Genomic DNA, 56,224 nt, shown 5'->3' with positions numbered 1-56,224 from the left:
GCGGCGATCTCGCCGATACCCGGCAAACCGTTGGCGGCAAAGATCGCTGGCGCGTCGGCCCCCAACAGCAACATGCCCAGCGCACCGGTGCCAATCGGCCCAAGGGCCAGCCAGCTTGAGGCGGCCATGTTTTCGTGGGGCAATTTATGCAACGCCATGCGCAGCAACAGGATAGTCAGAATGCTGAACGCCACCGGCAGGGAAAAGGCCCACAGCACGTAGCTGGTCACCAGCACCACCAGTTGTGAATGAGCATCGGCCAGATGCGGCGCCAGCAAGCCGCCGCTGGCAGCCGCCACTTCCGCCGCCACCACCGGTAACAGCCAGACTGCGGTCATCTGGTCGATGCTGTGCTCCTGACGGGTGAACATCATGTAGGGAATCAATACGCCGCAAGCCAGCGACATCGCCACGTCCAGCCACCAGAGCACTTCGGCGAGATGAATCACACCGTCACCCCAGCGCGGCAAACCGAACAGCAGAAAGCCATTGATGAGGGTCGCAAGGCCCATGGGAATGGTGCCGAAAAACATCGAAACCGTGGAGTGCCCGAAAATCCGCCGCGCCTCGTCGAAGAACATGACCCAACGCGCGGCATACATGGCCGTGAACATAACAAACAGGACAATGTTGAACAGCCACAGGCCTTCGGCAAACGCATGCAGACCGGGATTCGCCACCGGCAATTGCGCAAGCGCGAGCGCCAATACACCCGTGCCCATGGTCGCTGCGAACCAGTTGGGGGTGAATTGGCGGATGGCTTCTCGAGGGTGCTGCAAATGACTGAACGGTTTGATACCGGGTTTAACGCTATGGGTGCAGGTCATGGTGAACTCCTGTCCTCTCGTGAGGTGGAGCTCATGGTAGATCCGAATCGAATATCGATATAACGGGTAATATCTCTAACTGTTATCTGTTTTACAGATATAGCGTTAGACGCTGTCTTCGGTCTCGATCACCAAAATCCGCGCCACGCCCAGCGGATGAGCCACATGCTCGGTGCCCACCGACGCATAAAAAATATCGCCGACTTCGAGTAGCGCTTCCTTCTCCTGGCCTTCTTCGCGATAACGCATCTGCACCTGCCCATCGAGCACCACGAACACTTCCTGACCGTCGTTGATATGCCATTTATAAGCCTGATCGGTCCAGTGCAAACGTGTGGTGATGCCGTTCATGTTGGCGATGTCCAGCGCCGCCCAGGCGCGGTCAGCGGTGAAGGATTTGCTGCGGATGATCTTCATGGGTCGGTCCGTCGAAATGAATGGCGGTGCCAAGGCTAACGGTCATCGAACATCGACGCCACAGACTTTGACGGACTGCTCACGCATCAACCCGACCAGCGCACCGAGCGACAGTATGATCAGCACCGCACCATAACCATCGGTGGTTGCCACGAGCCCAAAGGTCCGCGTCAGACTGCCAGCCAGTAATGAAGGCAAGCAGAACGCCAGATAACTAAGCACATAAAACGCCGACATCAGCCCCGCCCGTTCATGAGGCAAGGCCAACGGCACGATGCTTCGCAGGGCACCCAGGAAACCCGCGCCAAAACCGCCGCCCGCCACCAGAGTGCCAAAGAAAAACAACGGCAGGCTGGCGCTGTGCACTGCCAGCAGAATCAACGCAACGCCTGCAGGCAGCAGGCTCGCGCCCAACAGCAAGACTTTGTCGGCCGGCCGATTGCGCAAGGTGTAGATCATCAAGGCGCCAGTCACCGTCAAAACGGCCACCGTCGCCCCGCCAATCAGATTCGAGGTGGACCCGGTGGCAGTCCGCACCAGGGACGGCGCCAAAGAAGCGAAAAAACCACCGAGCGCCCACACCGCTAGATCTATCGGCAGCACCCGCCACAGCATCCGCCGCGCCTGAATCGGCACATGCAGGGTCGGGCGTAGCGAGGCCCAGGCACCCGGTTGTCGAGTGACGCTTTCCGGCAGGCGCCAGACATACAACGCTTGCATCACAAACAGCGCGAACAGCACCCAATAGGTCAATTGCAGCGGCAGCGGCGCAAACTCGGCCAACACACCGCAGCCCATGGCACCCAGCGCCATGCCCAGCAACGGCGCGACGCTGTTGACCATCGGCCCCTGCTGACGGTCAGTATCCAGCAGCGCCGCACTCAAAACGGCGGTGGCCATGCCCGTGGCAAAACCCTGCAGGACCCGCGCACCGATCAGCCAAGCAACGCTGTCGGCGTTGATGAACAGCAACATCGCCAGCATGTTCAGCAACACGGCGGTGAAAATCACCGGTTTGCGCCCCAGATAATCCGAGAGCGAACCAACCGTGAGCAGCGCCGCCAGCAAGCTGAGGGCGTAGACGCCGAAAATCAGGGTCAGAGTCGCTGCCGAGAACCGCAGGTGTTCTTGATACAAGTGATACAACGGTGTCGGCGCGGTGGAAGCGGCGAGAAAACTGAGTAAGGTGATCGCCAGAAACCACAGGCTGGAACGGTTTGACGTTAGACGGGACATGGGCACACTCCGCAAAAGCTAACTTTTTGCTTTTGTGGAGTGTGCTACCGGCTAACGCTTAAAGCAAATTCTTTGTGTTAAGGTCCGCCGTATGGCTATTAAAGAAGGTTTACGCCCAGGTGGCCGTAGCGCCAGGGTCCAAGAGTCGATTCACTCGGCAGTCCGCGCACTCCTCGAAGAACAGGATCGCGCCAGCGTGACGGTGCCGCAAATCGCTGCCCGGGCCGGGGTGACGCCGTCGACTATTTACCGGCGCTGGGGTGATCTGTCGGCGCTATTGGCCGACGTCGCCCTCGCCCGCATGCGCCCCGACAGCGAACCGGCCAATACCGGCAGCCTGCGCGGTGACGTGCTGGCCTGGGCGGAGCAGTATCTGGACGAGATGAGTTCCGAACCCGGGCGCAACATGATGCGCGACGTACAATCCAGCGCCACACCGGGCTATTGCGTGACGATCATTGGCGGGCAGTTGCAGACGATTCTGGATCGCTATCCCGATCAGCCGAAGCCGAGTGTCGATCGGCTGATCAATATGGTGGTGGCGCCGACGGTGTTTCGCATCTTGTTTTCAGCGCAGGCGCTGGAGGTTGAAGAGTTGCATCGGTTGATTGATATTGCGCTGAATCAGTAACCGCCATCGCGAGCAGGCTCGCTCCCACAGTTGATCTTCAGTGGACACATAAATTGTGACCGGCATAGATCCAATGTGGGAGCGAGCCTGCTCGCGATGAAGCCTGCACAGGCATCAAAGATCTGACGGCTCCCAACCTGCGACACCCCACCACGCCACGACCTTGGTCGACACTGACTAACTCAAGCGGTCATGCGAGACTGTCCTGACCGGGCGCAGTCCCGGAGGTCTTTTGTCTGGAGTTCCCATGTCGCTGTCCATCGGGCTGATCGCCACCGTCGCCCTGGCCTATATGGCCATCCTGTTCGCTATCGCCTTTTACGGTGACCGGCGCAGCACACCGTTGCCGCCACGGATGCGTGCCTGGGTGTACAGCCTGTCGCTGGCCGTTTATTGCACCAGTTGGACATTCTTTGGTGCCGTGGGCCAGGCGGCCGAGCAACTCTGGTCATTCCTGCCGATCTACCTCGGGCCGATCCTGCTGCTGGTGTGCGCGCCGTGGGTCCTGCAAAAAATGGTGATGATCAGCAAACAGGAGAACATCACCTCCATCGCCGACTTCATCGCCGCCCGCTACGGCAAATCCCAGTCGCTGGCGGTGGTGGTGGCGCTGATCTGTCTGGTCGGCGTGCTGCCGTACATCGCCTTGCAGCTCAAGGGCATCGTGCTGGGCGTGAACCTGCTGATCGGCGCCGGTGCTGACGCCATGGGCACGCGCGCGCAAGACACGGCGCTGATCGTCTCCTTGGTGCTTGCACTGTTCACCATCGTTTTTGGTACCCGCAACCTCGACGCCACAGAACACCACCGCGGCATGGTGCTGGCGATTGCTTTTGAGTCGCTGGTCAAGCTGTTCGCTTTTCTCGCGGTCGGCGCGTTCGTGACCTACGGCCTGTACGACGGTTTCGACGACCTGTTCGACCAGGCCATGCTCGCCCCGCGCCTCGAGGCGTACTGGAAAGAAACCATCAACTGGCCGTCCATGGTGGTGCAAACCGGCGTGGCGATGATGGCGATCATCTGCCTGCCCCGGCAGTTCCATGTAACCGTGGTGGAAAACATCGACCCCCAGGATCTGCGCTTGGCCAAGTGGGTGTTCCCGGCCTATCTGGCGCTGGCGGCGCTGTTTGTCGTGCCGATCGCACTGGCCGGTCAGATGATGCTGCCCAGTTCGGTACTGCCGGACTCATTCGTCATCAGCCTGCCTCTGGCCGAATCTCACCCTGCCTTGGCGATGCTGGCGTTTATCGGCGGTGCTTCGGCGGCGACCGGTATGGTGATCGTGGCCAGCGTGGCGCTGTCGACCATGCTCTCCAACGACATGCTGCTGCCGTGGTTGCTGCGGCGTAACAACGCGGAGCGGCCGTTCGAAGTGTTCCGCCAGTGGATGCTTTCGGTGCGCCGGGTGAGCATCGTGGTCATTCTGCTGTTGGCCTACGTCAGTTATCGACTGCTGGGCTCCACCGCGAGCCTGGCGACCATCGGCCAGATCGCCTTCGCCGCCGTGACCCAACTGGCCCCGGCCATGCTCGGCGCGCTGTACTGGAAACAGGCTAACCGTCGTGGAGTGTTTGCCGGGCTGGCCGCCGGCACGTTCCTCTGGTTCTACACGTTGGTGTTGCCGATCGCCGCCAACAGTCTTGGCTTGCCCTTGAGCAGTTTTCCAGGCCTGGCCTGGCTGCAAGGCAACCCGTTGAACTTGCCGATCACACCGCTGACTCAAGGCGTGGTGCTGTCCCTGGCGGGCAACTTCACCTTGTTCACCTGGGTCTCGCTACTATCACGCACGCGGGTTTCGGAGCACTGGCAGGCCGGCCGCTTCATCGGCCAGGAAATCAGCGCGCGACCCAATGCCCGCTCAATGCTGGCAGTACAGATCAACGACTTACTGCAACTGGCCGCCCGTTTTGTCGGCGAAGAACGCGCTCGTCAGAGTTTCATCCGTTTCGCCTACCGTCAGGGCAAAGGCTTCAGCCCGACCCAAAACGCGGACGGTGAATGGATCGCCCATACCGAACGCTTGCTGGCCGGTGTACTCGGCGCATCTTCGACCCGGGCAGTGGTAAAAGCCGCCATCGAAGGTCGGGAAATGCAACTCGAGGATGTCGTGCGGATCGCCGACGAAACTTCGGAGGTGCTGCAGTTCAACCGCGCCTTGCTGCAAGGCGCCATCGAGAACATCACCCAGGGCATCAGCGTGGTCGACCAGTCGTTGAAACTGGTGGCCTGGAACCGGCGCTACCTTGAGCTATTCAACTACCCCGACGGTTTGATCAGCGTGGGCCGGCCGATTGCCGACATCATTCGCTACAACGCCGAACGCGGCCTGTGCGGCCCCGGCGAAGCGCAAGTGCATGTCGCCCGCCGCTTGCACTGGATGCGTCAGGGCCGGGCCCATACCTCCGAACGGTTGTTCCCCAATGGTCGAGTGATCGAGCTGATCGGTAACCCGATGCCCGGCGGCGGTTTCGTCATGAGTTTCACCGACATCACCGCGTTCCGCGAGGCCGAACAAGCGCTGACCGAAGCGAACGAAGGCCTCGAGCAACGGGTCATCGAACGGACCCACGAACTGTCGCAACTCAACGTTGCCCTGACTGAAGCCAAGGGCACCGCCGAATCGGCGAACCAGTCGAAAACCCGTTTCCTGGCTGCCGTCAGCCATGACTTGATGCAACCGCTGAATGCTGCACGGCTGTTCTCTGCCGCCCTCTCCCACCAGGAAGAAAATTTATCCAGCGAAGCCCGCAAGCTGGTTCATCATCTGGACAGTTCGCTACGCTCGGCCGAGGACCTGATCAGCGACCTGCTGGACATTTCCCGCCTGGAAAACGGCAAGATCAACCCTGATCGCAAGCCCTTCGAGCTCAATGATTTATTCCATACGCTAGGCGCCGAGTTCAAGGCTCTGGCGCAGGAACAGGGGCTGAAATTTCGCGTCAGGGGCAGCGCGCTGCGGGTCGATAGCGACATCAAACTGCTGCGACGGATTTTGCAGAACTTCCTGACCAACGCCTTCCGCTACGCCAAAGGGCCGGTGCTGCTCGGCGTTCGGCGGCGCAACGGCGAGCTATGCCTTGAGGTCTGGGACCGTGGACCGGGTATTCCAGAAGACAAACTGCAGGTGATTTTCGAAGAATTCAAACGCCTCGACAGCCACCAGACCCGGGCCGAGAAAGGTCTGGGCCTGGGCCTGGCGATTGCCGATGGGCTGTGTCGCGTGCTGGGTCACACCTTGCGCGTGCGTTCCTGGCCGGGTCGCGGCAGTGTGTTCAGTGTCAGCGTACCGCTGGCTCGGGTACAAGCCGCGACGCCGGCCAAAGTGGCCGAACTCAATGGCCATTTGCTCAGCGGCGCGCAGGTGCTGTGTATCGATAACGAAGACAGCATCCTGATCGGCATGAACAGTTTGCTGACGCGCTGGGGTTGCCAGGTCTGGACCGCGCGCAACCGTGAGGAATGCGCGACGCTGCTCGGCGATGGGATGCGCCCGCAACTGGCGCTGGTGGATTACCACCTGGACGATGGCGAAACCGGGACCGAGTTGATGGCCTGGTTGCGCACGCAACTGGGCGAGCCGGTGCCAGGGGTGGTGATCAGTGCCGATGGACGGCCGGAGACGGTGGCCCAGGTGCATGCAGCTGGCCTGGATTACCTGGCCAAACCGGTGAAACCGGCGGCGTTGCGGGCGTTGTTGAGTCGGCATTTGCCGTTGTAGTGCGGCCCTCCAGACCACCCAAAACCTGTGGTGAGGGAGCTTGCTCCCGCTGGGCTGCGAAGCAGCCCCAAGTGCTGCCACGATGACTGTCAGGTATACCGCGCTGTCTGCTTGACGACTGCTGCGCAGCCGAACGGGAGCAAGCTCCCTCGCCACGAAGACTAGGTGGTGCCTTGCTTATTCCGGCAATTCGGCCAAGCCATCGACATCGGTCATTGCCCGCTCCAGCAGGTCCGCCGGCAAGCTCTTGCTGGCCCGCGCTCCGAGCAACTTGAGCTGTTCGCTGCGACTGACCAGGTTGCCACGGCCTTCTGTCAGCTTGTTGCGTGCGTTGCTGTAAGCCTTGTCCAGTTGCTGCAAGCGATTGCCGACTTCATCCAGATCCTGAATGAACAACACGAACTTGTCGTACAGCCAACCGGCGCGCTCGGCGATTTCCCGAGCGTTCTGGCTCTGACGCTCCTGCTTCCACAAGCTATCGATGACCCGCAAAGTGGCCAGCAACGTGGTCGGGCTGACGATCACGATATTGCGGTCGAATGCCTCCTGAAACAGCGTCGGCTCAGCCTGCAACGCCGCAGAAAACGCCGCTTCGATCGGGACGAAAAGCAGAACGAAATCCAGGCTGTGCAAGCCGTCGAGCCGCTTGTAGTCCTTGCCGGCCAAGCCTTTGACGTGAGTGCGCAGGGACAGCACATGCTGCTTGATGGCGATCTGGCCGATGGCATCATCCTCGGCCGCCACGTATTGCTGATAGGCCGTGAGGCTGACTTTGGAATCGACCACGACCTGCTTGTCGCCGGGCAGGTAAATAATCACATCCGGCTGGAAACGCTCACCGTCCGGCCCCTTGAGATTGACCTGGGTCTGATACTCACGCCCCTTCTCCAGACCCGCGTGCTCAAGCACCCGCTCGAGAATCAGTTCGCCCCAGTTGCCTTGTGTTTTCTGTCCCTTCAAGGCGCGCGTCAGGTTAGTGGCTTCATCGCTCAGGCGCAGGTTCAGCTGTTGCAGCCGCTCCAGTTCCTTGGCCAGGGAAAAACGCTCGCGGGCTTCGGCTTGATAGCTTTCCTCAACGCGCTTTTCGAACGACTGAATGCGCTCCTTCAACGGATCGAGCAACTGCCCCAAACGCTGCTGACTGGTTTCGGCAAAACGCTGCTCACGCTCGTCGAAGATCTTGCCCGCCAGCTCGGCGAATTGCGCGCGCAGCTCGTCTCGCGAGCCTTGAAGGTCGTTGAGACGCTGCTGATGGCTTTCCTGCTGCTCACGCAGCTCGGCATTGAGAGAGGCGGCCTGCGCGTCGAGACGACGCAACTCAGCCTCTTTGCCGGCGCGTTCGATGTTCCAGGCGTGAGATGCGTCGCGGGCGTCGTCGCGTTCGATCTGCAGCAGTTCTACTTCACGGCGCACGGCGGCCAGATCCGCTTGTTTGGCGGCATTGGCCTGGCTCAGGTCAGCGATTTCATCACGGCAAGTATCAAGCTGAGCATTCAAGCCATCCTGCGTCTGTTGGGCGATGGCAAGGCGCTCTTCCAGCAGCGCCAGCTCGGCCTGCCCCGTACTCGCCCGACGCTGAAGTTGCCAGGCCAGTACCAGTAACGGCAACCCAGCACCAGCCAGCCCCAGCAATGCGCTGGTCAAGTCCATCGCCATAGCCACTCCTGCCGATTCGATAAAGCGTGAAGGTTAACCAAGGCGTCAGGTCTTGGACAGCTCAGTCTTCGCTCAGGCCCAGTTCCTGTTGCGCACGTCGGTCGCCCGCACGCGCGGCCTGACGCAGGAGCTCCTGGCCAATGCGGCGATCCCGAGCGTTACCGCATTCGCGGCACATTAGCTGGCCGAGACGGCTTTGCGCGGCCACGACGCCTTCACGGGCAGGCTGCTTAAGCAAGCGTCCGGCGAAGTGTTTGATGTTGGAGTTTTCGCCCAGGCGCGGGCTGTCGAGTAGCCACTCGGCCACACGCATCGAAAAGCGCTTGGGTGGGGTAACACTGGAGGGGGTGGAAGCAGCAGAGATTGATACTGAGCGAAACTTCATAAAGCACTGTAGGGCAGATCGGAAGGCGCGCCACTCTACTCTTTTTTTCATACAGGTAAAGTCGAAAAAAGCCTGCACGCCCGTCCTAGAGCAAGCGCTTGGGACAATCCACAGAAGCTGTGGATAACTCAGTGGACAACCGCCTTTGAACTCGCGCAAAGCCGTGTGGCGTGGGGCTCGCAGTCAAACTGACGATTTTTTCACCAGTAAAAAAAAGCGATGTTTTTCATTGACTTAAATTTTCATTACAGGCACCCACTCCCGTTGAGGCGAGGATGACAGTGGGATGACAGTTCGCGCAATTTATGTGCACAAGTACCTGTGAGGCGGTTATATCGATGCGCTTTTTCGGCGCGTTTTTCGGCAGCGTCTGGGGATAAACCCGAGCAACCCGTGCCGCCGGTCGATCCTGACTCGTTCGTTCTCTCGGATCAACGGTCGGGTTCTGGGCTATTGCGGGGCACTGGCCTGCTCTTTGACCGCTCAATCGAGACTTGCCGACAGGCACTTCAGCGCTTTTTTTCAAACAGGCTTCCCTTCCACAGTTCAATCCGTTAGTATCCGCGGCGTTAGTACCAAGCTGAAAGTCAATTCTGGTCGAACAAATCCCCCGGTCAGCCTTCCCTAAGAGAAGCCTCCACCGACAAAACGGGATCGACCACCTCGATGGTTTCCAGGTAAATCTTGCGCCAACACAGCCTTTGAATCGAAAGCAAAGGGTGTTGCCAAGCTCACTTACTCTGACCGAACCAGCCTGCAAATTGATCAGGATCTTCACCCCGGGCCCAGAACCTTTGCCCTTGATGTGTTGCCTGCCCTCCTAAGTACCTACCTGCCAGCCCAAGCGCGCCAATTTATCAGCGCTTCAAACTGGCTGCTTTGTTCCAGTCGGGTTCTTCGTTCGACCAATGGTGGTCGTCGTCACTGGAACGTTTTAACTTTGCACGGTTCTTATCCGTGTCGCTTGTAGGAACACCAATTATGTCCACTCAAATCCACACTCAGGATGCCATTCGCACCCTAACCAACGCTTTTGCTCCAATGAACTGCCTGATCATGGCCGCTCGCAAAGGCTGCTTCAGCTTCACTCTGGTCAACGAACACGGCATCGCTCGTCATAGCGAACGCCTGTACCCTGATCAATACTCCAGCGCAGAACCGCTGCAGGCTGTGATCGAGCGTACTCGCCAGGCACTGGTTGCCTGAGACGCCAGAAAAGCTGAAAACCTAAAAAGCCCTGCTGAAAAGCGGGGCTTTTTATTGCCCGATATTTCTCATTTCGCAACCTGCGGCTAAGCACCAACCGATATAACGGTTATAACTCGAAGCCGGAAATATTTTAAAAACAGTCCTTTACAGCGAAATAATGACACTACACTTCAACTCAAGCGGCTTGATCCGCTTGCGGCGAGCCTGAATCGATCCACTGCTGCCAAGGCCCTTCAGGTATCGCCGACCACTTCCTGTTTCGAGGGCTTTATGGGAATCGCTGCCAGCGAACTGTGTCGTTATGTGATCCGTCCGACGTTGATCTACCTCGGACGCCATAGCGCAACTGCCGAATCCCTGCTGCTGGGCATCGCCGCCAGTCAGTCAGCCCTTGGTTCAGCCCTGCATGACCGCCGTGGACACGGCCTGTACCGAATCACCGAACCCCGCCACCAGGCCCTTTGGGATCACTATCTGGCCCTGGACCCGGATCGGGCAAGCCTGGTCCGCGGCCTTGCCAGCCAGCATGCTTTTCTCAGCGGGCCGCATCTGGAATTGACCGTCAACCTGCGTTACGCCACCGCCATTGCCTGGCTGCTGGTAGAAGAACAGAACACTCCCCTCCCCGCCTCCGATGACTTGTTGGGAATGGCCCGAATCTGGCGCCAGACTTTCCAGCCCCAAGGTCGTCTGCGAGATTTCACCTACGCGTGGCAAACCTGTGTTTCATCGTTGAATCAGGTCGCCTGCTAAGCCACCCATTTCCGAAAATCGCACAACAGGTAGCGATTTTGGTCGGATTGTCCTACAAAACCGCTCTAACTCAAGCGTTACAGGCTATAGCGCCCAGACGAAAATCTTGGTAATTTCCGCCCCGGTGATCACCAGGAATTCTAATAATGAAAAAAGTAATGCTCAAAACCACCATTAGCCTCGCCGTTGCCATGGCATCCACCCAACTCTTCGCAAGTGGCTTCGCACTCAACGAACAAAGCATCAGCGGGATGGGGACAGGTTTTGCCGGGCGATCTTCATCTGCCGACGACGCATCTACGGTTTTTGGTAACCCTGCCGGCATGTCTCGCCTCAAGCGCGAACAAGTGACCGGTGGTGTTGCATTTATCGACGCACACGCTGATATCAGTGATGCGAGCTCCAGTCCGAACAGTGGCACCAACAAAGGTGACATGGTCCCTTTCATGGGCGTGCCCATGGGCTACTACGTAAAGCCAATCGATGACCAGTGGGCATTCGGTTTCGGCGTCTACGCTCCATTCGGCCTGGTGACCGACTACGAGAACGGCTTCGCCGGCAAATACTTCGGCAGCAAGAGCGAAGTCAAAATCGTGACTCTCCAGCCAACCGTCAGCTACGCCTTCAACGACAAGGTGTCGATCGGTTTTGGCCCGACCATCAACCACATTGCCGGCACCCTGGAATCGAACCTGTCGATCACTCAGACCGCGCCGGACGGCAAGGTCAAGATCAAGGGTGACGACATCGCGCTGGGCTACAACATCGGCGTGCTGGTTCAAGCCACCGACAGCACGCGCGTCGGCCTGACCTACCACTCGAAAGTGAAGTACAAGCTCGAAGGCGACACCAAGGTCAATTACAACCTCCTCGGTGCCGTTGGTCAGAACCCGAACCAGAAGTACGATGCGTCTCTGGATATCACCACGCCTGAGTCGGTCGACTTCTCGGTCACTCATCAACTGGATGACCAGTGGACGCTCTACGCAGGTAGCACCTGGACTCGCTGGAGCCGCCTGAAAGAAATCACCGTCGAAAACAAAGGCGTTCCGGCCCTCCTCAATGGCCAGTTCGGTACCATCACCGAAGAACAGAACTGGCACGACACCTGGGCGCACGCCATCGGCGCTTCGTACCAGCTGAACAAACAATGGGTCCTGCGTACTGGCCTGTCCGTTGACCAGGCACCGACCAATAACGAAAACCGCTCCCCACGCATTCCCACAGGCGATCGCAAGATTTTCAGCCTGGGCGCCGGCTGGAGCCCGACCGACGACCTGACCATCGACGTGGCGTACTCGTACCTGCGCGAAGAGTCGGTCAAGGTCAACAACAGCAACGGCCGTCAGAACTACAGCGCAGAGTATGAAAACTATGCGAACGGTTTCGGTGTTGGCGCAACATACCGTTTCTGATGATTCACGGCGACTCCCTCGCCGCCTGAATTGAAAAAGCCCCGCGCTCTTGTACAGAGGCGGGGCTTTTTAGTGCGCGTCGATCAGGGTTTCGATGCGAGGGCTTTCTCCACCGCCTCGATGAACTCGGGATTATCCGGCTTGGTCAGGCTGGAGAAATTGGCGATCACCTTGCCCTGGCGATCGACCACGTACTTGTAGAAATTCCACTTCGGCGAACTGCTTTGTTCAGCGAGAACCTTGAACAAATGCGTTGCGTCATCGCCGCGGACTTTCTGCGGCTCGGTCATGGTGAAAGTCACGCCGTAGTTCACGTAACAAACCTTGGCAGTCTCTGCGCCATCCTTGGACTCCTGCTTGAAGTCATTGGACGGCACACCAACCACTTCAAGCCCTTGATCCTTGTAACGCTGATACAGCGCCTCAAGGCCTTTGAATTGCGGGGCGAAGCCACAGAAGCTCGCGGTATTGACCACCACCAGCGGCTTACCGGCGAAGCGCTGGCACAGATCGATGGATTCCTTGGCGCGCAGCTTGGGCAAAGAGCCTTGTAGCAACTCCGGGCATTCTGCCGCCTGGGCCAGCCCGGTAAAAGCCATCAACAATGCGGGAACTGCAAGCCAACGCATCAGCATGTCGGTGCATCCTTGAACAATCGTCAGAAAACGAAATTACTCGCCTTCGCCGCTCGCTAGCAAGCACCCATGCCCAGCTGCATCAATGCCAGACCACCCTGATGCCAGCCCCACCATGCCAGGGCCAGCAACAATATGCCGACGCCGATAGCAGCCATCTGCGGCCAGAGACTGTTCATGCAGCACTCATCCGGGTTTGCAGACGCGCCACCGGCTGCTCGCGCACCGGCCAGTTCAGAGCTGCGGCCACCAGACTCAAGAGAATCGCCACTTGCCAGATCAAGTCATAACTCCCGGTTCGGTCATACACCACCCCACCCAACCAGCCGCCGAGGAACGAGCCGAGCTGATGGAAGAGGAAAACGATCCCACCGAGCATGGACAAATTTCGTACACCGAACAAGGTCGCCACCGTGCCATTGGTCAAGGGCACCGTAGACAACCAGAGAAACCCCATGGCCATGCCGAACAGATAAGCCGTGACCTGAGTGACCGGCGCCCAGAGGAACAGCACAATCACCACCGCCCGCAACAGATACAAACCAGTGAGCAAGCGCGGCTTGGACATCCGCCCGCCAAGCCAACCCGCCGTATAAGTACCGAAAATATTGAACAGACCAATCAGCGCCAGCACCGTGGTGCCGACGGAGGCTGGCAAGTGTTGGTCCACCAGATAAGCCGGCAAGTGCACGCCGATGAACACCACTTGAAAACCGCAGACAAAAAAACCGAACGCCAACAGCCAGAATCCTGAATGGGAACAGGCTTCGCGCAGCGCTTCAGAGAGGGTTTGCTCGTGTCCGAGAACCGGCAGCGGCTTGTCCTTGAGCATGCTCACCAGCGGCACGATCAGCGCCACCACCAGGCCCAACACCAGCAATGCCGCGGACCAGCCAAGCCAGCCGATCAGCCCCAGCGTGCCGGGCAACATGGCGAATTGACCGAAAGAACCGGCGGCGCTGGCGATCCCCATGCCCATGCTGCGTTTTTCCGGTGGCACGGCACGGCCGACCACGCCGAGGATCACCGAGAACGAGGTGCCCGACAGGCCGATGCCGATCAACAACCCGGCGCTCAAGGACAAAGTCACCGCCGAATCGGACAGCCCCATGAACACCAGACCCAGGGCGTACAGAACACCACCGATCAACACCACCTTCGCAGCGCCAAAGCGGTCGGCCAGTGCGCCAGTGAATGGCTGTGCCAGGCCCCAGATCAGGTTCTGCAAAGCAATGGCGAAGGCAAACACTTCGCGACCCCAGCCGAACTCGGCACTCATGGGTGCCAGAAACAGCCCGAAGCCGTGTCGCACACCCAAGGACAACGCCAGAATCAGCGCACTCCCCAACAGCACCCAACCGCATGTACGCCACATTGATGTCATTCTTGTTCTCCGGTAGCGGGTATATACCCGCTTAAGATCGAACAAACTGGCCTCAAGCCAGTTCGTCCAGCAGTTTCAGCAAGGTTTCACGCTTCTCGGCACCCAGACGGTCGATCAACCGCTGCTGCGCCGCTTCCCAGGCTGGCAACGCCGCCGCCAGGCGTTCGCGCCCTGTCTCGGTGAGCAGGACGATGCGATTGCGCATGTCCTCGCCTTCGACCAGCGTCACCAGACCTTCACCCTCCAGCACCCGCAGATTGCGCCCCAAGGTGCTGCGATCCAGGCCCATGGCCTCGGCCAGAGACGAGATGCTTGGCTGATCCAGACGCTGCAGATTGCACAGCAGAGAATACTGGGCAACGTTGATCCCGAAGCCGTCGAGGGCGCCGTCGTAATGCCTGCTGACGCCACGAGCGGCGCGACGCAGGTTAGTGCACAAACATTGAGAAGGAAGCATAGTGCGTGTATATACCCGCGGTTAAATGAAAGCAAATTTTTTGATACATATTACCCGTAGGGGCGAGCGGTGCGTGCAAGCCTCGGTCCTACAACAGCAATGCAAGCCCCACCAGTACCGCCACCTCCAGCAATTCCAGCAACGCCCCCGCCGTATCGCCCGTCGTCCCGCCCAATCGTCGCACCATCACTTGCCGCAACCAGACAAACACCGCTGCCGCCAGTGCAAGCGCCCATACACCGCCGAGGCCTGCGATCAGCACACAGGCCACCGCACTGATCGCCAACACCTGCTGACCGGCCAAACGCGGCAGATGATCGGCCAGCGCCTGCCCCAACCCACCGGGACGCACGTAAGACGTGGTGAGGAATAACCCCAGCAACGCGCTACGGCTAATCAATGGAACGATGATCAGGACCACGCTGTGCTGCTGCTCGATCAACGCCAGCAACGCGGCGAACTTGAGCAGCAACACCAGCACCAGCGTCACCACGGCGATCGGCCCGCTACGCGGGTCTTTCATGATGGTCAGGGTGCGTTCACGGTCGCCGTAACCCCCAAGCCACGCATCGGCGCTATCGGCCAGGCCATCCAGGTGCAATGCCCCGCTGAGCACGACCCAAACACTCAGCAGCAGTGCGGCGTGAAGCAATAATGGCGCGCCCAGCAATAGCCAGTTCAGCCCCCACAGAATGGCGCCGAACAGCAAACCGACCAGCGGGTAAAACAGCAGCGACCGGCCCAATTCCTCGGGCGTCGGCATACCCGGCAAACGAATCGGCAGGCTGCTCAAAAATTGCAGGGCGATCCAGAACGGCAACATGGTCAGATCGCTTCCCTTAACAAGACGCCGGGTTCGACCGACAACGAAAACAACGCGCCATGGCCTACTTCAACGTTGAGCAACTGCTCACGCGGTAATCCGCGCGCTTGAGCCAGCAACAAACGCATGACGCCGCCATGGCTGATCAGCAAGATCCGCTCACCCGCATGGGCCGCGTGCAGCCGTTCGATGGCCGCCAACACCCGCGTTGAAAAGTCCGCAACCGGCTCACCGTCTGGCGGCGTGAACGAATAAGGATCGGCCCAGAACAAGCCCAACGCCTCGGCGCTGGTCTCCATCAGCGCCGCCGCGCTCTGCCCTTCCCAGGCGCCGAAGTGCAGCTCTTGCAGATCCTTATCCAGTTGCACCGGCAAACCCAGTTGCGCCCCAAGCTCGTCCGCAAAGCGTGCGCAACGCTGCAATGGCGAACTGACCAGTCGATCCCAGGCCCCCTGCTCGATCACCGCGGCGCGCATCTGCGCCCAACCCTTACCGGTCAGCGCATCGTCGAGGCTGCCGCGTAAACCGCCGCCGAGTTCGGTTTCGCCATGGCGCAACAGGTCCAGGCGCAAGGTCATGCCGGGCGATCCGCCACTGCGGCTTCGGCGAACGTCGCCATCTGCCCGTGCAGGTCGCAGGCCAGACGCAACAATGGCACGGCCAACGCCGCACCACTGCCCTCGCCCAGTCGCAGGCCAAGGTCCAGCAACGGTTCGGCGTTCAGGGTTTCGAGCACATGGCGATGGCCTGGCTCGGCGCCGCGATGACCGAACAGCAACCACTCACGGCAGGCCGGATTCAAACGCACCGCCACCAACGCAGCGACACTGCAAATAAACCCGTCGACCAACACCGCGACACCTTCCTGAGCACAGGCCAGGTACGCGCCGACCAGCGCAGCGATTTCGAAACCGCCGAGGTTGAACAAAGTTTGCAGCGCATCGCTACGCTGAGCGCCATGCAACGCCAAGGCACGTTCAATGACTTGGGCTTTATGGCTGACACCCGCCGCGTTCAATCCGGTGCCCGGGCCAGCCAGATGCACCACCGGGCAATCGAGCAACGCACAGGCCAACGCGCTGGCCGCAGTGGTGTTGCCGATGCCCATTTCGCCACCGATGAACAACTGCGCGCCGGCTGCGATGGCGCGCTGCACACTGTCGCGGCCGGCCTGCAAGGCGAGCTCACCCTGGGCCTGAGTCATCGCCGGCCCCTGAACGAAATTCGCCGTGCCCGGGCCGATGTTCAGGTGACGCACACCCGGCAGGTTCAACGACGGCGTCACGGTGCCGAGGTCGACCACTTCCAGGGAAGCCCCCAACTGCCGCGCCAACACGCTGATCGCCGCGCCGCCGCTGACAAAGTTGTGCAGCATCTGCCCGGTGACTTCCTGCGGAAACGCCGACACGCCTTCAGCAACCACACCATGGTCACCGGCAAAAATCGCAATCCACAGCTGATCGAGTGTCGGCTTGACCTGCCCCTGCAACCCGGCCAGTTGCACCGCCACCGATTCGAGCCGGCCGAGTGAGCCCGCGGGTTTGGTCAGTTGCTGTTGACGCGCCTGCGCCTGTTCGACCGCTTGCGCGTCGATGGGCTTGCACGGGTTCAGCCACCAGGCGTGAGTCATAACGCAGTTCCTTTCAAAGTCAGGGGCAGGCCGGCGACGGTCAGGACGACTCGCTGACAGCGCTCGGCCAAGGCTTGATGCAGCCAACCGGCTTCATCGACATAGCGGCGAGTCAATTCGCCCAACGGCACGACACCCATCCCGGTCTCGTTGCTGACAAAAATGATTTCACCCGGCAATGACGCCAGGCAGTCCAGCAGGGCTTCGCGTTCGGCCGACAAGCGCTCTGCATCGTCTAGCATCAGCAGATTGGTCAGCCACAGCGTCAGGCAATCCACCAGCAAGCAACGATCGGCACTGGCGTTTTCGCGCAGTACACGGGCCAGTTCCAGCGGTTCTTCGATCAATGCCCATTCGGCCGGACGACGGGCGCGGTGATGGGCCACTCGTTCGTTCATCTCACCGTCCAGGGGTTGGCTGGTGGCGATGTAGGTGACGTGGAGCTGACTGTCTATCGCCAGCTTTTCAGCCAAGCGACTTTTGCCGGATCGAGCGCCGCCGAGGATCAGTTGCAGCATGTTCATCTACCTATTAATTGGCGGCGTGGCGACTTAAGTCATCGCGAGCAGGCTCGCTCCCACAGTTGACCGCATTCCAATGTGGGAGCGAGCCTGCTCGCGATGGCGGTCTCGAATTCACCCTAAATCCCACAGAGCTCACGCAGCAACGAAGTATCCAAATGCTTCTCCACCAAATCCGCCAATCGCTCGATATCGCGCTCGCGCAAGGCGTAGTAATCGACCTCCTGCACATCCTGCAAACCGGCCCAGCGCAACAACGCACTGCACGCCGCCGGTGACTCGAACAGCCCATGCAGATACGTGCCGAAAATCTGCCCATCGACACTTTGCGCGCCATCGCAGCGACCATCGTCGAGCTGCACCGCAGCGTTTTCCAGCGCCGGCCCGGTGGTCACGCCGGCATGAATTTCATAGCCGCTGACCTGCGCATTTTCCAACACCAGACATCCACGCACATTGCGCAACTGCTTCTCTTCTTCGAGCTGCGTTTCGAACGCCAGCAAGCCCAAACCGTCACTGGAACCCGGCGCGCCTTCAAGGCCCAGCGGGTCGTGCACCTGCTCGCCGAGCATTTGCAGACCGCCGCAGATCCCCAGCACTTTTCCGCCATAGCGCAAGTGCCGCGAGATAGCTGTGTCCCAACCGTTGGCCCGCAGGTACGCGAGGTCACTGCGCACGCTTTTCGAGCCAGGAAGAATGATCAGATCGGCCGGCGGAATCGCCTGGCCGGGACCGATGAATTGCAGGTCCACTTGCGGATGCAGGCGCAGCGGATCGAAATCGGTGTGGTTGCTGATGCGCGGCAGTACCGGCACCACCACGTTGAGTACCTGATCGGCCTTGTCGGTCTGCCGCTGATCGAGACCATCCTCGGCCTCAAGATGCAGGTCCATCACATAAGGCAAAACGCCGATCACCGGTTTGCCAGTGCGCGCCTCCAGCCAATCGAGGCCTGGTTGCAGCAAGGCGATGTCGCCGCGAAACCGGTTGATGATGAAGCCTTTGACCCGTGCCTGTTCGCTGGGCGACAGCAGCTCCAGCGTACCGACCAAATGCGCGAAAACTCCACCGCGATTGATGTCGGCAATCAGCACGACCGGGCAATCCACCGCCTCGGCAAACCCCATGTTGGCGATGTCGCCGGCGCGCAGGTTGATCTCTGCCGGCGAACCGGCCCCTTCGACCATCACCACCGGATACGCCGCGCTCAAGCGTTCATGAGAAGCCAGTACCGCTTGCATGGCGATGGCTTTGTAGTCGTGGTAGGCGACCGCGTTCATCGTCGTGACCGCGCGACCATGAATGATCACTTGGGCACCAGTATCGCTATTGGGCTTGAGCAGCACCGGATTCATGTCGGTGTGCGGTTCAAGGTTGGCGGCCTGGGCCTGCACCGCTTGAGCGCGGCCAATCTCGCCACCGTCGGCGGTCACCGCGCTGTTGAGGGCCATGTTCTGCGGTTTGAACGGCACGACGCTCACGCCTTGACGCGTCACCCAGCGACACAGCGCCGTCACCAGCGTGCTTTTACCGGCGTCCGATGTCGTGCCCTGCACCATCAAAGTCGCGCCCTGCACCTTCAATGTAGTCATTGCGCTTCCTTAACGTAGGCTTCAAGCGCTTGCTCGAGACGCAGCCAATCCGCTTCATCGGCGGGCAAGCCAAACCGCACGCTGCTGTTGTGGGCGAACAACCGCAACAGAATGCCGCGCCGGGCCATGAACTCGTGAAGCGCTTCGGCGCACTCGGCGATCAGCCATTGGAACAATGCGCAGCCACCCTGAGGTTTGAAACCGTACTGTTCAAGCAGCAACGCCAGACGCTCGCCGGCCTCGTCAGTACGAATGCGCTGTCGAGTGTGCCCGTCCGTATCCGTCAGGCACGCCTGGCCCAGCACTCGGGTCGGACCGCTGACCGCCCAAGGTCCGACCTGTTCGGCCAGCAGTTTGAGCAACTTGCGCTCGGCCAGCACAAACCCCAGTCGCACACCGGCCAGGCCGAAGAATTTGCCAAAGGAGCGCAGCACGATCAAACCGATCTGATTGGCAAACGGCGCCAGACTCAAATGCGGGGTGTTGTCCATGAACGCCTCGTCCACCACCAGCCAGCCACCGCGCTGGGCCAGCCGAGAATGCCAGTCCAGCAGACGAGCCGGCGTCAGGCTCAACCCTGTGGGATTGTTCGGGTTGACCACCACCAGCACATCGAGGCTGTCGAGAAAGAAATCGACTTCCGACTCCAGCACTTCACGCACGATGTACCCGTTGCGACGCCAGGCTTGGGCGTGTTCGGCGTAACACGGCGACAGCACGCCGACCTTGCCAGCCCGACGCAAACGCGGCAACAACTGGATCGCCATTTGCGAGCCGGCCACCGGCAACACCTGAGCCGCACCGTAATAGTCGCAGGCAGCCTGCTCCAGACCGTCATCGGTTTCCGGCAACCGCGCCCAGGCCCGCAGCGGGATGTCCGGAACCGGGAATGGCCAAGGCGCCAGGCCACTGGACAGGTCGAGCCAATCGGCTTCGGCAATGCCGTATTCAAGCGCCGCCTTGCGCAAGCGGCCACCGTGTTCAAGCATAGAATTCAGCCCCCACGCAGAGAATCAGCAGCCATAACCATACCCCGCGCTGGACCAATTGCCAGCCACGGTCGATGGAGTCGGCATCCGCCGGCACGCCTTCGCCCAATTGCGGACGCTGATGCAGTTCACCGTGATAAATCGCTGCCCCGCCCAACTCGACACCCAGCGCGCCAGCACCGGCCGCCATCACCGGCCCGGCATTCGGGCTGTCCCAGGTCGGGCCCTGGGTACGCCAGCACTTCAATGCCAATCGGGTTTTGCCCAGCAGCGCGTAGGTCAACGCCACCAAGCGTGCAGGAATGTAATTGAGTACATCATCGATTTTCGCCGCCGCCCAACCGAAACGTTCAAAGCGATCGTTGCGATAACCCCACATCGCATCGAGGGTGTTGCTCAGGCGATAGAGCACCACGCCGGGCGCACCCGCCACGGCAAACCAGAACAGCGCGGCGAACACTGCATCGCTGCCGTTCTCCAGCACCGACTCGGTGGCGGCGCGGGCAACTTCGGTTTCATCCAGTTCGCTGGTCTGACGGCTGACCAGATAGCCGACGCGTTTGCGCGCCTCGACCAGATCATCGCTGCGCAAGGCCTTGGCCACCGGCTCGACATGCTCGCCGAGACTGCGCATGCCGAGGGCGCAATAGAGCACGAGAATCTCGACGATCCAGCCAACGTAAGGCGCCCAGGAAAGTGCGGTGGCCAACAAGGTCAGCGGCACGACCGCCATCACCCAGGCCGTAACGCCATGACTGCGCCAGCCGCGGCCACCGGAGTTGAAACGTTGCTCGATGCGATCGGCAAAACGACCGAACGCCACCAGCGGATGCCAGCGTTTGGGCTCACCCAGCAGCGCATCCAGCGCGACCGCGGCGACACTCAACAACGCCACACTCATTGACTCACTCCCCAATAATTTTCATACAGCAATTCGCTGAGTGGACGCGCCTGCGCCCAGCCTTCGAGTACCAACATCGGCGCCGGGTAGAACTCCTTGACCGGTCCCAGACAAAGAACGGCCAAAGGCTTGGCCCCGGTCGGTAAACCCAGCAAGTCCGCCAGCGCTTGTGGCTCGAACAATGACACCCAGCCCATGCCCAGGCCTTCGGCGCGGGACGCAAGCCAAAGGTTCTGGATGGCGCAGGACAGCGAGGCCATGTCCATTTCCGGCAGCGTACGACGGCCGAAAATGTGCCGATCACGATCGTCCATCAGCGCGGCGACCAGCACCTCGGCGCAGTCGTTGATGCCTTCGACCTTGAGCTTCATGAATTCGTCGGAGCGCTCGCCGAGGGCTTCGGCAGTGCGGATGCGCTCTTCTTCCACCAGCTGTTGAATCTTGCCGCGCAGTGCCCGATCGCTGATGCGGATGAAACGCCAGGGCTGCATCAGGCCGACACTCGGCGCTTGGTGCGCGGCTTCGAGCAGACGTCTCAGTAACTCGGGTTCAACCGTACCGCCGCTGAAGTGCCGCATGTCGCGGCGTTCGGCGATGGCTCGGTAGACGGCTGCGCGTTCGGCTTCGGAAAATGTGTTGTCGGTCATGGCCTCTTCGCGAGCAAGCCCGCTCCCACATTTGAATTGCATGCCCCTGTGGGAGCGGGCTTGCTCGCGAAGGCGGCCTCAAGGTCAGGCACAAACAGCGCTGCAATCGCCGATGGATTGGACGGAAAATAAAAATGTACATAAGAGGCCGTCATCCGCCCCTCACGATAAACCGCCTCCGCCCCTCGCCCGCCATTGGGGCTCAACCCTCGAGCAATCGGCTCAAGTCCGGTGCTGGTCAGCGAGTGGTGATACGTGTGCCCACGCAGCAAACCTTCCGGCAATTCGACCGCCTGCAAGGCCAACGCGGCAAGACGCTTCTGCATCACCGCCTCACCGGCCAGCAAGCCAACCAGTTCAGCGCGAGTGCCCTCGACATCGGTCAAGGAATCCAGCAGATACAGCATGCCGCCACACTCGGCCAGCAACGGTTTGCCCGCCGCGTGGTGAGCGCGGATCGCGGTCAGCATCGGCGTGTTTTGCGACAACGCTACATGGTGCAATTCAGGGTAACCGCCCGGCAGATAGAGGCTGTCTGCCTCAGGTAATTCGCTGTCGCGGATCGGCGAAAAGAAAGTCAATTCGGCGCCCATGGCCCGCAGCAGATCCAGGCTCGCGCCGTAGGTAAACGCGAAAGCTTCATCCCGGGCCACGGCAATCCGCACACCGGCCAGCAACGGTTCGGCTGCGATCATTTCAGGCGCGGCGAATTCCACGGCTGGCGGCAGCGCCACATCGCAACTGCTGGCCAAGGAGTCGGCCGCCGCATCGAGACGCAGGTCGAGATCATTCAATTCACTGGCCTGAACCAGGCCGAGATGCCGACTCGGCAATTCGATCCCGGTCTCCCGGGACAACGCTCCGTACCAGCGCAAGCCTTCAGTCAGGCTGCCTTCCAGCAATTGCGCATGGCGCACGGTGCCGACCCGATTGGCCAGCACACCGGCAAACGGCAAATCCGGCTGATAACGCGCAAGGCCCAGGGCCAGCGCGCCAAACGTCTGCGCCATCGCGGTGCCGTCGATCACGCCGAGCACCGGCACACCGAAGTGCCGCGCCAGGTCGGCACTGGACGGCGTACCGTCGAACAGCCCCATGACGCCTTCGATGAGGATCAGGTCGGCTTCGCCAGCGGCTTCCCACAATAGCCGTCGACTTTCTTGCTCGCCGACCATCCACATGTCGAGTTGATAAACCGGTGCGCCGCTGGCGCGCTCGAGAATCATCGGGTCGAGAAAGTCCGGGCCGCATTTGAACACACGAACCTTGCGCCCCTGATTGCGATGCAAACGGGCGAGCGCGGCGGTGACGGTGGTCTTGCCCTGACCGGAGGCCGGCGCGGCGATCAGTACCGCCGGGCATTGACGATGGCTATTCATAATGTGCAGTTCACAGCTCGACGCCTTTTTGCGCTTTGATTCCGGCCTGGAAGGCGTGCTTGATCATGCCCATTTCAGTGACGGTGTCGGCCAGCTCGATCATCTCCGGTTTGGCGCCACGACCGGTGACCACCACGTGCTGCATCGGTGGACGGGCCTGCAAGTCGCTGAGCACCTGATCGAGATCGAGGTAGCCGTGCTTGAGGGCGATGTTCAACTCATCGAGCACCACCAGACCAATGGCCGGATCACGCAGCAATTCGCGGGACACTGCCCAGGCGGCTTCGGCGGCGGCGATGTCACGTTGGCGATCCTGGGTTTCCCAGGTAAAGCCTTCGCCCATCACATGAAAACGCACTTGCTCCGGGAAGCGTCGGAAGAACAGCTCCTCGCCGGTGCTGGTGCGCCCCTTGATGAACTGCACCACGCCGCACTGCATGCCGTGGCCCATGGCCCGCGCAAGCATGCCGAACGCCGAGCTGCTTTTGCCTTTGCCGTTGCCGGAAAGCACCAGCAGCAAACCGCATTCATTCGGGGAGTTGGCGATGCGTTCGTCGATCACCGCTTTTTTGCGCAGCATGCGCGCCAGATGGCGTTCGTCACGATCGGGAGTATCAGTCATGGGGGAGCTCTCCGTTGAGGCTGGATAACGGCGGGCAGGCACAAGAATAGACGGCAAGAAGCCTGGCATCGCCCACCGTGATGCCGTTGGATGAATCAGGCCGGTCTCCGGGCTCATGAGCAGCTTGCGCCTGACTGCGCGCCTTCCCATGTTGACATCAACACAGTGGCTCAAGGCGCAGTTTTCACTCATTTACCGTTGCGGGGGCAGCGCCGGGATCGTGATCATTCTTCGCTGGAAGAAATTCACTCACCGGCTTCCCTGTTTCACTCTGTCGACCAAGGTCACAGAGCACCTGAAACAAGCCGCGAAGGTTAGAGGGTTGGGGGTGGAGCGTCAATTAAAGCCGGGACACCGCTGAGCGAATAACTGCCGTCGATCAATTAACTGACGCCAATCTTGTGCCACACTGCCAGCAGTGATATCAAAGAGCCACAACCTGACAACACAATAACAAGGGTGAGCCCCATGCAAGGCATGATCATCAGCAATCCGAAGCTGGAATTCCTGCGCCCGGTGCTGGAACGCTGGTTTGACTGTATCGACCGCTACAACGCCGTGCGCGGCGATAACGATACACCTTACTGGTACGACGAAAAAACCAACCTCGGCCTGCTCTGCGCCGCTGCCTGGATGGCAGAAATGGTCACGCTGGCACAGACGTCGACCCGCAAACAGATCGAAGAAGGCGAACGCAACGCCCGCGCCGATCTGTTTATCGCCAGCAGCGAAGAGCGCGCGTATCTCCAGGCCACCCAGCGCTGGCCACGGGTCAATAGCCTGAACCTGACTCAGGCACTGGCGGACATCACCAGTGACGCGAAGCGAATCAGCTACGCCAGCGATCTGAAACTTGGCTGTCTGTTTGTCGCGCCACAAAAAGCCCAGCACAGCGCCACCCCGGAAGAACTCCAGGACATGGTCGACGACCTGCAAAAGGAACATACCTGCGCCGTGGCCTGGTATTTCCCTTACGCCTACCGCAAGTTGCGCAATGAAGCCGGCAACTACCATCCAGGCATCGCTGTTCTGCTCAAGGAAGCCCGCGGCTGACCGGTTGAACCATCGAACGTCTACGCTTCTCTATGATTACGTCAATGCATTCATAGGGAAGATCAGTAATGCGCAAACCCCAGCTCGTTTTCATCATCGCGCTCGCCGGAGGGCTCGCTGCCTGTGGTGAAACCTCCAGCCTGCAAGTCTCGGATGGCACAGGCCCGTCGCCCAAACTGCCAGAACCGAATAAAACCCTGATCCCGACGGTGAACATCGCCCCGGCGATCGGCTGGCCTGAAGGTAAGAAACCTGTCGCCGCGACCGGGACTCAAGTGGCGGCGTTTGCCGAAGGCCTCGATCATCCGCGCTGGCTCTATGTGTTGCCCAACGGCGATGTGCTGGTGGCCGAAACCAACGCACCGCCTAAACCCGATGATGGCCAAGGCATTCGCGGCTGGGTCATGGGCAAAGTCATGGGCCGCGCCGGTGCCGGCGTCCCCAGCCCGAACCGCATCACCCTGCTGCGGGACAACGACCACGATGGCGTTGCCGAAACCCGCACGGTATTCCTGGAAAACCTCAACTCGCCCTTCGGCATGACCCTGGTCGGTAATGACCTGTACGTCGCCGACACTGATCGCCTGCTGCGTTTCCACTACGAAAACGGCGAGACGGCGATCAAGTCGCAGCCGATCAAGGTGGTCGATCTGCCGGGCGGCACGCTGAACCACCACTGGACCAAAAATGTCATCGCCAGCAAGGATGGCAGCAAGCTGTACGTCACCGTGGGTTCAAACAGCAACGTCGGTGAAAACGGCATGGATCAGGAGGAAGGTCGCGCGGCAATCTGGGAAGTGGATCGCGCCACCGGCAACCATAGGATCTTCGCCTCGGGGATTCGCAATCCAAACGGCCTGGCCTGGGAACCGCAGAGCGGCGCACTGTGGACCGCCGTCAACGAGCGCGACGAAATCGGCAGCGACCTCGTGCCGGACTACATCACGTCCGTGAAGGACGGCGGGTTCTACGGCTGGCCTTACAGCTATTACGGCCAACACGTCGACATTCGCGTCGAACCGCAAAAACCCGATCTGGTGGCCAAGGCGATTGCACCGGACTACGCGGTGGGGCCGCATACCGCGTCACTGGGCCTGACGTTTGCCGAAGGTAGCAAACTTCCCGCGCCGTTTACTCAAGGCGCATTCATCGGCCAGCATGGCTCGTGGAATCGCAAGCCGCACAGCGGCTATAAAGTGATTTTCGTGCCGTTCAACGCCGGCAAACCGACCGGGCAGCCGATGGATGTGCTCACCGGCTTCCTCACTGACGACGAAAAAGCCATGGGCCGGCCGGTGGGTGTTGTGATCGATCAGCAAGGAGGCTTGCTGGTGGCGGATGATGTGGGGAACAAGGTGTGGCGTGTGTCCGCAGCTCAATAACTGCAACCCATATCACCTGTGGGAGCGAGCCTGCTCGCGATGGGGTCAGCACATTCAACAACGATGTTGCCTGACGCACCGCTATCGCGAGCAGGCTCGCTCCCACAGGGATCAGCGTTTACGACAGAACGTCAACCTATCGCCCGGCGGTAACAGCCACAGATCCACACGCGAATCATCCTTCAAGCGAGCGGACAACCTCCACTAGGGATTATGTGCCAAGTGCTCGGGTTGCAAGACGCGCTTGGCGCTCAGGTACGCTTTCTGCCAGTAAGCCTTGGACAAGCTGTCCAGCTTGACCGTGCCGCCCGTGGCTGGCGCGTGGACGAAGCGGCCTTCGCCGACGTAGATACCGGCGTGGCTGACCTGGGAGCCGCCATTGGTGGCGAAAAAAATCAGGTCGCCGGTTTGCAGGCCTTCCTTGCCGACACTGGGGGCTTGCATGCCGATCATCTCGCGGGTGGAGCGCGGCAAGGAAATGCCGGCGACATCGCGATAAACGTAACCGATCAGACCGCTGCAATCGAATCCGGAATCCGGCGTGTTGCCGCCCCAGCGATAAGGTGTTCCCACCAGGCCCAGCGCGCGAAACAGCACGTCTTCTGCCGCAGGGGAAAAGGCTTGGGAAGGACCGAAAACAATGGGAGCACGAACCACCGGCGCAGGTGGCGGTGTGCGGCTGGCGCAGGCGCTGAGCAGCGCTGCGAAGAATATGAGTGCGAGGCGGGCCGACATCGTCATAAACAGAACATCCTGATCTGGCTGCGGCTTTTTCCACCGAAAAGGCAGAAAAGAAAACCGCCTGCGCAGAACGCAGGCGGTTTGCCATCAATAATAGATCAGGATTCTAGCGGCTACGCGGCAAACTTCAAGTAAGACTTTAAGTTCGCCTTACAAACTGTCCGCTTACTTGCGTGCCGTGACGATAGCCGGGGCCGCAGTCGGCGCCATCGCGAGTGCGCGCTTGGCTTCGATGAAGGTTTTGCTCCAGTAGCTGTCGCCCAGGCTATCAATCCGGACACCACCGCTTTTGCGGCTGCTGGAGTGGATGAACTGGTTGTCACCCAGGTAGATCCCGGCGTGACTGACACGACCGCGACGGCCATTGGTGGCGAAGAACAGCAGGTCACCCGGCTTGAGGGCGCTGCGAGCAACCAGAGGCGCGTCAACGTTGATCATTTCGCGGGTGGAGCGCGGCAGGTTCATGCCGGCCTCTTCACGAAACAGATAACCGATGAAGCCGCTGCAGTCGAAGCCGGCCTCGGAGGTGCCGCCGAAACGGTAACGGGTACCGATCAGGGACATGCCACGCTCGAGGATGCTGTCGGCGAGAACCGGAAGCTGGTACGACTTGCCGCCGGCGAAGTCTGCCAGTTCTTTATCGGTGACTAGTTCTTCCTGGAAAAGAACGGAAGAAGACTGCGCGGTAACTGAATTTGAAACCTGCTGTTTTGGCTCTTGCTGGGACACTGGAGAGTGGGCAGCGCAACCGAACAACAGGGTGACGAGTGCGAGAGGCACGAGGGGTGCGAAGCGATTTAGCATGGGCACGACCGTGGCTGATAGTTTCTAAAGAAGCCGCGACTATGCCCGCTATCGACCTCATTTGCAAATTCAATCGATCTGTATGTGACTTTTCGGTTTCTCGTTTACATCTAAGCGCTTAAGCCCATTTTGAACCTTTGCGCAGCCTGCCCTCTTGCAGGAAAGCGGATTTGTTGACGCCTGGAATATGCCGAAACCCGTGTAAAACCTGAGTTTGATCAGGTTTTTTTACCAACCCAGGGTTTCTTTCAAGAACGGGATTGTCAGCTTGCGCTGGGCTTGAAGGGAGGCCTGATCGAGACGTTCAAGCAGCTCGAAAAGCGCACTCATGCTGCGGGTACCGCGGGTCAAGATAAAATGCCCGACTTCGTCGGTCAGATGCAGGCCACGACGGGATGCGCGCAACTGCAAGGCACGCAATTTGTCTTCATCAGAGAGTGGACGCATCTGGAAGATGAGTGCCAGCGTCAGCCGCGACTTGAGGTCTGCCAGCTTCACCGGCAGTTCACGCGGAGACGTCGAGGCGGCGATCAGCAGACGCCGGCCGCTGTCACGCAAGCGATTGAATAGATGGAACAGCGCCTCTTCCCAATCCGCCTTGCCGGCGACCGCCTGCAGATCGTCCAGGCAGACCAGTTCGTATTGTTCAAGGTTATCGAGGATTTCAATGCCACGGTCCAGCAACTCGGCCAACGGCAGGTACACCGCCGGCTCCCCCAGTTGTTCGAAGCGCAGACACGCCGCCTGCAACAAATGCGTGCGCCCTACCCCGTCCTTGCCCCAGAGGTAAATCAGGCTTTCCGTCCAGCCGGCGTCGGCTTCGCAGAGCCGCTCGACATAGCCGAGTGCAGCGGCATTGGCGCCTGGGTAGTAATTGATAAAGGTAGCGTCATCACGCAGACGCACACCTAGGGGCAGCTGAATCGGTTTCATGCTGACTGAACAGTTCCAAAGGAACCGTTAGTGGCCTCTGTGTAAAGTTTGCGAAGTTTATACCCGTGAGGCTGACCGCACAATGCGACAGACCACAAGCAAAATCAAAGGTTTGCGTTAGGGGGCGTCCCCAATTAGTTTTCCCGCCGCGCCGGGTCTTCTGTTTTATGACAGTTTCTTTGGCGGCGTATGTAACAGCCGCACGAGGGATACGGGCAAACCTGGCACGAAACCAGGCTGCCCGCCATGAGCGATCAAACCCTTACGGTGCGGATTCGTCGATACCACCATAGATATCCGAATCCTTATACAAATCGTGTACGTGACGCACCAGAACCATGATCACCGCCGCCACCGGCAACGCCAGCAACACACCGGTAAAACCAAACAGCTCGCCGCCGGCCAGGATCGCGAAGATCACTGCCACCGGGTGCAGGCCGATCCGGTCACCCACCAGCAACGGCGTCAGGACCATGCCTTCCAGCGCCTGGCCGACCATGAACACCGCGACAATACCGATCATGGGATACAAATCACCACCGAACTGGAACAGGCCGGCAATCAATGCCGCACCAATTCCGATGACGAACCCCATGTACGGCACGATCGCCGCCAGACCGGCAATCAGACCAATCAACAGCCCCAGTTCCAGCCCGACGATCATCAAGCCTGCGGCATAGATCACGCCCAACGCCAGCATCACCAGCAACTGCCCGCGCACGAAGGCCCCAAGCACTTCATGGCATTCTCCCGCCAAAGACATCACGCGCTCTTCACGATCACGCGGCAGCAGGCTGCGGATCTTGGCCATCATCAGATCCCAGTCGCGCAGCAGATAAAAACTCACCACCGGAATCAGCACCAGATTGGCCAGCAAGCCAATCAGTGCAAGACCTGAAGCCGTCGCCTGACTCAGCACCACGCCGACCACATCGGTGGTCTGGCCCATGTGCTCGCTGAACGCCGCCTTGAGCTTGTCGAATTTCCAGAAGCCGTCCGACAACCCCATCTTCGATTGCGCCCACGGCACGGCGGTGTGCTGCAACCAGTCGAGCATTTGCGGCGCCAGTTCATACAAGCGGAAAAGCTGCTTGGCGAGCATCGGCACCAGCACCAACAGCAACGCAGTGACAATCAATGTGAACAACGCGAACACCGCCACCACACCCCAGGTCCGCGACAGGCCGTACTTCTCCAGCCGATCCACCAGCGGGTCGAACAGATAAGCCAGCAACAGCGCCACCAAAAAAGGCGTCAGGATCGGGTGCAACAGGTAAACAAACGCGCAAAGCAGGACCACCCCACCGAGCCAGAACCAACGCCGTGTATCGGCCATGTACCACTCCTGCTTCTATATAAAGAAAAACTACCAGCGAAAACGTAACTGTGGTGTCGGTGCCGGGGCTGGCGCTACGGCCGGTGTCGAGCCAACAACCACGGGCTGAACAGGCGCCGTCGGAGCCGGCGCCTCACCGGCCGGAATTTCCTGCAACCTGGCCAAAGACAACTGCGCCCGCAGTTGATCGGGGCTGCCGTTGACCCGATAAAGCACGCGGTCGCCGTCGACACTCTGCAGACGTGCGCCAAAAGGCTCCAGCAAACGCCCGAGCGTGGCATAACGCTCCAGGCTCATCCCCTGCACTTCCAGCAATTGCTCGCTCGATGCACCCGGCTTGGCGGCAAAACGCGGCGCCAGGCGTTGGCTGACCGCCAGCATCACCGCATCGGCCAGCGCAGCGGTATCGGCGCCCTGCACGCTACCGGCTTCTTTCTGATCGCCCAACCATAAACGCCACTTGGCTTGCCATTGGCCACCCTCTTCACGGGCATGCACGGCGAGCAAAGCGTCGGCATTGTAACGGTCGGATGCGCCACGCAACGGTGCCGGGTCTGCACTTTCCAGATTCGGCGCAGTGGCGACGATCTGCTCGTTCAGGTCCGCCAGCGGCAAACGCAGCGGCAGACCACGATGTTGCGCCGCTCGAAGCAGTGGCGTGGCACTGGCCTGGCCATCGCCGACCAGGCTCGAACCTTCAGTGGAATCGTTCAACCACCAGCCGAGGACCGACGGCCGATTGGCACCCCACACGGCCAACCCGGCACGCCGCAAGGCCTGTTCGGTGGTGGCCGGGTCGAAATCGACTTTCAGCACTTGCGGTGGCCCGGCCTCATAACCGAACTGACTGATGATCTGCTGAGGGTCTTTGCGCACGGCCGCCAGCCCCGGGCTCTGCGCCGCCTTTGGGTCGCCAGTCAGGCGCAACACCAACGTATCCAGCGCCCGCTGAGTCGCCTGATCGCGCTCCTCCGGTGTCTGGCTGCTGACGGGCTCGCGCACTTGATAGAGGCCTTTGACGGTTTCGGCATGACCGGTCAGGCTGGCCATGGTTAAACAGCCCACGAACAAGAATTTAAGAAAACGCATAAAAAGATTCCTGACGACAAGAGCGGCTGGAACAGACCGCGTGAAGATGATTGAACCAAGGGTCTGTTGACCACACGTTCAAGCAAAACATTCACCCGATCCCGGTAAGTTTTCGCACTGTCATAACGATAGACGGTTAATGTCGATACCTTATACAGCCATCCGGGACACCACCAACACGGACAATATCGGTTTTTTTAACGCGATATGCCCCTGCCCGTCGGCACGAGGATGGCCGCTGCCCCTCAAGCCTGATAAAATCGCGCGCCTTCGCAGACCGGCAACAGCCGGGCACCCTGAAATTAGCGGATGGCACTCGCCTTCGTCTGTTTCGGCGGTCCCACTGGACTCGGTCGTTACCCCTGAATCCCCCCTAAAGGCCTGGATCATGAGCAAGCAACCCTCCCTGAGCTACAAGGACGCCGGTGTAGACATCGACGCCGGTGAAGCATTGGTCGAACGCATCAAGAGCGTCGCCAAGCGCACTGCGCGCCCGGAAGTCATGGGCGGCCTGGGCGGTTTCGGCGCCCTCTGCGAAATCCCGGCCGGTTACAAGCAACCGGTACTGGTCTCGGGCACTGACGGCGTCGGCACCAAGCTGCGCCTGGCGCTGAATCTGAACAAGCATGACAGCATCGGCATCGACCTGGTTGCCATGTGCGTGAACGACCTGGTGGTCTGCGGCGCCGAGCCGCTGTTCTTCCTCGACTACTACGCCACCGGCAAACTGAACGTCGAAACCGCGACCCAGGTCGTGACCGGCATCGGCGCTGGCTGTGAACTGTCCGGCTGCTCCCTGGTCGGCGGCGAAACCGCTGAAATGCCTGGCATGTACGAAGGCGAAGATTACGACCTGGCCGGCTTCTGCGTCGGTGTCGTGGAAAAGTCCGAAATCATCGACGGTTCCAAAGTCGCTGCCGGCGATGCCCTGCTCGCCCTGCCGTCTTCCGGCCCGCACTCCAACGGCTACTCGCTGATCCGCAAGATCATCGAAGTGTCCGGTGCAGACATCGAAAACATCCAGCTCGACGGCAAACCGCTGACCGACCTGCTGATGGCCCCGACCCGCATCTACGTGAAGCCGCTGCTCAAGCTGATCAAAGAAACCGGCGCCGTCAAAGCCATGGCCCACATCACCGGTGGTGGCCTGCTGGACAACATCCCGCGCGTTCTGCCAAAAGGCGCACAAGCGGTGGTTGACGTTGCAAGCTGGACTCGCCCTGCCGTGTTCGACTGGCTGCAAGAGAAAGGCAACGTCGACGAAAACGAAATGCACCGCGTGCTGAACTGCGGCGTCGGCATGGTTATCTGCGTTGCGCAAGAGCACGTTGAAACCGCGCTGAATGTGCTGCGTGAAGCCGGCGAGCAGCCTTGGGTCATCGGCCAGATCGCCACCGCTGCCGAAGGCGCGGCCCAGGTTGAACTGAAGAACCTCAAGGCTCATTGATGTCCCAGACCTGTGATGTGGTGGTGCTGTTGTCCGGCACCGGCAGTAACTTGCAGGCCTTGATCGACAGCACGCGGACCGGCGACAGCCCGGCCCGCATCGCTGCGGTGATCTCCAACCGCGCCGACGCCTACGGCCTGCAACGCGCCAGGGACGCGGGTATCGACACCCGCACCCTGGATCACAAGGCTTTCGAAGGTCGCGAGGCCTTCGATGCCGCGCTGATTGAACTGATCGACGCCTTCAACCCCAAACTCGTGGTACTGGCCGGCTTCATGCGCATTCTCAGCGCTGGCTTCGTGCGCCACTATCAGGGTCGCCTGCTCAATATCCATCCCTCGCTGCTGCCCAAATACAAAGGGTTACACACCCATCAGCGCGCGCTGGAGGCCGGCGACACTGAACACGGCTGTTCCGTGCACTTCGTCACCGAGGAACTCGATGGCGGACCACTGGTCGTACAGGCAGTAATACCGGTAGAGTTGCACGATTCGCCGCAGAGTCTGGCGCAGCGAGTCCATACCCAGGAACACCTGATCTACCCGATGGCCGTACGCTGGTTTGCCGAAGGTCGTTTATCACTTGGTGATCAAGGTGCTTTACTGGACGGACAGTTACTCGCGGCCAGCGGCCACTTGATTCGAACCTAGGAGATTTTATGCGTCGCGCCCTGCTCTTCGCTTGCGCTCTGCTCGCCCTGCCGTTTGCGCAGGCCGCAGACCTTCAACCTTTCTCCGCCAGCTACACCGCCGACTGGAAGCAGCTGCCCATGAGCGGCACCGCCGAACGCAGCCTGACCAAGGGAGCCAACGGCGTCTGGAAACTCAGCTTCAAGGCGTCGATGATGATCGCCAGCCTGACCGAAGAAAGCACCCTGACCCTGGACAAGGACACGCTGCTGCCGCAGTCCTACCATTTTGAACGTGGTGGCCTGGGCAAAGCCAAGAAGGCTGATCTGGACTTCGACTGGACCAACAAAATGGTCACCGGCACCGATCGTGGTGACGCGGTCAAGCTTCCACTCAACCGCGGCATGGTCGACAAGTCCACCTATCAACTGGCGCTGCAGCATGACGTGGCCGCCGGCAAGAAAAGCATGAGCTATCAGGTCGTCGATGACGGCGAAGTCGATACCTATGACTTCCGCGTGCTGGGTTCGGAGAAAGTCGACACCAAGGCTGGCCAGATCGATGCAATCAAGGTCGAGCGCGTGCGCGACCCGACACAAAGCAAGCGCATCACCGTGCTGTGGTTCGCCAAGGACTGGGATTACCTGCTGGTCCGTTTGCAACAGGTCGAAACCGACGGCAAGGAGTACAACATCATGCTCCTCGACGGTACGGTCAACGGCAAGCCGGTCAAAGGCAGCTGATCCGCAACGACATGAAAGCCCCGCAAACGCGGGGCTTTTTTTCGTCTGGCATTTGGTTGGGCGAGAGAGCGATCAGCGCACGGTAAAGCGTTGCTGGGCCAGCAGACGGTCCCCCTGGAACACCATGAAACGCCATTCACCGGGAACGACTTCATGGCTTTCGGTGAACTCGTACGCCATCACATCCTGCGGAGCACCGGGTACCAGTTTTTGAGTCACTTCCAGTTTGTCGTGACGCACGCCATCCGGAGTACGAATGCCCGGCGTGAAATAGAGCAACGTCAGCGGCTGGTCTTCGGCGACCTTGCCGGCCAACTGGTAACGCATACCGAACTTGGTGCCGAGTTTGGCGGGGACGATTTCGGTTTGCTGGATCTGTTCATTGCTGCGGCGCAAAACTCGCTCGCCCGATTGCAGTTCGGCTTTCGGGCCAGCGAACACGCCGTATTCCACTGGGCCTTCGACGCGGACTTCGGCACTGGCCAGCCCACTGACGAACATCATTGTGGCCAGGGCGGTTAAACGGGTGAGGTGCATGGTGCGCTCCTTGATTGAGATGAGCGCGAGGGTATGACGCGGGGGTGACAGGACGATGACAACCTTGGGTCCAAACACAATCCTGTGGCGAGGGGGCTTGCCCCCGTTCGGCTGCGAAGCAGTCGTAAACCCGTTGCATGCGGTTTAACTTTTAAATCCCGGGGTCGCTTCGCAACCCAACGGGGGCAAGCCCCCTCGCCACAGATGTTGTGGTCACTTCGCGACAGCACGAGGCAGGATCCCCCGCCAAGAAAGTGGAACGCGAATTTGAAAGGATGCTCTATAACTTCAGGGTCTTTTTTGATCGAATGACTTTTCCCACTGTCTGCGAGGTTTCTTATGACTGTTACCGTCAATACCGTCTCCGCCGAAGGTTTTCGTCACAGCGTCCAGATCGATGACCACGAACTCTTTGCCGATGTGCCGAAAACCTCTGGCGGCGAAGGCTCCGCGCCTGAACCCCACGACTACTTCGATGCAGCCCTCGGTGCCTGCAAGGCCCTGACGCTGAAAATGTACGCCAGGAAAAAGAACATCCCGCTGACGGGCGTCGAGGTTGAGGTCAAGCGCGACAACAGTGAAGAGCAGAAAGGCAAATACGCCCTGCACGTCGAACTCACACTCAAGGGTGTGCTCACCGACGCCCAGCGTGACGAGTTGCACCGCGTGGCCGACCGCTGCCCGGTACACAAGCTGATGACCACCTCTGAAGTCAGCATCGAAACCCATCTGTCCGAAGGTGCGTTCAGCCAATAGCGGCAAGGGCTGCGCAAGCGGGTTATGCTCCCTGCGTCACCCGCTCAGCCTGGAATGCACCATGAACACGCCACTCGTGATCCGCCCTCGCGCCGAAGATGTCGAAGGCCAGCCGATTCTTCGCCCGTTGCCGTCAGCCAAATGCCGCAACGTCGGGCCTTTCGTGTTTTTCGACCACATGCTCGAAACCCGTTATCCGGCGGGCAAAGGCATGAACATCCGTCAGCATCCACACATCGGCCTGTCCACCCTCACCTACCTGTTCGAAGGGCAAATCCAGCACAAGGACAGCCTCGGTTCCGATCAGGTGGTGAATGCCGGCGATGTCAGCTGGATGACGGCGGGTAGCGCAATCGCCCACGTCGAACGCACACCCGAACCATTGAAAGACAGCGGCTTTACGATGCACGGCTTACAGATCTGGCTGGCTTCGCCCAAGGATCGTGAACACGGTCCGGGACATTACAGTCACCACCCGGCTGCCACGCTGCCAGTCAGCGATAACCTTGGCGTGAAGATACGGATGATCGCGGGCTCAGGCTTTTGCCTCGAATCGCCGGTCCCGGTGCTTTCTCCTACGCTGTATGCCGAATTGAACCTGCAAACGGCGACCACATTGCTGATTCCCACCGAGCATGAAGAACGGGCACTGTATGTGCTGAGCGGAGAAGCGCAACTGGATGGCGAACCGCTGGAACCGCACTCGCTGGTGGTGTTGCCGGCCGGGGAAGAGATGACACTGTTCGCCGAGAGCGACTGTCATGCCGTGCTGTTTGGCGGCGCGCCGCTGGATGGACCACGGCGGATCAACTGGAATTTCGTGGCCAGTGATCCGGCATTAATCGATGAAGCACGTCGGCGCTGGGCGGCCGGGGACTGGCCGACAGTGCCGGGGGAAAGTGAGCGGATCGAATTGCCGAAACACCGAAGCCCGCCAACGCCCCTGTAATTGATCGGCTGATCGTTCCCACGCTCTGCGTGGTTGCAGCCCGTGACGCTCCGCGTCACTGGACGCGGAGCGTCCCTAGAGGCATTCCCACGCAGAGCGTGGGAACGATCAAAAAACCCGCCGAAGCGGGTTTTTTTACAACGCGGTTAAACCGACAGTTCAACCAGCAGCTTGTTCAGACGGCGCACATAAGCGGCCGGGTCTTTCAAGCTGTCGCCGGCCGCCAGGGCCGCCTGATCGAACAGAATGTGCGACAGGTCGCCGAAGCGCTCGTCGCTCTGCTCGTTGTCGAGTTTCTCGATCAGCGGGTGAGCCGGGTTGAATTCGAAGATCGGCTTCGAATCCGGAACCTTCTGACCGCTGGCTTCCAGGATCTGACGCATTTGCAGGCCCAGGTCCTGCTCGCCGATGGCCAGAATCGCCGGGGAATCGGTCAGACGATGGGAGACCCGCACTTCAGCAACGGAGTCGCCCAATGCCGTCTTCAGACGCTCAACCAGGCCTTCTTTGGACTTGGCGACTTCTTCTGCGGCTTTCTTGTCTTCTTCCGAATCCAGATTACCGAGGTCCAGGTCACCGCGTGCCACGTCGACAAAGCTCTTGCCGTCGAAGTCGTTGAGGTAGCTCATCAGCCACTCGTCGATGCGGTCGGTCAGCAGCAGCACTTCGATGCCTTTCTTGCGGAAGACTTCCAGGTGCGGGCTGTTTTTGACTTGCGCATAGGTTTCGCCAGTCAGGTAGTAGATCTTGTCCTGACCTTCCTTGGCGCGGGCCAGGTAGTCGGCCAGACCTACAACCTGCTCGCCGTCGTCGCCCTGAGTGGACGCGAAACGCAGCAGACCAGCAATTTTCTCTTTGTTGGCGAAGTCTTCTGCCGGGCCTTCTTTCATGACCTGACCGAAGTTCTTCCAAAAGCCTTTGTATTGCTCAGGCTCGTTCTTCGCCAGTTTTTCCAGCATGTCCAGAACGCGCTTGGTCAGCGCCGACTTCATGGAATCGATGATCGGGTCTTTCTGCAGGATTTCCCGCGACACGTTCAGCGACAGGTCGTTGGAGTCGACCACGCCTTTAATAAAGCGCAGGTACAGTGGCAGGAACGACTCGGCCTGATCCATGACGAACACACGCTGCACGTAAAGCTTCAGGCCTTTCGGCGCTTCACGCTGGTACAGATCGAATGGCGCACGGGTCGGCACATAAAGCAGCGAGGTGTACTCGAGCTTGCCTTCGACCTTGTTGTGGCTCCAGCTCAGCGGGTTCTCGAAATCGTGAGCGACGTGTTTGTAGAACTCCTGGTATTCCTCGTCTTTCACTTCAGTGCGAGGACGAGTCCACAGGGCGCTGGCGCGGTTGACGGTTTCCCACTCGGCGGCCGGCTGCTCTTCGCCTTCGGTAGCGGCCACTTCTTTCGGCAGCTCGATTGGCAAAGCGATGTGGTCGGAGTACTTCTTGATGATGTTGCGCAGACGCCAGCCATCGGCGAATTCGTCTTCAGCGGACTTCAGGTGCAGGACAATGCGCGTACCGCGGTCAGCCTTCTCGACGGTGGCGATTTCGAATTCGCCTTCGCCTTTGGACGACCAGTGCACGCCTTCGCTGGCAGCGAGGCCGGCACGGCGACTGAATACGTCAACTTTATCGGCAACGATGAAGGCCGAGTAAAAACCGACACCGAATTGACCGATCAGGTGCGAGTCTTTTTTCTGATCGCCAGACAGGTGTTTCATGAAATCGGCAGTGCCGGACTTGGCGATGGTACCCAGATGGGTGACCGCGTCGTCACGGCTCATGCCGATGCCGTTGTCTTCGAGGGTGACGGTTTTAGCGTCTTTGTCGAAGCTCACACGGATTTTCAGTTCAGCGCCGCCTTCCAGCAAGTCAGGCTTGGCCAGCGCTTCAAAACGTAATTTGTCGACAGCGTCAGAGGCGTTCGAGATCAATTCGCGAAGGAAAATTTCCTTGTTGGAATACAGCGAATGGATCATGAGGTGCAGCAGTTGCTTCACCTCGGTCTGGAAGCCCAGGGTTTCCTTTTGAGTTTCCACACTCATGGTCATCAAACTCCAATCAGATGGCATAAGCCGCGACCTTGAAGGTCGACGGCGGGTTGTCCTCAGAGTTGGGGGCTGAGATCAGGATTTCAAGGGCTCTTCGATTTTGAAGTGAGCGCGGGCCGTGGCAATGGGCTCGGCCTCAGTGCTTTGCCAGGCGGTAATCGCCACGTTTGCCACCCGCCGCCCCTGTCGGCACACCAGGCATCTGGCCCAGGTATCGCGAAACTGCCCCGCGCGCAGGTAGTCGAGGGAAAAGTCGATAATCTTCGGCACGCCGGGCGAGCCGGTGAAGATCAGCAGGTGCAGTGCTGCCGAGAGCTCCATGAACCCGGCAATCACCCCGCCGTGAATCGCTGGCAATAAAGGATTACCAATGTTGTCTTTGTTGGCCGGTAGACGAAACAGCAGTTCATCCCCGACACGCGAACATTCGACGCCGATCAGTCTGGCGTAAGGAATCAGGTGCAGCAGAGAGGCGTAGTCCCCCTGCGCATGGGCCTGTTGAAGTTGCTCCTTGAACGTGTCGGTCATTTCGCACCTCCAGCAATGGCGCCGCCAAAACCTTTAGTGCCTTTAATGCCCTTGCCCATGCGCATAAAGGTGCCCACCACATGGGCGATAGGCTGCTCGGGGTCGTCCTGATAGGCAAAACCGCGCGCAAAGATCACGTCGGTGGTCACTCGGTAGCATTGGGCGAAGCCGTACACGTCCTTGTGCGGCTCGGCGGCGTGCATGTAGTCGATCCGCAAGTCGAGCGTCGGACAGACTTCGAACTCAGGCAGCACGCAAAGGGTAGCCATGCCGCAGGCGGTGTCCATCAGCGAGGTCAACGCTCCGCCATGAATCACCCCGGTTTGCGGATTGCCGACGATCTGCGGGCTGTACGGCAGAATCACCGTCAATCCTTCGCTGCTGGCGCTGTGAACGCGCATGCCGAGTACCTGACAATGCCGCAATGCCGACAGGAATCGCGTCGCACGCTCAAAAACGGGGTTTTCGGCCATTTGATAAAACTCTTCTTAGTGTCCGGGCAAAGTAGCAGGCTAGTGGGTAAAAGTTCCGCAGCAAAACAAACTTATATATCTGAACGAATTGAGGAACTTAAAGCTGTCGGCTGTGCTCGAAAGGCCAGTAGATACTTTCCATCAGGAGAAACACCCCATGCGTAAGACTTTAGCTATTGCCTTGATGTTGACCGCTTCCCTCGGTCTCGCTGCCTGCGATAAAAAATCCGAGGACAAAGCTCAAGATGCCACCAAACATGCCGAGCAAGCTCAGGAAAAAATGGGTGAAGCTCAGGATAAAGTGAACGAGGCAGCAAAAGAAAACGCCGAAGCTGCCAAAGCTCAGGCCGAATCTAACGCAGCAGCGACAAAAGAAGCCGCGCCAGAAGCACCTAAAAACTAAAAGCGTTTTTAGTGCTAAAAGAAAACCCGCCAAGTGCGGGTTTTCTTTTGTCTGCGGCTTTTGTTTGCAATGCAGTATTAGATCAAAATCGTCCTAAAAGTCGGACTAATCATCAGCAACAACGAACACACTAAGCCGACGAACCACACCAGGCTGCGCTGCCAGGCCAAGTCCGCCCAATAGCACAACAGATATATGATGCGCGCGATCACAAAGAGGATTGCCAGCGCATCGATCAGCCATCCCGCCGTCTGCGTGGTGTGCGCCATCAACACCCCCACCGCAAAGATCATGAACGCCTCGAAACTGTTCTGATGGGCTGCCAATGCACGGGCACCGAAGCCTGTAAGTTGTGCCTGCTGTTGGCGCGGCAGGTGATTGTTGTAACCACCCTGCTCGTTCATGGCTTTGGCCACCGGGATCTTTGCCACGAAAATCAACAATGCGCTGATAAACACACACCAGAACGGAATACTCATCAAGCAGCCTCCTTGTTTGCTTCAGGCAATGGCGCCTCCGTAGGGGTATAGACCATCACATCAAGAACGTCGGAGTGAAACTCGCGGCGATACAACACCAGCACGACGCCGGCGCTCATCAACATGAACAGCCAGGGGCTGACGAACCACGCCAGCATGGTCATGCCAAAGTAATAGGAACGCAGCCCGAAGTTGAACTGGTTGGCCGCCATGGAGATGACACGGGCGGCTCGAGAAGCAAAGGCTTTACGCTCTTGCTCGGACACATGGCGCTCGCCGATCATCGGCGCCGAGCCCACGAGAATCGCCGCAAAGTTGTACTGACGCATGCACCAGCTAAAGGTAAAGAACGCATAGACAAACACCAGCGCCAGGCACAACAACTTGATCTCCGACATCCCTTGGGAAGCCTGTTGCACCATCGGAATATCCGCCAGCAACGACACAGCTCTGTCGGACGCACCCAATACCGTGAGAATACCGGCCAGGATAATCAGCGTGCTGGAAGCGAAGAACGAGGCATTGCGCTCCAGGTTACCGATCACGCTGGCATCGGCAATGCGGTTGTCGCGCAACAGCATGCGGCGCATCCAGTCTTCGCGATACAGGTGCAACACGCTGGCCAGGCACGCGGTGTCGCGGCCTTTCCATGTCGCATAACGGGTGTAGCCACCCCAGCAGATAACAAACCAGAGCGCGGCGAGGATGTGGATGATGTTGGTGTGGATGAACGACATGCAGGTCCTTGTGAGGTATAGGAGGAATACCGAAATCCTGTGGGAGCGGGTTTGCTCGCGAAAGCGGACTTCCAGTCAATATCGCTATTGAATGTTAAGCCCTCTTCGCGAGCAAGCCCGCTCCCACATTAGATTTGTGTACGGCCATAAAAAATGCCCCGTATCGATTGATACGGGGCATTTCCATTTTTGCCAGGAAGCAGTTCGAGGCCCGCTTGTGGCGGGCCGTGAAGCAGCTTAAGCCAGCGCTTCTTCGCGCTTGCCCAGCAGACGATCGCAGACCACCGCGACCACCAGGGTCATGACCGCCGGCACCAGCCACGCCAGACCCTGCTCGCTCAGTGGCAGGTGAGTCAGCTGGGTCGGCATCCAATCGGCCAGACCGGCGCCCTTGAGGGCATCGATCAGACCGAAGATGAACGACACCAGCATCACCGGACCGACGATGCGGCCCTGCTCATGCCAGAAGTCCTTGCAGAAGCTCAGCGCTACCAGGGCGATGCACGGCGGGTAGATGGCGGTCAGCACCGGGATCGAGAACGCGATCAGCTTGGTGAGTCCCAGATTGGACACCAACAGGGAGAACGCAGCCAGGATGATCACCAGCGTCTTGTAGGACAGTGGCAGTACACGGCTGAAGTATTCGGCACAAGCGCACGTCAGACCGACCGCTGTAACCAGGCAGGCCAGGGAGATCAGTACAGCAAGGAAGCCGCTGCCCAACGAACCAAACGTGTGTTGAACATACGCGTGCAATACCGCCGCGCCGTTGGCAGCACCGGCGGCCACTTCATGGCTGCCCGAACCGAGACGGAACAGACTGACGTAAACCAGCGCCAGGCCCACGCCGGCAATCAGACCGGCGATGATCGCGTAACGGGTGATCAGCGCTGGTGATTCCACGCCACGGGAGCGGATCGCATTGACAATGACAATGCCGAATACCAGCGCACCCAGGGTATCCATGGTCAGGTAACCATTGATAAAGCCCTGGGAGAACGGTGCTGCGACATATTCAGGCGTGGCCACGCCGATATCACCGGCCGGCAATGCAAACGCGGCGATGCCGAGAACGGCCAGGGCGATAATCTTCAGCGGTGCGAGGAAACGTCCTACGGTATCGAGCAGGCGGCCCGGGTAGAGCGAGATGAAGAACACCAGCAGGAAGTACACCGAGCTATAGAGAAACAACGCCAGCGGGCTCTCGCCAGTCAGCGGCGCCAGGCCCACTTCGAACGACACGGTCGCGGTGCGCGGCGTCGCGAACAACGGGCCGACAGCGAGGTAGCACGCGGCTGCCAGCAGGCCACCAGCGACTTTACCGATCGGGCTGCTCAAGGCATCCATTGCACCACCGACCTTGGCCAGGGCGACAACGGTGATCACCGGCAAACCAACCGCCGTGATCAGAAAACCCAGCGCCGCCATCCAGACATTAGGCCCGGACTGCAAACCGACGATAGGCGGGAAGATGATGTTGCCAGCCCCGACGAACAGGGCAAATGTCATAAAACCCAGTGCCAGGATGTCCTGGCCTTTCAACACTTTCATTAAGGAAATACCACACTACTGAATCGGAATTTAGAGAGGGATTTCCCTTATGGGTGAGGGAAATGCTGTCGGCCCGTATAGGACTAACCCGTTTAGCGCGTCGCTGCCTTGTGGGCCGCGGACGCAAAAATGGCTGCTAGCCTAACGAATTTGCACGACAAACGCACTGTTACAGGGCGAACTATCCGATACGCGACATTTCAATGTCGCGTTTACATACCTAATTTTCCTACCTTGGCACAGATCGTTCCCACGCTCTGCGTGGGAATGCATCCCATGACGCTCCGCGTCACATTCAAAGGCGGAACGCGGAGCGCCCCTGGCGGCATTCCCACGCAGAGCGTGGGAACGATCACCCGGAAACGACAAAGGCCACCCGAAGGTGGCCTTTGTTTGGCGAAGCGTCAGTTAAGCGCGAGGCTTACTTGATCGCCCAACCGGTCAGCTCGGACAAAGCCTTGCCGATGTCTGCCAGCGAACGCACGGTTTTAACGCCTGCGTCTTCCAGGGCAGCAAACTTCTCGTCTGCAGTGCCTTTGCCGCCAGAGATGATTGCGCCAGCATGGCCCATGCGCTTGCCCGGAGGAGCAGTCACACCAGCGATGTAGGAAACAACCGGTTTGGTCACGTGTGCCTTGATGTAGGCAGCCGCTTCTTCTTCAGCCGAACCGCCGATCTCGCCGATCATCACGATCGCTTCGGTCTTCGGGTCTTCCTGGAACAGCTTCAGGATGTCGATGAAGTTCGAACCCGGGATCGGGTCACCACCGATGCCGACGCAAGTCGACTGACCGAAACCGGCGTCAGTAGTCTGCTTCACAGCTTCGTAGGTCAGGGTGCCGGAACGGGAAACGATACCGACCTTGCCTGGCAAGTGAATGTGACCTGGCATGATGCCGATCTTGCATTCGCCTGGAGTGATCACGCCTGGGCAGTTAGGACCGATCAGGACTACGCCCAGCTCGTCGCACTTGACCTTGGCATCCAGCATGTCCAGGGTAGGAATGCCTTCAGTGATGCAAACGATCAGCTTGATGCCGCCGAATGCTGCTTCCAGGATGGAGTCCTTGCAGAAAGGAGCTGGAACGTAGATCACGCTGGCGGTGGCGCCAGTGGCGGCTACAGCATCTTTCACGGTGTTGAACACTGGCAGACCCAGGTGTTCGGTGCCGCCTTTGCCTGGAGTTACACCACCAACCATCTTGGTGCCGTACTCGATGGCTTGCTGGGTGTGGAAACTACCTTGCGAACCGGTAATACCCTGGCAGATAACTTTGGTGTCTTTATTGATCAGGACGCTCATTATTTGCCCTCCGCAGCTTTGACAACTTGTTGAGCAGCGTCGGTCAGGCTGGTAGCAGCGATGATGTTCAAACCGCTTTCTGCCAGTACTTTAGCGCCCAGCTCAGCGTTGTTGCCTTCAAGGCGAACAACAACCGGGATTTTCACGCCGACTTCTTTCACTGCGCCGATGATGCCTTCGGCAATCATGTCGCAACGAACGATGCCGCCGAAGATGTTGACCAATACTGCAGCGACGTTAGTGTCGGACAGGATGATCTTGAACGCTTCGGTAACGCGTTCTTTGGTAGCACCGCCGCCCACGTCGAGGAAGTTGGCTGGTTTGCCGCCATGCAGGTTGACGATGTCCATGGTACCCATGGCCAGGCCAGCACCGTTGACCATGCAACCGATGTTGCCTTCCAGTGCTACGTAGTTCAGTTCGAACTTGGCAGCGTGCGCTTCGCGCGGATCGTCTTGCGACGGATCGTGGAAAGTCTTCAGCTTAGGCTGACGGTACATGGCGTTGGCGTCGATGTTGATCTTGGCGTCGAGGCAATGCAGATCGCCGTCAGCCTTGATCACCAGCGGGTTCACTTCCAGCAGAGCCAGGTCGTGATCCTTGAACAGCTTGGCCAGACCTACGAAGATCTTGGCGAACTGAGCAACTTGCTTGCCTTCCAGACCCAGCTGGAATGCCAGCTCGCGACCCTGGAATGGCTGAGCGCCAACCAGTGGATCGATAGTGGCCTTGAGGATTTTCTCAGGGGTGTCGTGAGCGATTTTCTCGATGTCCACGCCACCTTCGGTGGAAGCCATGAACACGATGCGACGGCTCGAACGGTCAACGACAGCGCCCAGGTACAGCTCTTTAGCGATATCAGTGCACGATTCAACCAGGATCTTGGTGACTGGCTGGCCATTGGCATCAGTCTGGTAAGTCACCAGACGCTTGCCCAACCACTGTTGAGCGAATGCTTTGGCGTCTTCTTTGCTGCGAACCAGCTTTACGCCGCCCGCTTTACCGCGACCACCAGCGTGGACCTGGGCTTTGACAACCCACTCGGTGCCGCCGATTTTGTCGCAAGCTTCTGCTGCTGCTTCCGGGGTGTCTACTGCGTAGCCGGTGGAAACTGGCAGGCCGTATTCAGCGAACAGCTGCTTACCCTGATACTCGTGAAGATTCATGCTTATTACCGTCTTCGTTAGGTACTGCGCATTCGGTGCTGCACCGTTGTGGTGCCGCACCACCTGTGACTGCTGCTTGCGTAGCTTTCCAGTTACCCCGGTGCAGCTACGCAAGACTGCGTCCAGCGGACATTCCGCGGTGAGTCTTGCATGCAAGGCTCACGACGGGCCGTACCGCCGTGGTTTCTTATTGTCTTAACGCTTCTTGCGGTTGGCGATGTGGATGGCGCCGCCATTCACAGCCAAAGCTGCTTCGTGCAAGGCTTCAGACAGGGTCGGATGGGAGAAAACCATCATGCCCAGGTCTTCAGCGCTGGTGCCGAATTCCATACCGATCGCGCCCTGCTGAACCAGTTCTGCAGCGCTCGGGCCAATCACGTGGACGCCCAATACGCGGTCAGTCTTGGCATCGGCAATGACTTTCACGAAACCGCCGGTGTCGTTGGCTGCCATGGCACGGCCACTGGCTGCGAACGGGAAGGTGCCAACGTTAACTTCAACGCCTTCAGCCTTCAAGGTCTGCTCGGTTTTGCCGACCCATGCGATTTCCGGGTGAGTATAAATAACTGACGGGATCAAGTCATAGTTCATCTGGGCTTTGTGGCCCTTGATGCGCTCGACGACCATGATGCCCTCTTCCGAAGCCTTGTGTGCCAGCATCATGCCGCGAACCACGTCACCGATGGCATAAACGCCCGGTACGGTGGTGGCGCAGTGATCGTCAACGTGCACGAAACCGCGCTCGTCCAGGGTCACACCGCAATCGGCAGCCAGCAGATCAGTGGTCACCGGACGGCGACCAACGGCTACGATCAGCTTGTCGAAAGTGATGTTCTGTTCGCCGTTGGCATCGGTGTAGTTCACAACGACTTCGTTGCCGTTCACTTTGGAACCGGTAACGCGAGCGCCCAGCTTGATGTCCAGACCTTGTTTGGTCAGGGTTTTCAGCGCTTCCTTGGAAACGGCAGCGTCAGCGGCCATCAGGAAGGTGTCCAGTGCTTCAAGAACAGTCACTTCTGCGCCCAGACGGGACCAGACCGAACCCAGTTCCAGACCGATCACGCCAGCGCCAATCACGCCCAGACGTTTTGGAACCGATTGGAATTCCAGCGCGCCAGTCGAATCGACGATCACATTCTGGTCGACCGGAGCCGGTGGAATGTCGATCGGACGCGAACCTGGAGCCAGGATCACGTTCTCGGCCTCAATGATTTCTACCGAACCGTCAGGCTTGGTGACTTCGACTTTCTTGCCGGCCAGCAGTTTGCCGTGGCCCTGGATCGAGGTCACACCGTTGGCCTTGAACAGGGTGGCAACACCCGAGGTCAGGCCTTTGACGATGTTGGCTTTACGGCCGACCATTGCTGGCACGTCCATGGTCACGCCAGCGTGGTTGATACCGTGGATCGCGAAGCCGTCTTGGGCTTCGTGGAACTTCCAGGAGCTGTCCAGCAGCGCCTTGGATGGAATGCAGCCGACGTTCAGGCAAGTACCGCCGAGGGCCAGTTTGCCTTCCTTGTCGGTGTATTTCTCGATGCAGGCAGTGGAGAGGCCCAGTTGCGCTGCTTTAATGGCAGCCACGTAGCCGCCAGGGCCCGCGCCAATCACTACCACGTCGAATTTCTGAGTCATGTGTCATTCCTTCTCGAATCAAACCGGACGGCCCCTTTTGAGGACCGTCGTGGGACGAAGCTGGTCATTACAGAAGGGCCGTCCATCACTGAGCGGCCCGTGCAACGAAATCAGATATCCAGCAGCAAACGAGCCGGGTCTTCCAGCAGGTTCTTGATGGTAACCAGGAAGGTCACAGCTTCTTTGCCGTCGATCAAACGGTGATCGTAGGACAGAGCGAGGTACATCATCGGACGGATAACGACTTGACCGTTGATCGCCATAGGACGCTGCAGAATGTTGTGCATGCCCAGGATGGCCGCTTGTGGCGGGTTGACGATCGGAGTCGACATCATCGAACCGAAAGTACCACCGTTGGTGATGGTGAACGTACCACCGGTCATTTCGTCCATCGACAGCTTGCCGTCACGAGCCTTCTTGCCGAAGGTGGCGATGCCGCCTTCGATTTCAGCCAGGCTCATCAGTTCGGCGTTACGCAGAACCGGTACAACCAGGCCGCGGTCGCTGGAAACAGCAACACCGACGTCAGCGTAGCCGTGGTAAACGATGTCGGCACCGTCGATCGACGCGTTAACAGCCGGGAAGCGTTTCAGTGCTTCGGTGGCCGCTTTCACGAAGAACGACATGAAGCCCAAACGCACGCCGTTATGGCTTTTCTCAAAGAGATCCTTGTACTTCGAACGCAACGCCATGACTTCGGTCATGTCGACTTCGTTGAAAGTGGTCAGCATCGCCATGTTCGATTGAGCTTCAACCAGACGCTTGGCGACGGTGGCCCGCACGCGGGTCATCGGTACGCGCTTCTCGATGCGATCGCCGGCAGCGAACACTGGAGCAGCAGCGGCAGGCGCAGCAGCCTTGGCAGGCGCGGCAGCCGGAGCGGCTTTCTTGGCAGCTACAGCGGCAACAACGTCTTCCTTGGTCACACGACCGCCTTTGCCAGTGCCGGCAACGGAAGCGATGTTAATGCCGTTTTCTTCAGCCAGCTTGCGAGCAGCCGGTGCAGCAACAGGATCGTCTTCGCCCGCTTCGGCAGGAGCAGCGGCAGCAGCAGGTGCAGCAGCGGCGGCTGGAGCAGCGGCGGCAGCACTGCCCTCACCGATGGAGCCCAGAACTTCGTCGGACAGAACGGTGTCGCCTTCGTTCTTGACGATAGCGCCCAGCACGCCGTCAGCGGTGGCCAACACTTCCAGCACGACTTTGTCGGTTTCGATGTCGACGATCAGCTCGTCACGCTTGACGGCGTCGCCCGGTTTTTTGTGCCAGGTGGCAACGGTGCCATCGGCAACCGATTCCGGGAAAGTGGGGGCTTTGATTTCGATAGCCATTATCTGTGGGTCCTTAAATTCGGTTTCAGGTGCGCGAAGGCGTTAAACAGTAAAGGCGTCTTGCAGCAGTTGTTCCTGCTGCTCAGCGTGCATCGATGCATAACCACAAGCAGGTGCAGCAGAAGCATCACGGCCCGCGTACTCAAGTACGAGAGACTTGTCGTGATTGCCAACGATGCGGCGCATGTGGTGTTGGCTGCAGTACCAGGCACCCTGGTTCATCGGCTCTTCCTGACACCAAACGATATGTTTGAGGTTGGTGTACGGAGCCAGGACTTCGTTCAAGTCGTCCTCAGGGAATGGGTACAGCTGCTCGATACGCACGATGGCGATGTCATCACGACCTTCGGCACGGCGTTTTTCCAGCAGGTCGTAGTAGACCTTGCCGCTACACAGAACAACGCGCTCGACCTTTTTCGGGTCCAGGGCATCGATTTCCGGGATAACGGTCTGGAACGAACCTTCGGCCAGATCTTCCAGGGTCGAGATGGCCAGTTTGTGACGCAGCAGCGACTTCGGAGTCAGGACGATCAACGGCTTGCGCAGCGGGCGAATCACCTGACGACGCAGCAAGTGGTAGATCTGAGCCGGCGTAGTCGGTACGGCTACCTGAATGTTGTGCTCGGCGCACAGCTGCAGGTAACGCTCCAGACGAGCCGAAGAGTGCTCCGGACCCTGACCTTCATAACCGTGCGGCAGCAGCATGGTCAGACCGCAGAGACGGCCCCACTTGTGCTCGCCACTGGTGATGAACTGGTCGATAACCACTTGGGCACCGTTGGCGAAGTCGCCGAACTGGGCTTCCCAGATCACCAGCGCCTCAGGCGTGGTGGTCGAGTAACCGTATTCGAACGCCAGCACGGCTTCTTCGGACAGGAACGAATCGTACAGGTCGAAACGTGGCTGGCCCTTGTACAGGTTTTGCAGCGGGACGTAGGTACCCGCGTCTTTCTGGTTGTGCAAGACAGCGTGACGGTGCGAGAACGTACCGCGACCGATGTCCTGACCCGTCATGCGAATCGGGTGACCTTCGAACGCCAGGGTCGCGTACGCCATGGTTTCGGCGTAACCCCAGTTGATCGGCAGGCCGCCGGCTTGCATTTTCTGACGGTCTTCGTAGATTTTCGAGACCTGGCGCTGAACCACGAAGCCTTCCGGAATTTCCAGCAGCTTGGCGGACAGTTCCTGCAAGGTTTTCAGATCGAAGCGAGTGTCGTGACGCGCGGTCCAGGCGTGGCCCAGATACGGACGCCAGTCCACGAACAACTCTTTGTTCGGCTCTTTGACCAGGCTTTTTACAACATGCAGACCGTTGTCCAGCGCATTGCGGTATTCGTCGACTTTCGCCTGAACACGCTCTGCGTCCAGCACACCGCCCTGGGTCAGACGATCGGCATACAGCTCACGGGTGGTGCGCTGTTTGGTGATCTGCTGATACATGATTGGCTGGGTGCCGCTTGGCTCGTCGGCCTCGTTGTGACCGCGACGACGGTAGCAGACCAGGTCGATCACCACGTCACGCTTGAACTGCATGCGGTAGTCGATGGCCAGCTGGGTCACGAACAACACGGCTTCCGGATCATCACCATTCACATGGAGGATCGGCGCCTGGATCATCTTCGCAACGTCGGTCGCGTACTCGGTGGAGCGCGAGTCCAGCGGGTTGCTGATGGTGAAACCGACCTGGTTGTTGATCACGATGTGCACGGTACCGCCGGTCTTGAAACCGCGGGTCTGCGACATCTGGAAGGTTTCCATGACCACACCTTGACCGGCGAATGCCGCGTCACCGTGGATGGAGATCGGTAGAACCTTCTCGCCGGTAGGGTCGTTACGACGATCCTGACGGGCGCGAACCGAACCCTCGACCACCGGGGAAACGATTTCCAGGTGGGAAGGGTTGAACGCCATGGCCAGGTGAACTTCACCGCCGGTGGTCATCACGTTGGACGAGAAGCCCTGGTGATACTTAACGTCACCGGAACCCAGCTCGACCTTCTTCTTGCCTTCGAACTCGTCGAACAGCTCGCGCGGGTTCTTGCCGAAGGTGTTGACCAGCACGTTGAGACGGCCACGGTGGGCCATGCCGATCACGATTTCCTTGGTGCCGTAAGAACCGGAACGCTGGATCAGCTCGTCGAGCATCGGAATCAGGCTCTCGCCGCCTTCCAGACCGAAACGCTTGGTACCCGGGTATTTGGTACCGAGGTATTTTTCCAGGCCTTCGCCGGCGGTGACGCGCTCAAGCAGGTGGCTCTTGATGTCGACGGAGTACGTCGGACGGCCGCGCACGCTTTCCAGACGCTGCTGGAACCACTGGCGCTGCTCGGAATCGGTGATATGCGTAAATTCAGCGCCGATGGTGCGGCAATATGTCTGCTGCAACGCTTCGTGAATTTCGCGTAGGCTCGCCTCCTCTTTGCCGATGAACAGGTCGCCGGCACGGAAGGTCGTATCAAGATCGGCATTGGTCAAGCCGTAATGATTGATTGACAGGTCTGCAGGTGCAGGACGCTGCCACAGCCCCAGCGGGTCAAGCTGGGCTGCCTGGTGGCCACGCATACGGTAGGCCTGGATCAATCGCAGCACTTCAACTTGCTTCTTCTCGTGCTCACTGCTCACGCTACCGGCGGAAACCGGTTGGGCGCGGCGCTGGTTCTTTGCCAGCAAGACGAAATGATCGCGAATTGTGGAGTGCGAAACATCGGTGGCAGTGTTGCCATCAGCAGGCAACTTCTGGAAGTAGGTGCGCCACTCTTCTGGCACAGCGTTAGGGTCGTGCAGGTAGAGCTCGTAGAGCTCTTCCACATAGGCAGCGTTACTACCGGATAGGTAGGCGCTGTTCCACATGCGCTGCATCACGCTTTCTTGCATGCTTGGTCACCCTCGGTTAGGGGAACACCACCGGCGTCGACACCGAGAAAACTTGCAGAAGTCCGAATGCAGCGACTAAAACAAGCCACTTAGGATCACGCTGATAGTCCGGGTACCAGCCCGGATGCCCCTGCTTGTCTCATTTCTTCAAAATAAGAGCCGCAGCCTTATAAGCTGCTGCCCAGGTTAAAACTACGGCGCCGGTTGAAGCCTGCGCCGTAGCATCTACGGGTACAGCGGTCCTACGGGTACAGCAGCTGAATCACACGCCGCTTTGCAGCAGCATGTTACGGATGTGACCGATGGCCTTAGTCGGGTTCAGGCCTTTCGGACAAACGTTGACGCAGTTCATGATGCCCCGGCAGCGGAATACGCTGAACGGGTCATCCAGCGAAGCCAGACGCTCGGATGTCTTGTTGTCGCGGCTGTCTGCCAGGAAGCGATAGGCTTGCAGCAGAGCAGCCGGCCCCAGGAACTTGTCCGGGTTCCACCAGAAGGACGGGCACGAAGTCGAGCAGCAAGCGCACAGAATGCACTCGTACAGACCGTCGAGCTTTTCACGCTCTTCAGGGGACTGCAGACGCTCGATGGCCGGAGCCGGCGTGTCGTTCTGCAGGTATGGCTTAACCTTTTCGTATTGCTTGTAGAAGATGCTCATATCGACGACCAGGTCACGGATAACCGGCAAACCTGGCAGCGGACGAACGATCAGCTTGTTACGTTTAACGACGGCAGACAGCGGCGTGATGCATGCCAGACCGTTTTTGCCGTTGATGTTCATGCCGTCGGAACCGCAAACACCTTCACGGCAAGAGCGACGATAGGAGAAACCTTCGTCCTGCTCTTTGATCAGGGCCAGCACGTCCAGCACCATCAGGTCTTTACCACCGGTATCAACCTGGAATTCCTGCATGAACGGCGCAGCGTCCTGATCAGGGTTGTAACGATAAACACTGACTTGCAACATGGCGGCCACCCTTAATAAGTCCGAATCTTAGGTTCAAAAGTCGGAACAGTCTTCGGCGAGAAGTTCACAGCACGCTTGGTAACGCGCTTGTCACCCGGGAAGTACAGGGTGTGGCACAGCCAGTTTTCATCGTCACGGTCTTCGAAGTCTTCACGGGCGTGAGCACCGCGGGACTCTTTGCGCACTTCTGCAGCGATAGCAGTGGCTTCGGCCACTTCCAGCAGGTTCTGCAGTTCCAGCGCTTCGATACGCGCCGTGTTGAACGCCTGGCTCTTGTCGTTGATCTTGACGTTGGCGATACGCACGCGCAGATCAGCCAGCTGAGCAATACCCTTCTGCATGTATTCGCCGGTACGGAACACACCGAAGTAGTTCTGCATGCAGCTTTGCAGTTCGCGACGCAGGGTTGCCACGTCTTCACCTTCAGTACGCTCGTTCAGAGCGGACAGACGTGCCAGGGCCGCGTTGATGTCAGCGTCGGTGGCGTCATCGTATTCGATACCGTCGCTCAGCGCTTTTTCCAGGTGCAGGCCGGCAGCGCGGCCGAATACCACCAGGTCAAGCAGCGAGTTGCCGCCCAGACGGTTGGCACCGTGAACCGATACGCACGCCACTTCACCCACTGCGAACAGGCCAGGGATGATTTCGTCGACGCCTTCGTCGTTCTGGGTGATTGCCTGACCGTGAATGTTGGTCGGAACGCCGCCCATCATATAGTGGCAGGTCGGAACGACCGGAACCGGAGCAACAACAGGGTCAACGTGTGCGAAAGTCTTGGACAGTTCGCAGATACCTGGCAGACGGCTGTGCAGCACTTCCTCGCCCAAGTGGTCGAGTTTGAGCATTACGTGGTCGCCATTCGGACCGCAACCGTTGCCGGCGATGATCTCTTTAACCATCGAACGGGCAACGACGTCACGACCGGCAAGGTCTTTGGCGTTCGGAGCATAACGCTCCATGAAACGCTCGCCGTGCTTGTTGATCAGGTAACCACCTTCACCACGGCAACCTTCGGTAACCAGTACACCGGCGCCGGCGATGCCGGTCGGGTGGAACTGCCACATTTCGATGTCTTGTACCGGTACGCCTGCACGCAGCGCCATACCAACGCCGTCACCGGTGTTGATCAGGGCGTTGGTGGTCGATGCGTAGATACGACCTGCACCGCCGGTGGCCAGTACGGTAGCCTTGGCGCGGATGTAGGTGGTTTCGCCGGTTTCAATGCAGATGGCAATCACGCCGACGAATGCGCCGTCCTGGTTCTTCACCAGATCAACAGCGTAGTACTCGTTAAGGAACGTGGTGCCAGCTTTCAGGTTGCCCTGATAAAGGGTGTGCAGCAGCGCGTGACCGGTACGGTCGGAAGCGGCGCAGGTACGGGCAGCCTGCCCGCCTTTACCGTAATCCTTCGACTGACCGCCGAATGGACGCTGATAGATACGGCCTTGCTCGGTACGGGAGAACGGCAGACCCATGTGGTCCAGTTCAAACACCGCAGCCGGGCCTTCCTGACACATGTATTCGATAGCGTCCTGGTCACCGATGTAGTCGGAACCCTTGACGGTATCGTACATGTGCCAGCGCCAGTCATCGTTCGGGTCCGCAGAAGCGATAGCGCAGGTGATGCCACCCTGAGCCGATACGGTGTGCGAACGCGTCGGGAAAACCTTGGTGATCACGGCAGTCTTGTGACCGCCTTGTGCCAGTTGCAGCGCTGCGCGCATGCCGGCACCGCCGCCACCAATAATGATGGCGTCGAAAGAAATCGTTGGAATGTTAGCCATGGATCAGATACCCCAGAGAATCTGCACACCCCAGACGAAGTAAGCGAACATCGCAACGCCGCATACTGCCTGGAAAAGGAAACGTACTGCAGTCGCGGACTTGCCCAGCGCCATCGGCGTCAGGTAGTCAGTCGCGATGGTCCACATGCCGACCCAGGCGTGAGCGCCCAGGGCTACAAGGGCCAGCAGACTGAAGATACGCATCCCGTTGTGGGCGAACAGGGCATGCCATTGGTCGTAGCCAATGCCTGGATTCGCAACGAGGTATCCGATCAGGAAGATGAAATAAGCCGCGAGAACGACCGCAGACACACGCTGTGCCATCCAGTCATAGAGGCCCGAACGCGACAGGTTCGTAACGCTGGTTACCATATCCAAACTCCCGCCAGAACGATCAACACCGCAGATACGGCGATAATGATTTGCGAGCCCAGCTTGCCGCCTTCCAGCGTCTCACCGATGCCCATATCCATAATCAAATGGCGCACACCGGCTACCAGGTGATACAGAAGAGCGGACAGGAGGCCCCATGCTACGAACTTGGCCAGCGGGCTGGTCAAGCATGCCTTCACCTCGGCAAAACCTTCCTCGGAACCCAGAGATTTGCCCAATGCATAAAGCATGAAGCCAAGGCCCAGGAAGAGGATGATGCCGGAAACACGGTGAAGAAACGACGTAACGCCGGTGATGGGGAGTTTGATGGTCCTTAGGTCTAGGTTTACAGGTCGTTGGCTTTTCACGGCTTTTTTTCACACTGAAGAGCCCCTAACAATCAGGGCAAAGTTGTTGGGGAGTGCACTGGTCAGGTAACCACCACCCAGGGATGCGACCCCCAATAAAGCAGGCCCAAAAGCCCCTGGCGGTCGGTGGCCGAGTATAGACAGTTAGGCTACTAATGACAACGCGTTCACCTTCCCCTAATAGCTGATTGCACAAGTGACATAAAAGGCGTAAATGGCAGTCAATTTCGAGGAAAAAGTCCGGTTAAAGCCTTCTGGAGCAAGACTTTAGGCAAATTGACATTCGAATTTATCTCACTATAGTGGTGCGGGCCCTGCGTGGGGGGTCTGTCTGATGATTTCAAGCATAAATAGGAGGCCACATGGCTGACAAAAAAGCGCAGTTGATCATCGAGGGCGCAGCCCCCGTCGAGCTGCCCATTTTAACCGGCACCGTTGGTCCCGATGTTATCGACGTTCGGGGCCTGACGGCCACGGGCCGTTTCACCTTTGACCCTGGTTTCATGTCGACTGCCTCCTGCGAGTCGAAGATCACCTATATCGACGGCGACAACGGCATTCTGCTGCACCGCGGCTACCCGATCGAACAGCTGGCTGAAAAGTCGGACTACCTGGAAACCTGCTATCTGCTGCTCAACGGCGAATTGCCGACCGCAGAACAGAAGGCCCAGTTCGTCGGCACCGTGAAGAACCACACCATGGTTCACGAGCAATTGAAGACCTTCTTCAACGGCTTCCGTCGCGACGCTCACCCGATGGCCGTCATGTGCGGCGTAGTGGGTGCCCTCTCGGCCTTCTACCACGACTCCCTCGACATCAATAACCCGCAGCATCGCGAAATCTCCGCGATCCGCCTGGTTGCCAAGATGCCGACCCTGGCCGCAATGGTTTACAAGTACTCCATGGGCCAACCCATGATGTACCCGCGCAACGACCTGTCGTACGCGGAAAACTTCCTGCACATGATGTTCAACACCCCGTGCGAGATCAAACCGATCAGCCCGGTACTCGCCAAGGCCATGGACCGGATCTTCATCCTCCATGCCGACCACGAGCAGAACGCATCGACTTCTACCGTACGCCTGGCCGGCTCGTCGGGTGCCAACCCGTTCGCCTGTATCGCCGCCGGTATCGCTGCACTGTGGGGCCCTGCCCACGGCGGTGCGAACGAAGCCGTTCTGACCATGCTTGACGAGATTGGCGATGTTTCGAACATCGACAAGTACATCGCCAAGGCCAAGGACAAGAACGATCCGTTCAAACTGATGGGCTTCGGTCACCGGGTTTACAAAAACCGCGACCCACGCGCCACCGTCATGAAGCAAACCTGCGACGAAGTGCTGAAAGAGCTGGGCATCACCAACGATCCGCAACTCGAACTGGCCATGCGCCTGGAAGAGATCGCCCTGACCGATCCGTACTTCATCGAACGCTCGCTGTACCCGAACGTCGACTTCTACTCGGGGATCATCCTCAAGGCGATCGGCATTCCGACCAGCATGTTCACCGTGATCTTCGCTCTGGCGCGGACTGTCGGCTGGATTTCCCACTGGAAAGAAATGCTCTCCAGCCCGTACAAGATTGGCCGTCCGCGTCAGCTGTACACTGGCTATGAGTCGCGTGATATCACCCGGCTTGAAGACCGCTGATAAGAGCCGTCTTGCGATAACGTCTTGAGCTGTACCGGAAACGGCCTCTATTTAGATAGGGGCCGTTTTTGTTTGTGCCTGACGTTGAGTTACGCGGCGGCCTGAGGGCCTACCGGGCTCTTGCAGATGCACATCATCCCTGTGGTAGCTGGCTTGCCTGCGATGGCGGCCTGACAGCCGACCAATCTTTCCCGGATGTACCCAGTCCAACTGTGGGAGCGAGCCTGCTCGCGAAGCTGTTGATCTTGCCGTTGCCGTTGCTTTGGCTTTTGATTTTGATCTGTTGCCCCTTTCCCAGAGGCCGAACGCAGGCATTGCGTAGGGGGC

General features: G+C 59.2%; 54 protein-coding genes and 1 riboswitch (1 of these 55 running past the window's edge). Of the genes, 14 read left to right on the top strand and 40 right to left on the bottom strand.

Annotated features, from left to right (window positions below; translation table 11 throughout):
• The 3 genes from ACZ9IM_RS02970 to ACZ9IM_RS02960 all read right to left on the bottom strand — a co-directional run.
• Positions 1-827 carry the 5' portion of a TDT family transporter gene (locus ACZ9IM_RS02970; protein ID WP_427625164.1) on the bottom strand. 325 nt of this gene lie to the left of the window's left edge, so only the first 827 of its 1,152 coding nucleotides appear in the window; the start codon lies at positions 825-827; its stop codon lies off the left edge, out of view.
• Positions 828-932: 105 nt separating this feature from the next.
• The gene (locus tag ACZ9IM_RS02965; protein ID WP_476223326.1) at positions 933-1,244 is read right to left on the bottom strand and encodes a cupin domain-containing protein; all 312 of its coding nucleotides are present in this window, start codon (positions 1,242-1,244) and stop codon (positions 933-935) included.
• A 42-nt stretch (positions 1,245-1,286) separates the two neighbouring features.
• The gene (locus ACZ9IM_RS02960) at positions 1,287-2,480 is read right to left on the bottom strand and encodes an MFS transporter (protein WP_427625162.1); all 1,194 of its coding nucleotides are present in this window, start codon (positions 2,478-2,480) and stop codon (positions 1,287-1,289) included.
• A gap of 91 nt (positions 2,481-2,571) precedes the next feature.
• Between ACZ9IM_RS02960 and ACZ9IM_RS02955 the strand changes: the two genes are divergently transcribed.
• Positions 2,572-3,111 carry a TetR/AcrR family transcriptional regulator gene (locus ACZ9IM_RS02955; protein ID WP_476223325.1) on the top strand — a complete coding sequence of 180 codons (540 nt, stop codon included), beginning with the start codon at positions 2,572-2,574 and terminating at the stop codon, positions 3,109-3,111.
• 247 nt (positions 3,112-3,358) lie between these two features.
• Entirely contained in the window at positions 3,359-6,829 is a 3,471-nt protein-coding gene (locus ACZ9IM_RS02950; protein WP_427625160.1) for a hybrid sensor histidine kinase/response regulator, read from the top strand.
• A gap of 177 nt (positions 6,830-7,006) precedes the next feature.
• Here ACZ9IM_RS02950 and ACZ9IM_RS02945 read toward each other — a convergent pair whose 3' ends face one another.
• Together ACZ9IM_RS02945 and ACZ9IM_RS02940 are read right to left on the bottom strand one after the other, a co-directional pair.
• Positions 7,007-8,371: a DNA recombination protein RmuC gene (locus tag ACZ9IM_RS02945; protein WP_427625249.1), complete on the bottom strand. Its 1,365-nt coding sequence runs from the start codon at positions 8,369-8,371 to the stop codon at positions 7,007-7,009.
• A 175-nt stretch (positions 8,372-8,546) separates the two neighbouring features.
• The gene (locus ACZ9IM_RS02940; RefSeq protein ID WP_476223324.1) at positions 8,547-8,870 is read right to left on the bottom strand and encodes a sel1 repeat family protein; all 324 of its coding nucleotides are present in this window, start codon (positions 8,868-8,870) and stop codon (positions 8,547-8,549) included.
• Positions 8,871-9,851: 981 nt separating this feature from the next.
• Between ACZ9IM_RS02940 and ACZ9IM_RS02935 the strand changes: the two genes are divergently transcribed.
• The 3 genes from ACZ9IM_RS02935 (at position 9,852) to ACZ9IM_RS02925 (ending at position 12,247) form a co-directional block, all read left to right on the top strand.
• On the top strand, positions 9,852-10,076 hold the full coding sequence (locus tag ACZ9IM_RS02935) for a hypothetical protein (protein WP_007898912.1): 225 nt from the start codon (positions 9,852-9,854) through the stop codon (positions 10,074-10,076).
• 273 nt (positions 10,077-10,349) lie between these two features.
• Positions 10,350-10,832, top strand: a complete 483-nt coding sequence (locus tag ACZ9IM_RS02930) for a hypothetical protein (RefSeq protein WP_007898914.1) — start codon at positions 10,350-10,352, stop codon at positions 10,830-10,832.
• Positions 10,833-10,978: 146 nt separating this feature from the next.
• On the top strand, positions 10,979-12,247 hold the full coding sequence (locus ACZ9IM_RS02925) for an OmpP1/FadL family transporter (protein ID WP_476223323.1): 1,269 nt from the start codon (positions 10,979-10,981) through the stop codon (positions 12,245-12,247).
• A gap of 83 nt (positions 12,248-12,330) precedes the next feature.
• Here ACZ9IM_RS02925 and ACZ9IM_RS02920 read toward each other — a convergent pair whose 3' ends face one another.
• From ACZ9IM_RS02920 to cobO, 14 genes are all read right to left on the bottom strand, one after another.
• Positions 12,331-12,882 (bottom strand): glutathione peroxidase, encoded by a 552-nt coding sequence (locus ACZ9IM_RS02920; RefSeq protein WP_063342962.1) that lies wholly within the window; start codon positions 12,880-12,882, stop codon positions 12,331-12,333.
• 56 nt (positions 12,883-12,938) lie between these two features.
• Entirely contained in the window at positions 12,939-13,061 is a 123-nt protein-coding gene (locus ACZ9IM_RS02915; RefSeq protein ID WP_008071541.1) for a hypothetical protein, read from the bottom strand.
• Entirely contained in the window at positions 13,058-14,266 is a 1,209-nt protein-coding gene (locus ACZ9IM_RS02910; RefSeq protein ID WP_008013905.1) for an MFS transporter, read from the bottom strand. Before ACZ9IM_RS02910 ends, ACZ9IM_RS02915 begins: the two co-directional genes overlap by 4 nt.
• 52 nt (positions 14,267-14,318) lie before the next feature.
• Positions 14,319-14,723, bottom strand: coding sequence for a MarR family winged helix-turn-helix transcriptional regulator (locus ACZ9IM_RS02905; RefSeq protein ID WP_048394362.1), 405 nt, complete (start codon positions 14,721-14,723; stop codon positions 14,319-14,321).
• An 88-nt stretch (positions 14,724-14,811) separates the two neighbouring features.
• Positions 14,812-15,546 (bottom strand): adenosylcobinamide-GDP ribazoletransferase, encoded by a 735-nt coding sequence (locus ACZ9IM_RS02900; RefSeq protein ID WP_476223322.1) that lies wholly within the window; start codon positions 15,544-15,546, stop codon positions 14,812-14,814.
• 2 nt (positions 15,547-15,548) lie between these two features.
• Positions 15,549-16,124, bottom strand: a complete 576-nt coding sequence (gene cobC, locus ACZ9IM_RS02895; RefSeq protein ID WP_476223321.1) for an alpha-ribazole phosphatase family protein — start codon at positions 16,122-16,124, stop codon at positions 15,549-15,551.
• Positions 16,121-17,176: a nicotinate-nucleotide--dimethylbenzimidazole phosphoribosyltransferase gene (cobT, locus tag ACZ9IM_RS02890; protein ID WP_063342960.1), complete on the bottom strand. Its 1,056-nt coding sequence runs from the start codon at positions 17,174-17,176 to the stop codon at positions 16,121-16,123. The genes cobC and cobT overlap by 4 nt, the downstream gene beginning before the upstream one ends.
• The gene (cobU, locus tag ACZ9IM_RS02885) at positions 17,173-17,694 is read right to left on the bottom strand and encodes a bifunctional adenosylcobinamide kinase/adenosylcobinamide-phosphate guanylyltransferase (protein ID WP_476223320.1); all 522 of its coding nucleotides are present in this window, start codon (positions 17,692-17,694) and stop codon (positions 17,173-17,175) included. The genes cobT and cobU overlap by 4 nt, the downstream gene beginning before the upstream one ends.
• 122 nt (positions 17,695-17,816) lie before the next feature.
• On the bottom strand, positions 17,817-19,289 hold the full coding sequence (locus ACZ9IM_RS02880) for a cobyric acid synthase (protein WP_476223319.1): 1,473 nt from the start codon (positions 19,287-19,289) through the stop codon (positions 17,817-17,819).
• A complete protein-coding gene (cobD, locus tag ACZ9IM_RS02875) occupies positions 19,286-20,278 on the bottom strand; it encodes a threonine-phosphate decarboxylase CobD (protein WP_476223318.1) in 993 nt (330 codons plus the stop codon). The genes ACZ9IM_RS02880 and cobD overlap by 4 nt, the downstream gene beginning before the upstream one ends.
• Positions 20,271-21,179, bottom strand: a complete 909-nt coding sequence (gene cbiB / locus ACZ9IM_RS02870) for an adenosylcobinamide-phosphate synthase CbiB (RefSeq protein ID WP_476223317.1) — start codon at positions 21,177-21,179, stop codon at positions 20,271-20,273. The genes cobD and cbiB overlap by 8 nt, the downstream gene beginning before the upstream one ends.
• Positions 21,176-21,826, bottom strand: a complete 651-nt coding sequence (gene bluB, locus ACZ9IM_RS02865; protein ID WP_476223316.1) for a 5,6-dimethylbenzimidazole synthase — start codon at positions 21,824-21,826, stop codon at positions 21,176-21,178. The genes cbiB and bluB overlap by 4 nt, the downstream gene beginning before the upstream one ends.
• Positions 21,823-23,205, bottom strand: coding sequence for a cobyrinate a,c-diamide synthase (locus ACZ9IM_RS02860; RefSeq protein WP_476223315.1), 1,383 nt, complete (start codon positions 23,203-23,205; stop codon positions 21,823-21,825). The genes bluB and ACZ9IM_RS02860 overlap by 4 nt, the downstream gene beginning before the upstream one ends.
• A gap of 10 nt (positions 23,206-23,215) precedes the next feature.
• A complete protein-coding gene (cobO, locus tag ACZ9IM_RS02855) occupies positions 23,216-23,827 on the bottom strand; it encodes a cob(I)yrinic acid a,c-diamide adenosyltransferase (protein WP_476223314.1) in 612 nt (203 codons plus the stop codon).
• A gap of 81 nt (positions 23,828-23,908) precedes the next feature.
• Positions 23,909-24,141: riboswitch (cobalamin riboswitch) on the bottom strand.
• Between the two features lie 154 nt (positions 24,142-24,295).
• Here cobO and ACZ9IM_RS02850 point away from each other — a divergent pair.
• Both ACZ9IM_RS02850 and ACZ9IM_RS02845 read left to right on the top strand, forming a co-directional pair.
• On the top strand, positions 24,296-24,880 hold the full coding sequence (locus tag ACZ9IM_RS02850; RefSeq protein ID WP_476223313.1) for a hypothetical protein: 585 nt from the start codon (positions 24,296-24,298) through the stop codon (positions 24,878-24,880).
• A 68-nt stretch (positions 24,881-24,948) separates the two neighbouring features.
• A complete protein-coding gene (locus ACZ9IM_RS02845) occupies positions 24,949-26,262 on the top strand; it encodes a PQQ-dependent sugar dehydrogenase (protein ID WP_476223312.1) in 1,314 nt (437 codons plus the stop codon).
• 204 nt (positions 26,263-26,466) lie between these two features.
• Here the strand turns inward: ACZ9IM_RS02845 and ACZ9IM_RS02840 are convergent, their stop codons facing one another.
• The 5 genes from ACZ9IM_RS02840 to ACZ9IM_RS02820 all read right to left on the bottom strand — a co-directional run bounded on the left by ACZ9IM_RS02840 (position 26,467) and on the right by ACZ9IM_RS02820 (position 31,165).
• A complete protein-coding gene (locus ACZ9IM_RS02840; protein ID WP_429425376.1) occupies positions 26,467-27,003 on the bottom strand; it encodes a C40 family peptidase in 537 nt (178 codons plus the stop codon).
• A 165-nt stretch (positions 27,004-27,168) separates the two neighbouring features.
• The gene (locus tag ACZ9IM_RS02835; protein ID WP_123496155.1) at positions 27,169-27,807 is read right to left on the bottom strand and encodes a C40 family peptidase; all 639 of its coding nucleotides are present in this window, start codon (positions 27,805-27,807) and stop codon (positions 27,169-27,171) included.
• A 228-nt stretch (positions 27,808-28,035) separates the two neighbouring features.
• The gene (gene hda / locus ACZ9IM_RS02830; RefSeq protein ID WP_007898944.1) at positions 28,036-28,740 is read right to left on the bottom strand and encodes a DnaA regulatory inactivator Hda; all 705 of its coding nucleotides are present in this window, start codon (positions 28,738-28,740) and stop codon (positions 28,036-28,038) included.
• A gap of 262 nt (positions 28,741-29,002) precedes the next feature.
• Positions 29,003-30,076, bottom strand: a complete 1,074-nt coding sequence (locus ACZ9IM_RS02825) for an AI-2E family transporter (RefSeq protein WP_476223311.1) — start codon at positions 30,074-30,076, stop codon at positions 29,003-29,005.
• A 30-nt stretch (positions 30,077-30,106) separates the two neighbouring features.
• Positions 30,107-31,165 (bottom strand): DUF2066 domain-containing protein, encoded by a 1,059-nt coding sequence (locus ACZ9IM_RS02820; protein ID WP_476223310.1) that lies wholly within the window; start codon positions 31,163-31,165, stop codon positions 30,107-30,109.
• A gap of 388 nt (positions 31,166-31,553) precedes the next feature.
• Here ACZ9IM_RS02820 and purM point away from each other — a divergent pair, with 388 nt between their 5' ends.
• The 3 genes from purM to ACZ9IM_RS02805 are packed head-to-tail and all read left to right on the top strand — an operon-like array spanning position 31,554 to position 33,984.
• Positions 31,554-32,612 carry a phosphoribosylformylglycinamidine cyclo-ligase gene (purM, locus tag ACZ9IM_RS02815; RefSeq protein WP_008013877.1) on the top strand — a complete coding sequence of 353 codons (1,059 nt, stop codon included), beginning with the start codon at positions 31,554-31,556 and terminating at the stop codon, positions 32,610-32,612.
• Entirely contained in the window at positions 32,612-33,262 is a 651-nt protein-coding gene (gene purN, locus ACZ9IM_RS02810; RefSeq protein WP_476223309.1) for a phosphoribosylglycinamide formyltransferase, read from the top strand. The genes purM and purN overlap by 1 nt, the downstream gene beginning before the upstream one ends.
• A gap of 8 nt (positions 33,263-33,270) precedes the next feature.
• Positions 33,271-33,984 (top strand): DUF3108 domain-containing protein, encoded by a 714-nt coding sequence (locus ACZ9IM_RS02805; protein WP_038979701.1) that lies wholly within the window; start codon positions 33,271-33,273, stop codon positions 33,982-33,984.
• A 72-nt stretch (positions 33,985-34,056) separates the two neighbouring features.
• Here the strand turns inward: ACZ9IM_RS02805 and ACZ9IM_RS02800 are convergent, their stop codons facing one another.
• Entirely contained in the window at positions 34,057-34,521 is a 465-nt protein-coding gene (locus ACZ9IM_RS02800) for a DUF3859 domain-containing protein (RefSeq protein ID WP_476223308.1), read from the bottom strand.
• A gap of 339 nt (positions 34,522-34,860) precedes the next feature.
• Between ACZ9IM_RS02800 and ACZ9IM_RS02795 the strand changes: the two genes are divergently transcribed.
• Together ACZ9IM_RS02795 and ACZ9IM_RS02790 are read left to right on the top strand one after the other, a co-directional pair.
• Positions 34,861-35,277 (top strand): OsmC family protein, encoded by a 417-nt coding sequence (locus tag ACZ9IM_RS02795; RefSeq protein WP_476223307.1) that lies wholly within the window; start codon positions 34,861-34,863, stop codon positions 35,275-35,277.
• A 61-nt stretch (positions 35,278-35,338) separates the two neighbouring features.
• The gene (locus ACZ9IM_RS02790) at positions 35,339-36,226 is read left to right on the top strand and encodes a pirin family protein (protein WP_427628183.1); all 888 of its coding nucleotides are present in this window, start codon (positions 35,339-35,341) and stop codon (positions 36,224-36,226) included.
• 146 nt (positions 36,227-36,372) lie between these two features.
• Here the strand turns inward: ACZ9IM_RS02790 and htpG are convergent, their stop codons facing one another.
• The 3 genes from htpG to ACZ9IM_RS02775 form a co-directional block, all read right to left on the bottom strand.
• Positions 36,373-38,277 (bottom strand): molecular chaperone HtpG, encoded by a 1,905-nt coding sequence (gene htpG / locus ACZ9IM_RS02785; RefSeq protein WP_007898964.1) that lies wholly within the window; start codon positions 38,275-38,277, stop codon positions 36,373-36,375.
• 81 nt (positions 38,278-38,358) lie between these two features.
• Positions 38,359-38,811, bottom strand: a complete 453-nt coding sequence (locus tag ACZ9IM_RS02780) for a PaaI family thioesterase (RefSeq protein ID WP_427628181.1) — start codon at positions 38,809-38,811, stop codon at positions 38,359-38,361.
• A complete protein-coding gene (locus ACZ9IM_RS02775; RefSeq protein WP_007898969.1) occupies positions 38,808-39,284 on the bottom strand; it encodes a PaaI family thioesterase in 477 nt (158 codons plus the stop codon). The genes ACZ9IM_RS02780 and ACZ9IM_RS02775 overlap by 4 nt, the downstream gene beginning before the upstream one ends.
• A gap of 157 nt (positions 39,285-39,441) precedes the next feature.
• On the opposite strand from ACZ9IM_RS02775, the gene ACZ9IM_RS02770 reads away from it, so the two are divergent.
• Positions 39,442-39,687, top strand: coding sequence for a hypothetical protein (locus ACZ9IM_RS02770; RefSeq protein ID WP_427628179.1), 246 nt, complete (start codon positions 39,442-39,444; stop codon positions 39,685-39,687).
• Positions 39,688-39,764: 77 nt separating this feature from the next.
• Here the strand turns inward: ACZ9IM_RS02770 and ACZ9IM_RS02765 are convergent, their stop codons facing one another.
• The 12 genes from ACZ9IM_RS02765 to sdhC all read right to left on the bottom strand — a co-directional run bounded on the left by ACZ9IM_RS02765 (position 39,765) and on the right by sdhC (position 54,248).
• Positions 39,765-40,166: an MAPEG family protein gene (locus tag ACZ9IM_RS02765; protein ID WP_427628177.1), complete on the bottom strand. Its 402-nt coding sequence runs from the start codon at positions 40,164-40,166 to the stop codon at positions 39,765-39,767.
• Positions 40,166-40,903, bottom strand: a complete 738-nt coding sequence (locus tag ACZ9IM_RS02760) for a DUF599 domain-containing protein (RefSeq protein ID WP_427628176.1) — start codon at positions 40,901-40,903, stop codon at positions 40,166-40,168. The genes ACZ9IM_RS02765 and ACZ9IM_RS02760 overlap by 1 nt, the downstream gene beginning before the upstream one ends.
• 237 nt (positions 40,904-41,140) lie before the next feature.
• On the bottom strand, positions 41,141-42,454 hold the full coding sequence (brnQ, locus tag ACZ9IM_RS02755) for a branched-chain amino acid transport system II carrier protein (RefSeq protein ID WP_427628174.1): 1,314 nt from the start codon (positions 42,452-42,454) through the stop codon (positions 41,141-41,143).
• Between the two features lie 421 nt (positions 42,455-42,875).
• The gene (gene sucD, locus ACZ9IM_RS02750; RefSeq protein WP_123496133.1) at positions 42,876-43,757 is read right to left on the bottom strand and encodes a succinate--CoA ligase subunit alpha; all 882 of its coding nucleotides are present in this window, start codon (positions 43,755-43,757) and stop codon (positions 42,876-42,878) included.
• Positions 43,757-44,923 carry an ADP-forming succinate--CoA ligase subunit beta gene (gene sucC, locus ACZ9IM_RS02745; protein ID WP_007898980.1) on the bottom strand — a complete coding sequence of 389 codons (1,167 nt, stop codon included), beginning with the start codon at positions 44,921-44,923 and terminating at the stop codon, positions 43,757-43,759. The genes sucD and sucC overlap by 1 nt, the downstream gene beginning before the upstream one ends.
• 195 nt (positions 44,924-45,118) lie before the next feature.
• Positions 45,119-46,555: a dihydrolipoyl dehydrogenase gene (gene lpdA, locus ACZ9IM_RS02740; RefSeq protein ID WP_008013855.1), complete on the bottom strand. Its 1,437-nt coding sequence runs from the start codon at positions 46,553-46,555 to the stop codon at positions 45,119-45,121.
• A 110-nt stretch (positions 46,556-46,665) separates the two neighbouring features.
• Positions 46,666-47,883 (bottom strand): 2-oxoglutarate dehydrogenase complex dihydrolipoyllysine-residue succinyltransferase, encoded by a 1,218-nt coding sequence (gene odhB / locus ACZ9IM_RS02735; protein WP_008071474.1) that lies wholly within the window; start codon positions 47,881-47,883, stop codon positions 46,666-46,668.
• 42 nt (positions 47,884-47,925) lie between these two features.
• The gene (locus ACZ9IM_RS02730) at positions 47,926-50,757 is read right to left on the bottom strand and encodes a 2-oxoglutarate dehydrogenase E1 component (protein ID WP_007898987.1); all 2,832 of its coding nucleotides are present in this window, start codon (positions 50,755-50,757) and stop codon (positions 47,926-47,928) included.
• A 262-nt stretch (positions 50,758-51,019) separates the two neighbouring features.
• Positions 51,020-51,724 carry a succinate dehydrogenase iron-sulfur subunit gene (locus ACZ9IM_RS02725; RefSeq protein ID WP_007898989.1) on the bottom strand — a complete coding sequence of 235 codons (705 nt, stop codon included), beginning with the start codon at positions 51,722-51,724 and terminating at the stop codon, positions 51,020-51,022.
• 11 nt (positions 51,725-51,735) lie between these two features.
• Positions 51,736-53,508, bottom strand: a complete 1,773-nt coding sequence (gene sdhA, locus ACZ9IM_RS02720; RefSeq protein WP_123496127.1) for a succinate dehydrogenase flavoprotein subunit — start codon at positions 53,506-53,508, stop codon at positions 51,736-51,738.
• A gap of 3 nt (positions 53,509-53,511) precedes the next feature.
• Positions 53,512-53,880 (bottom strand): succinate dehydrogenase, hydrophobic membrane anchor protein, encoded by a 369-nt coding sequence (sdhD, locus tag ACZ9IM_RS02715; protein ID WP_008071469.1) that lies wholly within the window; start codon positions 53,878-53,880, stop codon positions 53,512-53,514.
• Positions 53,874-54,248: a succinate dehydrogenase, cytochrome b556 subunit gene (gene sdhC / locus ACZ9IM_RS02710; RefSeq protein WP_032830362.1), complete on the bottom strand. Its 375-nt coding sequence runs from the start codon at positions 54,246-54,248 to the stop codon at positions 53,874-53,876. Before sdhC ends, sdhD begins: the two co-directional genes overlap by 7 nt.
• A 362-nt stretch (positions 54,249-54,610) precedes the next feature.
• Between sdhC and gltA the strand changes: the two genes are divergently transcribed.
• Positions 54,611-55,897 carry a citrate synthase gene (gltA, locus tag ACZ9IM_RS02705; RefSeq protein ID WP_008071464.1) on the top strand — a complete coding sequence of 429 codons (1,287 nt, stop codon included), beginning with the start codon at positions 54,611-54,613 and terminating at the stop codon, positions 55,895-55,897.
• Positions 55,898-56,224 lie beyond the last annotated feature (327 nt).

The organism is Pseudomonas sp. TE12508, assembly GCF_056279485.1.
Note: the sequence above shows the minus strand (reverse complement) of the source record. Positions and strands in the feature narration are given on the sequence as shown.

Excerpts from the sequence above, each read along its gene's own strand:
- ACZ9IM_RS02965 (WP_476223326.1), bottom strand. The coding sequence starts at position 1,244 with ATGAAGATCATCCGCAGCAAATCCTTCACCGCTGACCGCGCCTGGGCG.
- ACZ9IM_RS02960 (WP_427625162.1), bottom strand. The coding sequence starts at position 2,480 with ATGTCCCGTCTAACGTCAAACCGTTCCAGCCTGTGGTTTCTGGCGATC.
- ACZ9IM_RS02955 (WP_476223325.1), top strand. The coding sequence starts at position 2,572 with ATGGCTATTAAAGAAGGTTTACGCCCAGGTGGCCGTAGCGCCAGGGTC.
- ACZ9IM_RS02950 (WP_427625160.1), top strand. The coding sequence starts at position 3,359 with ATGTCGCTGTCCATCGGGCTGATCGCCACCGTCGCCCTGGCCTATATG.
- ACZ9IM_RS02940 (WP_476223324.1), bottom strand. The coding sequence starts at position 8,870 with ATGAAGTTTCGCTCAGTATCAATCTCTGCTGCTTCCACCCCCTCCAGT.
- ACZ9IM_RS02935 (WP_007898912.1), top strand. The coding sequence starts at position 9,852 with ATGTCCACTCAAATCCACACTCAGGATGCCATTCGCACCCTAACCAAC.
- ACZ9IM_RS02930 (WP_007898914.1), top strand. The coding sequence starts at position 10,350 with ATGGGAATCGCTGCCAGCGAACTGTGTCGTTATGTGATCCGTCCGACG.
- ACZ9IM_RS02925 (WP_476223323.1), top strand. The coding sequence starts at position 10,979 with ATGAAAAAAGTAATGCTCAAAACCACCATTAGCCTCGCCGTTGCCATG.
- ACZ9IM_RS02920 (WP_063342962.1), bottom strand. The coding sequence starts at position 12,882 with ATGCTGATGCGTTGGCTTGCAGTTCCCGCATTGTTGATGGCTTTTACC.
- ACZ9IM_RS02915 (WP_008071541.1), bottom strand. The coding sequence starts at position 13,061 with ATGAACAGTCTCTGGCCGCAGATGGCTGCTATCGGCGTCGGCATATTG.
- ACZ9IM_RS02910 (WP_008013905.1), bottom strand. The coding sequence starts at position 14,266 with ATGACATCAATGTGGCGTACATGCGGTTGGGTGCTGTTGGGGAGTGCG.
- ACZ9IM_RS02905 (WP_048394362.1), bottom strand. The coding sequence starts at position 14,723 with ATGCTTCCTTCTCAATGTTTGTGCACTAACCTGCGTCGCGCCGCTCGT.
- ACZ9IM_RS02900 (WP_476223322.1), bottom strand. The coding sequence starts at position 15,546 with ATGTTGCCGTTCTGGATCGCCCTGCAATTTTTGAGCAGCCTGCCGATT.
- cobC (WP_476223321.1), bottom strand. The coding sequence starts at position 16,124 with ATGACCTTGCGCCTGGACCTGTTGCGCCATGGCGAAACCGAACTCGGC.
- cobT (WP_063342960.1), bottom strand. The coding sequence starts at position 17,176 with ATGACTCACGCCTGGTGGCTGAACCCGTGCAAGCCCATCGACGCGCAA.
- cobU (WP_476223320.1), bottom strand. The coding sequence starts at position 17,694 with ATGCTGCAACTGATCCTCGGCGGCGCTCGATCCGGCAAAAGTCGCTTG.
- ACZ9IM_RS02880 (WP_476223319.1), bottom strand. The coding sequence starts at position 19,289 with ATGACTACATTGAAGGTGCAGGGCGCGACTTTGATGGTGCAGGGCACG.
- cobD (WP_476223318.1), bottom strand. The coding sequence starts at position 20,278 with ATGCTTGAACACGGTGGCCGCTTGCGCAAGGCGGCGCTTGAATACGGC.
- cbiB (WP_476223317.1), bottom strand. The coding sequence starts at position 21,179 with ATGAGTGTGGCGTTGTTGAGTGTCGCCGCGGTCGCGCTGGATGCGCTG.
- bluB (WP_476223316.1), bottom strand. The coding sequence starts at position 21,826 with ATGACCGACAACACATTTTCCGAAGCCGAACGCGCAGCCGTCTACCGA.
- ACZ9IM_RS02860 (WP_476223315.1), bottom strand. The coding sequence starts at position 23,205 with ATGAATAGCCATCGTCAATGCCCGGCGGTACTGATCGCCGCGCCGGCC.
- cobO (WP_476223314.1), bottom strand. The coding sequence starts at position 23,827 with ATGACTGATACTCCCGATCGTGACGAACGCCATCTGGCGCGCATGCTG.
- ACZ9IM_RS02850 (WP_476223313.1), top strand. The coding sequence starts at position 24,296 with ATGCAAGGCATGATCATCAGCAATCCGAAGCTGGAATTCCTGCGCCCG.
- ACZ9IM_RS02845 (WP_476223312.1), top strand. The coding sequence starts at position 24,949 with ATGCGCAAACCCCAGCTCGTTTTCATCATCGCGCTCGCCGGAGGGCTC.
- ACZ9IM_RS02840 (WP_429425376.1), bottom strand. The coding sequence starts at position 27,003 with ATGACGATGTCGGCCCGCCTCGCACTCATATTCTTCGCAGCGCTGCTC.
- ACZ9IM_RS02835 (WP_123496155.1), bottom strand. The coding sequence starts at position 27,807 with ATGCTAAATCGCTTCGCACCCCTCGTGCCTCTCGCACTCGTCACCCTG.
- hda (WP_007898944.1), bottom strand. The coding sequence starts at position 28,740 with ATGAAACCGATTCAGCTGCCCCTAGGTGTGCGTCTGCGTGATGACGCT.
- ACZ9IM_RS02825 (WP_476223311.1), bottom strand. The coding sequence starts at position 30,076 with ATGGCCGATACACGGCGTTGGTTCTGGCTCGGTGGGGTGGTCCTGCTT.
- ACZ9IM_RS02820 (WP_476223310.1), bottom strand. The coding sequence starts at position 31,165 with ATGCGTTTTCTTAAATTCTTGTTCGTGGGCTGTTTAACCATGGCCAGC.
- purM (WP_008013877.1), top strand. The coding sequence starts at position 31,554 with ATGAGCAAGCAACCCTCCCTGAGCTACAAGGACGCCGGTGTAGACATC.
- purN (WP_476223309.1), top strand. The coding sequence starts at position 32,612 with ATGTCCCAGACCTGTGATGTGGTGGTGCTGTTGTCCGGCACCGGCAGT.
- ACZ9IM_RS02805 (WP_038979701.1), top strand. The coding sequence starts at position 33,271 with ATGCGTCGCGCCCTGCTCTTCGCTTGCGCTCTGCTCGCCCTGCCGTTT.
- ACZ9IM_RS02800 (WP_476223308.1), bottom strand. The coding sequence starts at position 34,521 with ATGCACCTCACCCGTTTAACCGCCCTGGCCACAATGATGTTCGTCAGT.
- ACZ9IM_RS02795 (WP_476223307.1), top strand. The coding sequence starts at position 34,861 with ATGACTGTTACCGTCAATACCGTCTCCGCCGAAGGTTTTCGTCACAGC.
- ACZ9IM_RS02790 (WP_427628183.1), top strand. The coding sequence starts at position 35,339 with ATGAACACGCCACTCGTGATCCGCCCTCGCGCCGAAGATGTCGAAGGC.
- htpG (WP_007898964.1), bottom strand. The coding sequence starts at position 38,277 with ATGAGTGTGGAAACTCAAAAGGAAACCCTGGGCTTCCAGACCGAGGTG.
- ACZ9IM_RS02780 (WP_427628181.1), bottom strand. The coding sequence starts at position 38,811 with ATGACCGACACGTTCAAGGAGCAACTTCAACAGGCCCATGCGCAGGGG.
- ACZ9IM_RS02775 (WP_007898969.1), bottom strand. The coding sequence starts at position 39,284 with ATGGCCGAAAACCCCGTTTTTGAGCGTGCGACGCGATTCCTGTCGGCA.
- ACZ9IM_RS02770 (WP_427628179.1), top strand. The coding sequence starts at position 39,442 with ATGCGTAAGACTTTAGCTATTGCCTTGATGTTGACCGCTTCCCTCGGT.
- ACZ9IM_RS02765 (WP_427628177.1), bottom strand. The coding sequence starts at position 40,166 with ATGAGTATTCCGTTCTGGTGTGTGTTTATCAGCGCATTGTTGATTTTC.
- ACZ9IM_RS02760 (WP_427628176.1), bottom strand. The coding sequence starts at position 40,903 with ATGTCGTTCATCCACACCAACATCATCCACATCCTCGCCGCGCTCTGG.
- brnQ (WP_427628174.1), bottom strand. The coding sequence starts at position 42,454 with ATGAAAGTGTTGAAAGGCCAGGACATCCTGGCACTGGGTTTTATGACA.
- sucD (WP_123496133.1), bottom strand. The coding sequence starts at position 43,757 with ATGAGCGTCCTGATCAATAAAGACACCAAAGTTATCTGCCAGGGTATT.
- sucC (WP_007898980.1), bottom strand. The coding sequence starts at position 44,923 with ATGAATCTTCACGAGTATCAGGGTAAGCAGCTGTTCGCTGAATACGGC.
- lpdA (WP_008013855.1), bottom strand. The coding sequence starts at position 46,555 with ATGACTCAGAAATTCGACGTGGTAGTGATTGGCGCGGGCCCTGGCGGC.
- odhB (WP_008071474.1), bottom strand. The coding sequence starts at position 47,883 with ATGGCTATCGAAATCAAAGCCCCCACTTTCCCGGAATCGGTTGCCGAT.
- ACZ9IM_RS02730 (WP_007898987.1), bottom strand. The coding sequence starts at position 50,757 with ATGCAAGAAAGCGTGATGCAGCGCATGTGGAACAGCGCCTACCTATCC.
- ACZ9IM_RS02725 (WP_007898989.1), bottom strand. The coding sequence starts at position 51,724 with ATGTTGCAAGTCAGTGTTTATCGTTACAACCCTGATCAGGACGCTGCG.
- sdhA (WP_123496127.1), bottom strand. The coding sequence starts at position 53,508 with ATGGCTAACATTCCAACGATTTCTTTCGACGCCATCATTATTGGTGGC.
- sdhD (WP_008071469.1), bottom strand. The coding sequence starts at position 53,880 with ATGGTAACCAGCGTTACGAACCTGTCGCGTTCGGGCCTCTATGACTGG.
- gltA (WP_008071464.1), top strand. The coding sequence starts at position 54,611 with ATGGCTGACAAAAAAGCGCAGTTGATCATCGAGGGCGCAGCCCCCGTC.